Below are 57,671 nucleotides of genomic sequence, written 5' to 3'. Positions count from 1 at the left end.
TCTGCATCCTTCACATACTTTTTAACATCATCCCTTTCTTCGAGAATTTTTTCTGCAAGATTACTGGGAAGAAGGGATAGCTGATCTCTGAAAGCCCTCTCGGTATCAACATCCATATACTTTCTGGCCAGCTTATGCAGATCGGTGGTTCTCGCTTCAGCCATATCGTGTATCAGTGCATAAAATGCGGATTTTGTTGCGACCTCATAGCTACTGGTTTCGATGAAGGCTACGATGAATGCAATGAAGGCTGTTCTCATAGAGTGCTCTGCCACGCTTTCAACATTGCCGATACCAAATCTCAACCATCCAGATCTCGGAACTCTTTTTAGCTCGCCAACTTCGAAAATCAGTCTGACGATTTTCTCAAATTCCATAAAATCACCTCGCAAGGGTACCACCCATTTTAATGGGTGGGGGAATTGCGAAAAACGATAAATTCATTCCCGCAACAACATCAACATCTTCTTCGAACCCACACTTAAGACACTTGAATCTTCTTCCTTTTCTGTTCTTTGAACTGACATATTTACACACAGGACACTTCTGTGATGAGTAATAGGCCTTCCTTGTTTGAACTGCAATCTCTTCCCACAAAGCCTTCTCAACAATTGCTGAGTGAATTAACTCGTAAGGAGCTATTGTATAGATGTGTGGTAGCCTCTTTAGTTTTCTCTTCAGCCACTTTAAATCTTCCAGTACGATTACGGGCTTTTCAAACTGCTTGGCAAACTCGATTACTTGATTGGCAGCATGGTACACGTAATCCCTAACGAACTTGGATTCGTTGTATGTGAACTTTCTCGAACCAAGCTTTTGCTTCAGCCTTCGATGTTCAACACCTTTCTTGTGAGCCTCAAGAATTTGTTCTCCTGAGATTTGCAGAACTTTGCCATTGCAGTATGCCGTTATTAGGTTGATTATTCCTATATCAACGCCAATAGCGTTCTCAGGCACGTAGTCTATTTCAACCTCTTTCGTTAGTGTGATTAGCAGTCTGTAATCTGGAAAGAGCAAGGAATCGGAGATTTTGTGTTTGGTCAGTTCTGAGAGCTTGTCGTTCAGTTCACCGTTGTGAATCAGGATTTCTTCTTTTTTGAAGCTTCTACCGTTAGGCAAGCTTATTCTTGCTTTAAGACCACCATCAAACACAAAGTAGAATAGGTGCTTCTCTCCGTAAGTAAGCCTTATCGGAAAATCATTAACATCAATTTTAGGAATATGTCTTGCTTTATAACTTCCCTTAAAAGTATTTGTAACGAGTTTCATCCCTTGCTGTATTACTTCTGATGGTAATCGATAGTTTTCCTTACAAAAGTTGTACGCAAAATTGTGCAGTCGGTAGTAATCTCTGATTCCAGTCTTTTTACAACACTCAATGAGGAACATGGCTAATCGCCTGTACTCACTAAACAGCCCGTCTATTTTCTCCGCTTGCTCTCCAACAGGTTTCAGCTTAACTGAAATCACTTTCCGAGCTTTCACGAATCCTCACCTTGTAATGACACACAGGACAGGTAGCATAGTATTTTGACTTACCCTTGTAGTTCCACTCGTGCCCACAGTGATGGCATCTTAGCTTCTTCATGTAGGTAAGTGAGTGAGTAAAACTTGTATATCTTTTGGTGTAACTGTTGCAGGGGCTGCGGTCAACCAGCCTCACGTCTCCAGCACGCATTTGGCACTCCTGAGGCGGTGAGAGCGGTTCGGTGTGGGTGCCTGGCTGTGGTCACTCACACGAGCCTAACCAAGCCGAAGGAGTGCAAGTGAACACAGCCAGAGCGTACGGTGAAAGCGTGCTGGGGACTAAAAGTCACCGTCTTTAGACGGTGGCAGTTGACATGGTTAGGTTACCCAATCTGAAAAAAAAGTTTTATAGCTCGAAGATCTCCTCTTCAGTTTTTCCCGTGATATCCATAACTGTTAATCCTGTTTTGAGTTTTGCAACCTCATGCTCGCTCATTTTTTCAACAAAGACATCGTCGGACACTATCGCACTGTTTCCATACGGGTCTTCGATGATGATTGTTAGCTCTTCATCGCCGTTTATTGTGTTACTGATTTTCTCCAAAATTTTATCGCAGATCTCAACTTTTTCCTGATTCTCAGAATTCCATGACTTCGCCAGTTTGACGATATCTTCAACCTTGCTCAGAACACCTTCAAAATTGGTTATGAAGGCATTCGATGCCGGACCGGGCTCGATGTCCACTCCAAGCTCTGGAAACCTTATCGTCCCGGAGGTGGAGCGTATTACCTTGGTGAAAAGGTTGTCTTTGTTGATCTTTGATATGTATCTCACAGGATCTTTTATCTCTGTTATTATCGAGTCAGAATGCTTGAATCCGCACTCGCATGAAATCGATGTTATCAGCACCTTTCCGAAGTACGGGACATCATGCACAGTGCTCAGGATCTTAATTTCCCTGCCACAGGCTGGACAGCTAATCATGTTTTCTTTGCTCTCTTTTACCTTCTTCTCGATCCGACTATTTTCTTTCTATCGATCCTTATGCCTGTTGGGGTTACGATGAAGTAGTCATCGCCCAAGCCCACTATATCTCCTTTAACATCCTCTGCAAGCTGTCTGAGGTCTTTCAGGATCCTGTCAAGTGTTAGCTTATCATGCTTGAGGAATGCAACATCTATGATGACGATATTTCCTTCATAAATCTGCCTTCTTATCTCAGGAACCTCACTCAGGCCTGTAACTTCTGCAACCTTTATTACTGTTTCAGCTTCATCGAGTATTTCGGATTCATATTCTCCGAGATCGAGTTCTTCATACTCGTCAACCACACGGGTTTCTGTTCTGCCGAGTAGCTTATCCATGATTCCCATAGCTACCACCTTATCCTTAATAATTCATTCTGGTATTTAAATTATTGGTAGAACTATTTTCCAGCTTCCTGTTCTATGATCTCAGCCAGCGCTTCCTGAGTTGCTAGACCTTCCACTTTAATTCCGTTTAGGAATACTGTTGGTGTACCGCTAACTCCAGCGGTCAATCCGTCGAAGTAGTCCTTCTGGATTTCACTGTCATACTTGTTGGAATTCAGACATGACTTGAACTCTGTCAGGTTGAGACCAAGCTCCTCAGCATACAGATACAGCTTCTGCTTATCTCCATTCTTTAGGGCCTCAATCCACTCATTCTGTTTTTCAAACAGGAGATCGTGGTACTCCCAGAACCTGTTCTGTTCGTTTGCACAGTTAGCAGCTTTGGCTGCGATTATCGAAACATTACCGTGAATCGGAAAGTCTCTGAAAACAATTTTAATGTCTGGATACTTCTTTTCGATTTCTGAAAGGACTTTTTCGAATTTTGCACAGTAAGGGCAGGCATAGTCGGAGAACTCGATTATGGTTACCTTAGCATCTTCTTTCCCCCTGTATGGGTCATCATCTGCGCTTACATTGGTTCTGTAGTTTTTGGGTTCTTTTGTGATATCTATTGAATTTAAAATCAGGGTTTTTCCGTCGGAGGTTATGTAAACGTAATCCTCGCCTAAAGTTGAATTCTTGCTTACGAACTCAACATTCAGGGCATACACATCCAATTTTTTGATATCTTTCACTTCTACCTTTACTCCAGGTTTGAGGAGATACCTATTTATGTATTTAACAGAATAATCTACAGCAGTTTTGTTAATCTCGGTCTCACTTTTCTGCATGTTCGAAAAAGCAAATCCTACAATCGCGCCAATCAGGACTCCAGCAATCAAAGCAAATAATATATTTTTATCCATGATTTTTAGGATTGAATTGAGTTTAAATAACTTTCCTGAATTAACTTGAATTGCCACAATCGCCACAGCGGGAAATACCATAAAATTCATAAACCCTGTTTAATAGATTAGTTTCAAGCGCGAGTAGTCTAGTGGTAGGACAACGGCTTTCCGAGCCGTTAGCCCGGGTTCGAATCCCGGCTCGCGCATGTCCGTTTCTTTCTAAAAAACTTTCATAGTTTTATTTCTAGAAAGGAGCTTATTGAGTCAGTTTTCTCCATTAAATTCACAGACTCACTGAGTTCACTGTTTACTGTCAGTGTTGGCTTCCGTTTACACGCATCTCCACAGGGATGCATGTTTAGAGACTTCTGAGACTGCCTTTGGCGAGAGGAGTATCTTGGTAAAGGAAAATCAAGGAGAAAGTTCTTTGAATCTGACTGTTCAGAGATGGATTGAGGGTTTCATGATGTTGTAAAATATGGTGCTGATTTGGCAACCCCAAACTTGATAAATTTTATAGTATTTTTGTAGCATATTGATCAAATTCCGAAAGGTTTTATCCAATGTGATAAAAATTTCCATTTCTTTACCTTCAAATCAAAAAGTTTTTTAAGTTAACCATGTTTTATCCGAGTTAATTTGAAACACGGTGGCAGGGGTGATTAAAGATGGATAGAGAATTGGTAAAGGGACTTTCTTTTAAACATGTGTGGGCTATCGGAGTGGGTGCTGTCGTCGGTGATGGTATTTTTCTCCTTATTGGAGAGGGTGCAAAAATCGCCGGCCCAGCAGCTTTGGTAGCTTATACGATTGCGGGGTTGTTCTTGCTTTTTATAATGATTAGCATGGGTGAGATGGCTGTAGGCATGCCTGATGCTGGTGCAATGTGGGTATGGAACAAAAGAACGCTTGGTGGACTGGCAGGATTTCTTACGGGCACTTCTTATGCAATCGGGTGGATAATCGCAGGAGGATCAGTGGGTTTAGCCATAGGAACAATTACTTCCTGGTTTTTCCAGATTGGAAGCCCAGAGATCTCAGTAGTTATATGGGCGATAATCTGGTTAACAGTTTTCATGCTACTGAACTTGGTCGGTGTCATTCCTGCAGCGAACACTCAGTTAGTACTGGTCCTTGGATTGGTTGGACTTATGCTACTCTTTGGCATCTTCGGGTTTGCAAGTGGTAAAATAGACCCGAGCAATTATACACCCTTTATGCCCAATGGTTTTTCAAGCCTCTTTCCGGCGATTGCCTTTGGAACCTATGCATACATGGGCGCTTTAACTCTTGCAACTTCTGGAAGTGAAGTTAGAGACCCAAGGGACCTGCCAAGAGCGTTGTGGGCATCATCTATAACATTTCTGATCATATATACAATTGCAATGGCGGCAATGCTTGGACTTGTCCCATATTCAGAACTCAGCGTCTCAGAATCTCCGTTTACCAAAGCTGCTGAAGTTGCGTTTGGTACATCTGCAGCATATATCATTAACTTTGCTGCTTGGCTTGCTGCAGCGACATGTCTTCTTGGAGGCACACTTTATGCGGCCCCAAGACTCCTCTACTCAATGGGTGAAGACAGAATCTTGCCAAGTGTTTTCTCAAAAGTGCATGAAAAACACAAAACACCACATGTTGCAATAATCTTCACATGGATTGCTAGTATAGGACTGGTTTTGCTGGGTTATCAGAACCCGGACATCGTTTATGTACACCTTTCGCTCCTTCTTGTGTTCGCATGGGTTGTAACTTGGTTAATTTCACTCATCAGTGCGGTGCAGTACAGAAGGAAGTTCCCTGAAGAGGTCAAAAATCTGCCTTGGAAGCAGCCATTGTACCCACTTTTCCCGATATTGGGGCTGATAGGAATTGCGATCATATTCTACGGAACCTTTCAGGGAGCAGAGACCTCGGTGATTATCGGAATCGCTTATGTGGTGTTGCTGACAATATATTACTTCGTTTACGGTAAAAGGGTGATGGAGGAATGACTTGGAGAAGGTCGTCAGAAGTAATCGGTGGTGTTTTCGACATTAAATTTTATCCTCTTATCGTGGATAGATGCGAGGGATACAGGATTCGTGACATTGACGGGAAGGAGTATATAGACTTCAATGCAAGCTGGGCTGTGGCAAATGTAGGATACGGAAACAAAAAAATCATTGATGCTGTGTGCGAGCAATTTTCAAAAACTTCTTCTTTTTCTTTGACATCTTACTATCATGAGAAGTCCATAAAACTTGCTGAACTCCTACTCTCTTTGGTTCCAGAGAGTGAGAACAAGAAGGTTATCTTCGGTCATTCTGGTTCGGATATAAATGATGGCATCTTCAAACTTCTTCCATATGCAACCAAAAAGAACAAGATTATAACCTTTCTTGGATCATATCATGGGCAAACCTATGGCTCGTTTTCCCTGTCGGGTCACAAAGCGGAAGGGTGGTTGAATCCTGCTGGAGGTGTTGTTAAAGTTCCATATCCATACTGCTATCGCTGTCCGTTCTCTCTGGAATATCCGGAATGCAAGATTCACTGTGTTAGATTCATAGAGGAGTATATATTCGAAACTGTTGCACCAGCAGAGGATGTGTCGATAGTTTTTCTAGAGCCTATACAGAGCGATGGGGGAGATATAGTCCCGCCAGAGGAGTTCCATGATCGATTGTATAAGCTCTGTAAAAGGAATGGAATATATTATGGTGTTGATGAGGTGAAAGTCGGTTTCGCAAGAACGGGCAAGTTTTTCGGTTTTGAACATTATGGCATAAAACCAGATTTCATCACAGTTGGTAAACCGATGGGTGGTGGGTTCCCTATCAGTGCATGTATAGGAGTCAGGGAGGTCTTGGACTATCCCGGAGCTTTTCATCTTTCAACCATCGCAGGCCATCCAGCGGGATGTTCAGCAAGTATAGCGACAATAGAATACATCAAGGAAAATAAGCTGGATAGAAATGCTGAAAAGATGGGGGACAGGTTGATTAAAGGGCTTAAAGAAATTGCTGAAAACCGTGACATTATTGGGGATGTCAGGGGAAAAGGGCTTATTGTGGGAGTTGAGCTGGTGAGAGATAGGGAGAGTAAAGAACCTGCAAGTAAAGAATGTGCGATGCTAACCTATCGTTGCTGGGAGCTTGGACTCGTTCTTGCGTATGTTGGGCTTTATTCCAATGTCGTGGAGATCACCCCACCGCTTGTAATCGATGAAGAGGGAATCGATGAAGGTCTGAATATTTTTGATCAGGCTCTTAAAGACATTGTAGAAGGAAGGTTTGATGAAAGTAAAGTTAAGGAGTTTGCGGGGTGGTAAAGTGGAGCTTGATGAAATTCTGAAGCTTATTGAAGAAAAAGGGATAGAATATATCAGATATCTGTACATTGACAACGATGGTGTTGTGAGAGGTAAAATGGGAAATGCAAAAAATGCTAAAAGCGACCTTGTGAGCGGAGTGACATACGTTTCATGCATGCAGTCTGCTTTCGGTGCACTTGATCTGCTGACACCAAACTCGATATATGGCTGTGTTGGTGAACTCAAGCACATACCTGACTTAAATACATTCAGAATCGTTCCATATGCTGAAAAAACTGCAATGGTTATTGGAGATTTTTACACGAGAGATATGAAAATATTCGAGGCTGATCCGAGACCAATTCTCAAGCAAAAACTCAGTGAGCTTGATTTTGAAATTAAATCAGCATTTGAAACAGAATTCTATCTTTTCGACAGCAACTCAAAACCATATGATGATGCATTGTGCTTTGCCACTCCAGCCATGAACGCATCTAACGAATTTGCAATCAGGGTAAAAGAATATCTCGAAATGCAGGATGTATTTGTTGAACACTTCTATCCGGAGTATGGTCCAGGACAGTATGAGATAGCGGTAAAACCAGCTTGTGGAATAACCTCTGCTGACAATCAGATAATACTCAGAGAGACTGTAAGGGGTGTTGCGCAGGGTTTAGGACTGACAGCGAGCTTTATGCCGAAACCCTCCAACGAGCTACCTGGTTCGGGTGTCCACATCCACATAAGTCTCTGGAAAGATGGTGAGAACCTGTTTGCTGACGGAAGTGATTTGAGCGATTTGGCCTACCACTTCATAGGGGGAATATTAAAGCATATGAAAGCATTGCTTGCCTTCACAGCCTCAACAGTAAACTCCTACAAGAGACTACTGCCCCATAACTGGGCATCAGCCTATGCCTGTTACGGGTTTGAGAATAGGGAAGCTGCGATAAGAATACCTCTGCCCATTCACAAAAAGGAAAAAGAAACACTCCATCTTGAAATAAAACCAGTTGATGGTTGCAACAATCCGTATCTTGTCCTGGGGAGCATAATTGCCGCTGGAGTGGATGGGATAAAGAATAAAATCGATCCCGGAGACCCAGTGGACAAAGATCCAGCAGATATGAGTGAAGCCGAGAGAGATAGGTATGGTGTAGAAAGATTTCCACAAAATCTCGGTGAAGCGATTGCTGAACTTGAAAAAGACAGAATGTTTGAAGAATTCTGGGGCAGAACGCTTTACGAAGAGTATCTCAAAACCAAAAAGTTTGAGTGGGAAGCATTTTGCCAGCATGTAACGGATTGGGAAATTAATAAATATCTGAAAGCCTTCTAAGACGCATGCGATTCAGTGTAAAGCTCCTTGATAATTTTTTTGATATTCATGAAGAGTATGTAAAGATTGGATCACAAAAAGAGAATACTTGTGGAGCCTTCTCTCTTGGATGTATTCTAAGGGGGATTGGGTTTAGGGATTTGAGCATTGATTATCTTGCATACCTCGCCAGGATGAATATTCACAGGAATGAGCAGAGGAAATGCGATGAGGCGAGGGAGGGGGTAAGCAGGGGTGAACTGAGAGAAAGCTTCGCCAGAAGGCTGTATAACGAATTCTGGTACGAGTACGAGTACAGGGTTACAGATGATTACAGCGAGAGTGGTATAGGTCCAGAAGGACTTGTTCTGGCATGTGAGAAAGCAACGAATGGAAGAATTTCATGCATTCCAGTTCCGTCACGGAAAGGAAATGAAATCTACTTCACGAAAGAAAAATTCTCCCAGTTAATAGATTATATACTCTCAGAAAAGGAAGTGGAGGTTGTTCTGAACTACCATACATCGAAGCTTCTTGACCCAAATGGAAAGTTCTACTTTCTGGAGAGGATAATTGAATTCAACGAACATCCAGAATTTTTTGAAAAATGGAAGTGGAATGTTGGACATTTTGTTGGATTTGCGGGAGTTGTTGAATTTGAAAATAGCAGATGGATATTAATCAGGGATACATACAAAAAATACGGTTTCAATGGCTACCACCTTCAGCCAGAAGAATGTGTTAGGAATGCTCTGCTCAGGGATGATGGAAGGGAAGGAGGAATGCTTATCGTAGTTGAATCTGAAAGGAAAGAAGAGATAGAGGAGAGTCTGAAAGAATTGGGGCTAAAAATCAGCCTGTGGGATAATGGGAGCCCATATGTTGAATAAATTATCTTTAAAGATAGAAAATAAAGAGAAGAGATACATCGACATCTTAAAAGAACTGGTAAAGAAAGAGAGTCTTAGCGGCAGGGAGGGTAGAATAGGAGAAGACAGCATAGCAAACCTTGTTTGGGAATATGTGAATGATATTGGTGTCAGTGCAACCTTCCACGAGGTTGATAATTCACATAACATAGTCTGTGAGGTTGGAGAAGGAGAAAGATGCATCGTTTTTTCTGCTCACATGGACACAGTCTCTGCTGGAGATTACGGAAAATGGCTCACTGACCCTTTTGGAGCTGAAGAGGGTGTGGTTAGGTATCTCGGCAATTCTGCTGTTGAGGTAGAAGTTTGTGGTAAGAGAGTGAGAGGGAAAATCAGAGATCAGATGGATAGAATCTGGAAAATGCGAAAAGAAAAGGAAAAAAAGATAATTTACGGGAGAGGGAGCTTCGATAATAAAGCTTCTGTAGCAATTCTTCTGTTTCTCCTTGATATTTTAGGAGATATAGAAATGGACGGAAAGATATATGCTGTTTTTACTGTGCGTGAAGAGGTTGATGCTGAAGGAATCAAACATTTTATTAAAACCTATAAGCGAGATTTTGATAAATTTAGGGAAAGGTATGCGGTTGTCTTGGAAGGGTCTTACTCCTTCATGCCAGTCATAGCCCATAGAGGTGTTTGCTGGGCATACATCAGGACCTATGGGAAGAGATGCCACGCCTCAACACCTCATCTCGGTAGAAATGCTGTTGTTGAGATGTGCAGAATTGTAGATTACTTGGAGGCAAACAAAAGAAGAATCATTGATGAGCTTTACGAACATTCAGAAGACAGACTGCTTGGAAAACCGACCTTCAGCATAACTTCAATTGTGGGTGGTGGGATAAGAAAGGTTGTGGGCGGTAAAATAGATAGAATCGATCTGAATGTCATACCGGATTTTTGCGAATCCTCTGTTGATATTAGATACGGGAGGGGCATAACAGCTGAACTCATTCACGATTTCTTTACGAGAGAAATCAAAAAAGTATCGCAGGATTTCGAGTTTACAGTAGAGGAAGAGACTTTTTATCCTTCTGCGGGGATTGGTAACTCTTTTGATGATGCAATGGAAGATGATTTTGTTAAAGCGGTGATGGAAAGTAGCGGAATAAACCAAGTTGGTATAGCACCGGGTGCGAGTGAAGGGGCTTTTTTGCACTCAGCTGGTTTTAAGACACTCGTAGAATTTGGACCGGCTGGAGCTTTCTCCCACGACGCACATGAATATGTTGAAATAGATGAGATAAAAAGGGGCGTAAAGGTTACAACAACTTTACTTAACAAAATGGGATTTGTATAAGATAGTATTATCAAGATAAACACCTCATGATTATTATGAGAATTTATGAAAAAGTTCTTATTCTGGTTTATTCTGGATTTGCATAATTTTATGGGCTAACGGGAGTGATCTGATGGAGGGTAAGTGTAATACAGAAATCAAAGAGCTAATACCTGATGTCTTTGAAGTGATGAATGATGCTGTTGTAATTACCAATATAGCTGGAAAAATACTGTTTGTTAATAAAGAGTTTGAAAGGATTACTGGATTTAAAAGGGAAGAAGTGGTTGGAAAAGCAGTTACAGGACTTGAAATCCGTCCGGAAGAGATGAAGGATAGAGTTGTTAAAGAAATAATGCCAGAGCTTATGGAGAAAGGCTATGTCAGGAATGTAGAGGGACTTGTGAGGCGTAGGGATGGAACAGAAGTTCATGTTCTGATAAGCCTTTCTTTAATGAGGGATGCTGATGGAAAACCAACTCACACGGTTCGCGTTATAAGAGATATAACAGATATTAAAAAGCTTGAGGAAAGGAAGAGAAGAGCTGAAAGAGCTTTGAGGGTTTTAAGCAGGGTAAATGAAGAAATAGTCCGTGTTGGTGATGAAAAGGAGTTGCTGGAGAGAGTTTGTAAGGTGATTGTGGAGGAGGGTGGTTATGCATACACATGGATTGGTTATGCGGAAAGCGATAAGACCGTCAGACCCGTTGCAAAGGCAGGAATTGATGGTTATGCTGATGTGATCAAGGTTACATGGGATGAGAGTGAGACGGGAAAAGGTCCAACAGGGTCTGCAATAAGGATGGGGAAACCAGCTATCGTTAGAGATATTGAAACGGATCCAGTTTTCACCCCGTGGAGGGATTTCGCACTGAAAAGAGGTTTTGCCTCATCAATAGCTTTACCACTCATCCATGGGGACTCTGTTTTCGGTGCTTTGAACATCTATTCCTCCGAAAGGGATGCGTTTGATGGGGGGGAAACTGAACTGCTGAAAAAACTTTCAGAGAACCTGTCTTATGCGATTGCGGTGTTGAGGGAAAAGAAGGTGAAAGAGAGAATGGAAGTGTTATACGGAACGATTGTTGAAAATACCGGAACAGCATTGGTGATCATAGATGAAGATACAACCGTAAAATTCGCAAACCACGAAGCTGAGAAATTGTATGGACAGTCAAAAGAAGAGTTAGTTGGTAAAAGCTGGATGGAATTTATTCCAGAGGAGGAGATTGAAAGATTGATGAGGTATCACAAGCTAAGACAGATAGATCCAACTCTCGCTCCATCCAGATATGAAACAAAAATAGTTGATGTAAAGGGGAATGTTAAAAATGTTTTCATTACGGCTTCGATGGTTTCTGCAGAGCAGTGCATTTTATCCATCATTGATATCACGGAAATGAAAAAGCTTGAGAAAGAATTGGTGGAAAGCGAGATCAAATACAAAACGCTATTTGAGAAGTCACCCATAGGTGTTGTGCTGACTGGAACTGACATGACGGTACTTGACTGCAACGAATCCGCATTAAAGATTTTTGGCATGGATAGAGATGTTATCGGAAGGAAGTGGCCAGATCTCGGTATTTTCCATCATGAAGACCTTCCACGTATTTTGGAGGAATTTTACAGAGGTGTGCAGGATAAAATTTTTGAGTTAAAGTTAAAGGTAACGGTTGAGGGTAGAGAGAAGTGGATTAAGGTTCTATCGGTCTTGATTGAGAAGGATGGCAAACCTTATGCTTTTCTGAGCATGATACACGACATCACAGAGGATATGGCAACTAAGAAAGAGATGGAAAAGATGATAAAACAGCTGGACCTCCTATATTCAATCGATTTAGGAATTCTTTCTGTAAAACCATTTGATAAAATATTGAAGGAATCTCTGAGAGGTTTGAGAGAGATAGTAGATTATGATCTTGCCTGCATTGCTGTGTACAGTGGAAGTGAGGTGAAGACCTTAGCGGAACCGGAAATCAGTCAAAACATACAGCGGCTTTTTGCTGATAGAAATATTGAAGTGGAAATGAAGAAGGTAGATGGCATTTTGGAGCTTGAGACTCTGTCAAGGCTGGAGGTGGAGCTTTTAAAGAACGGAATGAAATCCTACATTGTTTTACCACTGATTGCGAGAGATGAAAGAATAGGTTCGCTCATGTTGGCATCGAAGAAAATAATCTCTGATGATGATTTTGAGTTTGTAAAGAGCCTCGTAAACCAGTTTGCCATCGCGCTTCATGAGGCTGTGCTTTTTGAGCAGAGAAAAGTTGCATACAAGCAAATAGAAGACAACATAGAGAAATTTGCAATTCTCGTTGACCACATCAGAAACCCACTCGCAGCAATCTCCGGACTTGCAGAAACAAGAGTGGATGATGAGGAAACAAGGGAACTTATACTCAGTCAGGTTGAAAGGATTGTGGATACTGTTGAAAGACTCGACAGGGGGTGGCTCGAGTCTGAACTCATACGAAATTTTCTGAAAAGGTCTGGAAGTCAAGGTTAATTATTTATTCCTATTAATTAATGATTTTTTATGAGCTTTACTGGTAAAGCACTTGAAATAAACCTCAGTGATATGAAGTATGAAGAAATAGAAATCGATGATCATGTTTACGAGAAGCATGCTGGGATAATTGGCATCGCCTATGAATTTGCTGAAAAACTTGCTGGAAGATACGATCCGCTAAGTCCCGAAAATTTTGTAATTTTATCTGCGGGGATTTTAACCAATACTGGAATTCCCGGAGCTACTAAAACGATAGCTGTAACAAAGAACCCGCTGAACAACACCTACGGCCCAGCAGTTGGAGGTGGTGCATTTGCGAGAAATATGAAAAGGGCTGGTTACGACATGGTTATCTTGAAGGGAAAAGCTAAACATCCTGTGTGGATTGATATAAACAGTAAAATCGAGATAAATAAGGCGAATTTCTGGGGGAAAGATATCGTTGAGACAACGAAACTTCTTAACTCGAACAGCGTTCTTGCAATCGGTAAGGCTGGAGAAAATAGGGTGCCAATTGCTCTCGCTCTGATAGATGCCATACACCACATCGGCAAGGGCGGGCTTGGAGCTGTTCTAGGTTCAAAAAATGTGAAAGCAATCAGAGTTAGAGGAAGTAAAGATGCAAAGATTGCAAAACCAGATGAATTTAGTAGAGTTGTTAGAGAGTTCAAGAATAAGGTCAAATCTGACAAGGTTACAAAAATCTATTCCGATATCGGCATAATGTCTGCATGGGATGCATGGGCAAAACTTGGATATCTCACAAGGAGAATGAAGAGTGAAGTGGTAGATGCAGACACTCTAAAGGAATTTGGAGTTGAGAAGTATAAAGAACGGATAAAGAAAAGAAGTACAGGGTGCGTAGGATGTCCAGCACGATGTAAGTCTGTTCTCGAAGTAGAAGTTGATGGGAAAAAAGTCGAGAGCCTTGCATCTCTGTATCTTGGAGTTGCATATGAATTTGGTGTGAAGTGTGGTGTGGAAAGTGCTGAAAAGGCGGTTTTATGTCATGATTTGGCAAACAGAATGGGCATCGATGCCATGACTTTCGCAGAGCTTTTTGATATACTTGCAACACTTAAAGAATCTGGAAAAACTGATATCGATATTGAAAGGAGTGCTGAATGCGTTATGAAGTACCTTAAGCTTGTCGCAAATCGAGAAGGTATAGGTGAGTACATTGGAAAGGGTATTAAAGGACTCAAAGGACTTTGTGAATTCGAGGATTATTTCATAAAGGGAATTGAACCCATTTTTGATCCTCGTATATCTTTTGGAAGCGAAGCTTTTGGCTTGCTGACAAATCCAAGAGGAGCTCAGGAAGGTCCGGTAACGATCACAGTCATTCCCGGAAGGAAGAAGGAGAGTATCATAAGATACATGAGGTCTATCGGAGCAAGTGATGAGTTGATTGAAGCAACATTTCGCAATGGTTTCAATTCAGCCCTCTATACGATCTCTGCTGAAAACTGGCTCTGGCTACTTAATGGAATGGGATTGTGCAGGAGAGAGAGCATAGCAAGAAGCCTGAATATAGACACTGTGAGAGATATGTTCAACTATGCAACAGGTTTCAACCTCTCAAACGAGGAAATGATCAAAGCATCTGCAGAAGCATTTGGTGTTGCAAGAAAGCTGAACTGTAGTGAAGGATACACTTACAAAGACGATTTACCACCTAAAAAGTTCTTCACACCACTTCAGACGTGGGTTGGAAAAAAGGTCTGGAGGGATTACCTAACAAATGAGACAGTGGATTATGATCATGTAATGAAAATGCTTGGAGACTATTACAGTATGCGGGGCTGGAAAAATGGATGTCCTTAAAATTAAAGTCGAGTTGGTTTGACTAATGAGAAAAGTTTATTTTTCTAAGCATCATTTCGAAATAAAGTGACTCAGAGAAAACCATTGAAGACGAGAAAACTGATATTGTTGGCAATAATTGTTGGTGTTATTTCTGGAATAGGTGCTTTTGTCTTCTATACATTGCTTGAGATTTCAACAAAGTTCTTTATTCAGGGGCTGGGTGGATACAACCCGTATCCAGCGGGAGGAGATATCGAGATAACGAAGTTTGCTTTCAAACTCCCGAAATTGCCTATATTTTTAATACCCGCTATTGGTGGGTTAATCAGTGGCTTTATTGTCTACAGATTCGCCCCTGAAGCAGAGGGACACGGTACTGATGCAGTCATAAAGGCTTTTCACAGGCTTAAGGGGAATGTGAGGGGGAGGGTGCCGATAGTCAAAACCATAGCTTCAGCCATAACCATTGGTTCAGGAGGCAGTGCGGGGAGAGAAGGTCCTATAGCTCAGATTGGTGCAGGCTTTGGTTCTTTTCTTGGAAACTTGCTGAACCTCTCAGACAGAGATAGAAGGATATTGCTGCTGTGTGGTGTCTCGGGTGGTATTGGCAGCATATTCCAGTCTCCAATGGGTGGAGCCCTTTTCGGAATAGAGGTTCTCTACAGAAGGGATTATGAGGTTGAAGCTCTTGTGCCAAGCTTCACATCTTCCATAGTAGCGTATACTGTTTACAACCTACTTCTGGGATTTACAAACCAAATCCATTTCGGAACGCTGAGGATATTCTCAACTCCTGCGGTCAGAATAAACTCTCCTGCTGACCTCTTAATCTGTCTTGTAATAGCTGTTTTCGCTGGGATTATTGGGTTGATCTACATTAAGGCGTTCTACACAACCCACGAATACTTCAAAAAAGTTAGAATTCCTAACTACTTTAAACCTATGATAGGTGGATTACTTACTGGACTTATAGCAATCTACATCCCTGAAGCAATGGGAATGGGTTATGGTATAGTGCAGCTCGCAATCGATGGCAAAATCCTAAGCATTTACGGAAACTTAACTTTGCTGTTCATATTCATCTTCATATTTGCAAAAATACTGGCTACGTCCTTCACCATAGGCTCAGGAGGTAGTGGTGGAGTTTTTGCACCATCAGTTGTCATAGGCGGTATGATCGGTGCTTTTGTTGGTTATGCTTTCCAGTCATTTGGGGTTGTAGAAGAACCAGCATTTTTCGTGCTTGTAGGAATGGCATCTTTCGTTTCTGCAGTAGCCAAGACCCCAATAGCTTCGATAATAATGGTACTCGAAATGACGGGTGGTTACAATCTTTTACCAGCTTTGATGATCTCATCAATCCTTGCATACAAAATAACCGGAGACAACTCAATCTATAGTGAGCAGGTTCCAACGAGGGTTGACAGTCCGGTACATCGGGCAGAGATGGTAATAGATGTTCTTGAGAATGTAAAGGTTGGAGATGCGATGGTTCCGGCTGAGAAGGTCGTGACTGTAACTCCTGAAATGAAGTTGATTGAGGTTATGAAAATGATTGAAGAAACGGGGCATATGGGTTATCCGGTAATGGAGAATGGAAAAATTGTTGGAATCATAACATTTGAGGATGTTGAAAGGGTGCCGTTTGAGGAAAGGAATGTTAAGACTGTAGCTGATGTGATGACAAAAGATATAATCGCAACTTACCCGGATGAGACGCTTGAAGATGCATTAAAGAAGTTAGCTTCGAGAAACATTGGCAGACTTCCAGTGCTTTCAAGGGATGACTCAAAGCTCGTTGGGCTGATAACGAGATCTGATATAATGAGGGCTCACGCCAAAGAGGTGCTCAGGCTGGAGAGATAACCACTTTTTCTTCCTTGGATTCCTCAGGCTTTTCAGTCCCTTCAGACTTTTTTAGATCGAGATACATGTCGTATTCGATGTATGGGCTGACAACCTCAAAACCGAGCTTCTTGTAAACATGGATCGCTCTTGCGTTTGTTCTTTCTGTGACAAGCATTATCCCATCAAAGCCAATTTTTCTGCAGAGATCTATCATCGTTTTCATCAGAATCTGTCCAACACCCCTGTTCTGGAAATCCTGGTGGATGAAGATCGTTATATCTGCTTTTTTGCCATCTTCGGTAGGTACAATAACAACATGACCGATAATCCTCCCATCTTTTTCAGCAACGAGAGCAAAACCGTTTTTTGCCAGATAGTCTATCCAGTTTTCTATTGCAACCCTCGTTATCGGAGGCAACCCGAGGCACCTGAGCGAGGGATCAAAGTTCTCGTACATCTGAATGAGTTTTTCTCTGTCCTCCTCATGTATATACTTCCTGATCGTGAAAGGCTCTTTAATCTTGTCTCTGGCTGTGAACTCTTTGAACTCAATTGAATCCAGCTTCATAGCTCCTTTGAAATTTCGCTTAATTCTATTTATTATTTTCTTAGGATTATTAATCATTTTATAATCATTCGTATGAATAATAAGGAATTTTGAGGATATACTGATGGAAGATAAATTTATATTTTTATCTTCCAACCCGATCTAAACTCAGTAAACTTTATCTTTTTTGAATTAAAATTTAAGGTCATGATAGATGAGTTTGGTGAGGTAAAAAAAGCTGAAGTCTTCATTCTCGCAGACAACTTCGTTCCGAAACCCGGGAAGTTTATAGCTGAGTATGGATTTTCAGCCTTCCTGAAGATTTATGGTGATGAGGAGATTGGAGTTCTGCTTGATACTGGTGCTGGCTATGCAATAGAGCATAACTGGGAACAGTTCTCTCTCTGCTGGGATGAGGTGAACTACATCGTGCTCAGCCACAGACATTTCGATCACACAGGTGGTTTGCTCAAAGTTCTGGATAAAACAAATGCACCGATTATAGCACACCCAAACCTCTTCAAGCCGAGCTTTCTCTGGGTGAGAGGGAGGTTTGTTGATGGCTCTCTACCATTCCCTGAAAGCCTGATCAGGGAGAAGGCGAGGATATACATGATCAGAGACCCATTGAAGATAGCTCCCGGCGTTGTGATAAGCGGTGAGATCCCAAGGGTTACAGATTTCGAGAAGAGTCCGGAGACTTTCAGCCTCGAGGATGGCAGGTTCGTTAATGACCGAATGGATGATGATATGGCAGTCTTCATAAAAACGAAGAAGGGCTTATCGATCATTACAGGATGCGCTCACTCTGGAGTTGTGAACACGGTTAAGAGAGGGATGGAGTTGAGCGGAGAGAGCCCGTTCATGGTCGCTGGCGGGTTCCATCTCATCTTTGCTGATAGAGAAAGAATTCAGAAAACGGCAGAGGAGTTGATGGTAGCTAAGCTCATAGCCCCAACCCATTGCTCCGGGTTTGGAGTAGCTGGTGAGATAGTAAGGAGAGATCCATCCAAGTACATACCGATTGGTGCAGGAATCAGGTTTGAGATCTGATTTTTTTAATTTTTCATATATTATCATTATAATCTTGAAAATTTTCAATACTCCGTAATCTGTTTTAACTCTTTTCACGCAAAAACGGTTTTAAGATGGTTAAAAATCATAATTTTTAAGTGTTAGAAAAACCCAAAATTGGGCATGGCAAATATAGAAATTCTGGATATGGGTGAAGCAGACATACACTTCATCCCACCTGATGAGTTCAGGAAATTTGTCAGGGATAAGAAAAATAGGGCTTTTGAGGATAAGCTGATGGATGAAAAAGAGGCGGTGAAGAAATTCGTGAAGGATGGGGACTATCTCGCATACGATTTTTCCTCATTAACAAGAGGCCCTCAGAGTCTGATAAGGGAGATTATTCGTCAGAGAAAGAAAAATTTGTGGATTCTTGCCAAATTTACACTGCTTGAATCTGTTTTGCTTGCTGGGGCAGGATGTGTGGACAAGATAGATGTTGGATTTCTCGGATTCGGGCCGTACATAGCCAAAAAGGTTCAGGAAGGGGCTGTGAAAGTTTACGACTGGAGCAATGGAAGTGTTACCTACAGACTGGTTGCGGGAGCGATGGGAATACCCTTCATACCCGCAAGAGATCTGCTGGGAACAGATACATTGAAGCACTCTGGAGCCATTGTTGTTAAGGACCCATTCAGCGGAAAGCCTGTAGCTCTGATGCCAGCCTTGAATCCGGATGTGTCTGTGATTCATGTTCAGGAGGCGGATGTGTACGGGAATGCGAGGGTCTATGGGCCAACTGTGGCAACACTGGAAACAGCCATGGCATCCAAGCGGGTTATAATCTCTGCAGAAAGGATAGTTGAGACGATAGAATTCAGGGAGCATCCTAACTGGACGACCATCCCGTATTACTGCGTTGATGCCGTCGTTCATGCCCCGTTCGGAGCATACCCTGGAGGAACTCAGGGGTACTACGAGATGGATTCTGAACACTATCTTAAGCTAACATCCATAAGAACCGATGAGGAGATGCAGAAGTATCTTGAGGAGTACATATACAGCGTTGAAAGTCACGACGAGTTTCTGGAAAAGAAGGTTGGTGTGAAGAGGCTCAGAGAGCTGATTCAGAAATCTCAGATTCTTGAGGGTTATAGGTGAATAGGTGATATCATGGCTGAGATTGAGTTTACGGATACTGAATTCATGATATGTAATGCTGCGAGGCTGCTTGAGGATAACAAGACAATATTCGTCGGCTGGGGAATCCCACAGGTTGTTGCGATACTGGCTGAAAAGCTTTACACGCCCAACATAGTTCAGGTTTTCGAGTTTGGGGCTATAGGGCCGTTGAGCAGAACACCTTTCCTGAGGGGAACAATGGGTGGCCCTTCAAACACCTATCGCAGCCTGCAGTGGTGCAGCATGAATCTGGCTTTCAGCTACGCTCAGGCTGGCTACATCGACTATGGAATGCTTGGAGCGGCTCAGATAGACAGGTACGGTAACATAAACTCGACGATGATCGGAGATGATTATGAAAAACCAAAGGTCAGATTTCCGGGAAGTGGTGGCGGAAATGAGGTTGCGAGCTATTGCTGGAAGACGATAATAGTCATGGCTCATGAAAAAAGGCGTTTTGTGGAGAGGTGTGATTTCATAACCTCCCCAGGCTATATGATCGATGGCAAATCAAGAGATGAGGTTGGTCTGCCTGCTGAGACGGGGCCCTACAGGGTCATAACCTCAATGGGAATGTTCGGCTTTGATGAGAAAACTAAGGAGCTGAAGCTCATTGGGGTTATGAAAGGGTTAACTGTAGATGAGGTGCTGGACGAGATGAACATTGAACCTTTGGTGGCCGAGAAGGTTGTCGAGCTTGAGCCACCGACCGAGCTTGAACTCAAGACTCTCAGAGAAGACATTGATCCGTATGGTTTGATTATCTCCAAGGGTAGAAAGATAAAGCTAGATATCTAATCTTGGCCAACTTTAGCTAATTTTTCAAATTATAATTATTTTTTGGGTGAAATAATATACAAAATCCAACCTTTTATAGTATAACTCTCTTTAACCTTTCCCTTTCTAATTTGAACGATTAAAAAAGGAAATTTTAAATAGTTTCAATTCAAAGTTCGTCCTGTTCAAGAGGTGATCGAATGGGTGTAGCAGTAATTGGTGTTGGCTATTATGGCTTTAATGCAAACACACCAGATCTCAGCTGGAAAGAGATTATGTACGAAGCGGCAACGAGGGCTTACGCGGATGCTGGAATAAATCCAAGAAAGGATGTCGATAGCTTTATAACCTGTGCTGAGGACATTTACGAAGGATTCGCAATCTTTGACGAGTTCGTTCCAGATCAGCTTGGAGCAGTTGTGAAACCAACATGCACGATATGTGGTGACTTCCTTTACGGAATCGCAACAGCCTACATGCACATCGAGAGCGGACTGGCAGATGTGGCTGTTGTCGAAGCCCACAGCAAGGCAAGTGACATCCTGACATTCGGGAATGTTATCAAGTTTGCAATGGATCCTATATGGCTCAGAAATGTCGGAAAGGCACATCCGTACTACTTCGCAGCACTTGAAATGGCTCAGTATGTTAATGAGTGCTGCATAACCGAGGAGCAGATTGCAGAAGTTGTTGTCAAGAACAAGAACAACGCCCTGCTTAACGACTCAGCACCTTACGGTGCTAAGGTAACGGTTGAGGATGTTCTGAACAGTCCGATGGTGTTCGATCCGATGAGGAAGATCGAGATCGCCCAGAGGGCAGATGGAGCGATAGTTTTTGTCCTTGCGAGTGATAAAATCGCCAAAGAGGCTGAGGATCCAGTATGGGTTAAAGGTGTTGGTTGGTGGAGTGAGACAAGCAACTTCGACACGATGAGCTTCAACGCATACTACGCATACAAATCTGCGAAGATGGCTTACAAGCTTGCCGGAATAACGAACCCCGCAAAGGAGATCGATTTTGCTGAGGTCGATGACAGATTTGCGTTTAAGGAGTTGCAGCACCTCGAAGCCCTGCAGCTATCGAAGAGGTACGAGACAGCCACACTGATGCAGGAGGGATACTTTGCAAGGGATGGAGCTCTGCCGGTAAATATCTCAGGAGGAAATCTCGGAATTGGCAACCTGCTTGAGGCAACTGGTGGGCAAAAAGCTCTTGAGGTGGTTCTGCAGCTCAGAGGACTTGCTGGCAAAAGACAGCTCAGCGATGTTGAGGTTGGTGTGGCTCAGGCCTGGAGGTATATCCCAACCGCAAGTGGTGCTGTAGCAGTTTTCGGAGTGTGATATTATGGAAGTTGAGAGGATTAGCGGTTTGAAGTTTCACAAGAAGCAGGATGTTGCGATCGTTGGGGCTGGAATGACAACATGGAAAAGGAGGCTTAACGAGACCGGTAAGGAGCTATCCTATCTTGCTGTCAAGCAGGCTCTGGAAGAGGCAGGCCTTGAGATTGGAGATATTGAGATGGTTGTCATGGGTTCAGCCCCTGATACATTCGATGGCCTGCACATGAAGGGAGAGTACCTGCTCGACGGCTCTGGTGGGAGTGATAGGCCATACATGAGGGTGTTCGTTGGAGGAGGAACTGGAGTTTTCGCTCCGATAGCCGGTTACTGGCATGTTGCAAGTGGTTTGGCCGATGTCTGTCTTGTTGTCTGCGAGGAAAAGATGTCCTCATGCCATCCACATCCGCAGTCAGGTTTCAAGTACATCTGGGATCCGATTCTTGACCGCCCGCTGAACCCGAACCTGATCTGGATCTTTGCGCTGGAAATGAGGAGATACATGCATGTTCACAACATAAAGCATGAAGATATTGCCCTCGTGTCTGTAAAGAACAAGGCAAACGCTCTCGATCATCCATGCGCTCAGGTTGCCGAGAAAATCACGGTTGAGGATGTGCTCAACAGCGAGCCTATGGCTCTGCCTGTGAGGAGACTGGATGTTTCTCCACCAAGTGATGGTGCAGCGGCTCTGATAATGGTTGCCCCCCACATAGCGAGACAGCTCACAGATAACCCCGTATGGGTTACCGGAGTTGGATGGGCTCTAGATACAACAATGTGGACGAACAGAGACCTCTACTTCCCGAGGTATGTTGCTGAAGCTGCAAAGATGGCATACAGGATGGCTCACATAACCGATCCGCGAAAGGAGATAGATGTTGCCGAGCCATATGATCCCTTCGACTACAAGGAACTGCACCACATGGAAGGGCTCGGACTGGCAAAGAAGGGAGAGGCTCCAATTCTCACGAGAGAGGGTGTAACTGCAAGAGATGGAGATCTGCCAACCTGTCCATCTGGTGGTTTGCTCGGAGTTGGAAACCCGATAGCGGCAACCATGGGTGTTAAGGCATGCGAACTTTACTGGCAGCTCGCCTACAGGGCAGGAAAGAGACAGGTGGCTAAGGAAGTGACGAATGGTGTCTGTCAGGCGTGGGGAGACCTGATGCAGGTCGGAACTGTTATGGTTATGTCCAACAAGAGGTGATATAATGGCTGTAGGTAAGAAGGATATTTCATGCCCTCCATATGCTGAGGGAACACCGATATCTGATGCTGATCTCAAGGAAAAGAAGGTCACATATGTTGAGGATCATCCGGATATAAGATATGCCTGGACAGCAGGACAGGCGATCAGCAAATTCCTGAACGAGTTGAAGAAAGGGAAGCTGATAGCCGTTAAATGCAACAAGTGCCACAGAATAATGTTCCCGCCAAGGATGTTCTGCGAGCTCTGCTACAAGCCCATTGATGAGTGGGTTTATGTTAAGGATACAGGCACGGTACAGACCTTCTCAATCTCGTACATTGATCCCGATGCGAAACCACTTCCAGAGCCGATTATTGTTGCTGTGATCGCTATAGATGGAGCCTCACCGAACATGGGAATCATGCACATTCTTGGAGAGGTCAAGCCAGAGGATGTTTACATCGGAATGAAGGTCAAAGCCGTCTGGAAACCAGAGGAGGAGAGAGAGGGATCGGTTACCGATATCAAATACTGGAAACCGATGGAGGGATGATCATGATCGAGAAAATTGTTAATCCGAAAGAGCTTAGGGAATGGGAAGGAAAGATAGAACTCTACTGGATCTACACGAGTGGAAAAGCTGGAGATGAATTCTTCAAGAAGCTGAAAGAGGATAAATTCATCGCAAGCAAGTGCAAGAAGTGTGGAAGGACATTCTTCCCGCCAAGAATATACTGCGAGTACGATTTCAGTGACACGGAGTTCGTTGAGATCAGCGGGGAGGGATATGTTAGAGCATTCACAGTTGCAAGGCTGGATGGAGATGAGAACCCAATGGAGGAGCCGGAAATATACGCAATAATCGACATGGACGGCACAGACGGCTGCTTGATCCACCTGCTTGGAGAGGTCAAGCCAGAGGATGTTTACATCGGAATGAAGGTTAAGCCCGTGCTCAAGGACAAATCGGAAAGGGAGGGAATGATTACTGATATTCTCTATTTCAAACCCTCATAAATTTTTTTAACAAATTTTTATAATGTTAAATCATGAGGTGATGTTATGGAATTTGAATTTAACGAAGAGCAGAAGATGATTGCAAGTTCAGCAAGGGATATAGCAAAGGACTTCCCTCCAGAGTACTGGAGGGAGAAGGACGAAAAGGGTGAGTTCGCAGAGGAGTTCTGGAAAGCTTTGAGCGATGCCGGGTTTACTGGGATAGTCATTCCGGAGGAGTACGGTGGCGCGGGAATGGGGATGACAGAGCTGCTCATAGCAATTGAAGAGTTATGTGCAAATGGCTGTGGAATGGCCGGTAACTGGTATCTCGTTTTGACAGAGGTTTTCGGCGGGATGACCATAGTCAGGCATGGAACTGAAGAGCAGAAGGAGAAGTATCTACCGGGAATAGCGAAAGGTGAGCTTGAGTTCTGCATGGCTCTGACAGAGCCGGATGCCGGAACGAATACATTGAGCATAAAAACCAGAGCTGAGAAGGATGGAGACGAATGGGTGATAAATGGAAACAAGATATTCATCAGCGGTGCTGATAGAGCCAAAGGAATGCTGATAGTGGCCAGAACGACTCCAAGGGAGAAAGCGGAGAAGAAAACACATGGTATTACGCTTTTCCTGGCAGATCTGCCAGATCCTGCAGTTAAAGTTAATCCAATACCCAAGCACGGAATAAACTATTCTAAAACATGTGAGGTGAGCATAAACAACCTGAGACTTCCTGAAAGCGCTCTGGTCCCTCCACTGGATGGTGGCTGGTATAACCTGCTCGACACATTGAATCCTGAGAGGATGTGCTTCACAACCGCAGCCATAGGCATAGCGAAGGCCGCAATCAAGAAGGCTGTTGAATACAGCAAGCAGAGAAAGGTCTTTGTCGATCCTGTAGGCAGCTATCAGGGACTGCAGTTCCCGTTAGCTGAGGCCTATGCAACCCTTGAGACCGCGAGGCTGATGAACTTCAAAGCTTCAACTCTCTTCGATAAAAACGCACCGTACAGGGAGGTGGGCAAGTACGCGAATATGGCCAAGGTTGTTGCTGTTGAAGCTGGACTCAAGGCGGTTTACTGGGCGATGCAGTGCTTTGGTGGCTACGGATATGCTAAGGAATATGATGTCGAGAGATGGTGGAGGGAAATAAACCTCATCCGGCTGGCTCCTGTAACCCAGCAGATGGCTCTTGCATACATTGGAGAGTATCTTCTGGGAATGCCGAAGAGTTACAGGACCTGATTTTTTTCTTTAAATATTTGCCAAATTATTCTAGTTCCACTCCAAGTTGATAACCTATTTATTGCTTGAAGAATTAAACCGCCTATGCATCCACTCCTCAGCAAAAAGGGCTTCATACTCGATGTTGATGGCGTTATTGGCAGAGGTAAAAAACCCATCAAGCCAGCAATTTCTGCGGTGAAAAAGCTCATCGAGATGGAAAAGAAAGTTGTTTTCGTTTCCAACAACTCAACGAGAAGCAGGAGAATCTATACCCGGAGGTTCAGGGATTATGGTTTGGAGGTTGATGAAGATCAGATGATTCTCACGACCTATGCTACAGCTCAGTATATCAAAGAGAACTATGGAAAAATGAGGATTTTCACAACTGGAGAGATCGGGCTGATAGAGGAGCTTGAGCTTGCAGGACATGAGATTGTTGATTATGAGGAAGCTGAGATGCTGGTGGTTGGATCCAACAGGGAGATAAACTTCGAGCTGATAACCAAAGCTCTCCGGATGTGCCTGAGCAAAAAGCCTTACATAGCAACCAATCCCGACAGGATATTTCCATCAGAGGATGGCCCGATTCCCGGAACGGGCATGATCATAGGGGCGCTTTACTGGATGACCGGCAGGATGCCGGATTGTATATGTGGAAAGCCTGAAAAGGTTATAATGCTCAAGGCTCTCGAGTATCTAGGCCTTGAAGCCAAAGATGTCGTCGTCGTGGGGGATCAGATAGATGTGGATGTCATAGCTGGAAAGAGCATAAATGCTGAGACCCTGCTCGTGCTGTCTGGAGTAACAACCAGAGATAACCTCGAGAATATGATCAAAAAGTATGGTGTGAAGCCGGATTATGTTCTGGAGGATCTATCAAAGCTTTTCGATTAATCTGACTGTATTCTTGTTTTTCTTTTCACACTCACAGCATAACCTTTATTACTCTCCATCATCTCTCTCCCGGACATCAATGCCCTGCCAACCCCAATAAATTCGCTGTTCCTGAAAATCACGACATCGTTTGGCCGTATTTTCTCATCCGCCCACTCTATCCCAGCGGAGAAGATCGTTCCCTTGGGTTCGAAATCTGCAATCTCGACATTGTATGTGCTGATCTTCTCTGCCATGGGAAGGTACACATCGAGCATGCCGTAAACGGTATCCACTCTCAGAGCGTTCTCCCTGTTTATAGTGGCGAAAATATTGGGATATCTCCCTTTGAAGTTCATGCTGAATTTGGTAAGCGATTTGAGATCCAGATCGAACTGATATCTGAACATGTGCTCGAAGAGAGAGCGATACCTGTCTTTTCTGCAATCTTCAACATTTTTAAGCTCTTCTTTAAGCCTTTCCATTGATTTCTTGGATGTTACTCCATTTTCGGCTGTGAAACTGGCGTCCTTCCCGGTAGCATCCAGAGCTTCTCTCACGACCTCCTTATAACCACCCTCTACATGGGCTATGATGTAATCGAATGAGTCGATTAAGCTGGATAGATGCTCAGCCACGAACTCTATCTCCTCTCCACTCCAGTGTCCTGTAACGGGGGTGTCATAGTTCATTGCTGGATAGCATAGCTCAAATTCCCTCGGCAGAACGAGGGGAGAGGAGATGATGATCTCGTCAACTCTTTTTATGAGATTCCCTAAATGGCTCAATATGGTTTTATGGGTTCTGGACAGGGAGTACGGCTTTTTAGCCGTGCATGGAAGAAGCAGAGCTACCTTTGTTTCTGGCTCATAAACCTCCTTGATTCTTTGGAGGAAGTATGATACCTCCATCCTGGTGAACGATTCGGTTGTTGTCGGGTAAACGATGCTCTTCTTGAACCTCGAATGCATTTTCTCGAAGAAATCGTAGTTCCTATCGGCAATTCTGAGCATAACTGTTAGCTCGGGTTGGGTTTTAGCCTTAACCTCAACATGGTTCCTCAGGCTCTCGTTTCTAATCAGCTGTCTCACGAGCAGAGCCTGCTCCTCAAGCTTTATCGTGTTGTGCCTCTTCAAAAGCTCTAAGCCCTCGAGATTTCTACAAGCCTCGCAGCTGCATGGAAGCTCATCCAGTGAATCGAAGTTCAGGACTCTTTCATGAAAGTAAAGCCCTTTGTGGGCTGAAGCTATTGCCATAGCGTTGTCGAAGAAGTCAACTCCGAAATAGCAGAGCAGGGGGATGTTCTGAGGGGTGGCGATTGCTGTGGCTATCATCGGCTTTGTTAAGCTTTTCTGTCTGATTTCGATCAGCAGCTCAACAACCTTTGAAGGTGGAACAGCGGTCAGACCAGAAGCTATGAGAAACTCCTTCTCCACAAAAAATTTCTCAAAAGCTTGGGGATCGAGTTCTTTAATGCTGTATGGGACTAGGTTTATGATTTCATCTATAAACTCAGGGGGGTTCTCGATGTCAATCACGAATGGAGTCTGGAATTTTTCTCCGTTGAAATCGAATTCCGCTATTCTCGCCCATCCGTCTCGCTTTATTAAAGAGCAGGTGGCTTTCATGATTCACCTCATTCCAGCAGAATTATGTTTTCAGGCGGGTTACGGGATTTCATAACCTCTTTCCATCTATCCGACACATTCAGCCTGAATTTTACATCCCTGTTCTGCTCTGCAAACCTGTACAGAATGTCAAGGGCCTTGACTATGGCCTCGTCCTCGATATACTCCTCATCCGGAAATTCAGCATGCCCGGAGGGGTAGTTCTCAGCGAACGAGAGACCGAAGACTGGAACAAGATAAAAATCAGCCCTTTCGTTTTTATCAGATGATATTAATACCTCTTTCTTGTCGATTTCGATATTCATAATCCTCCTTTCATGCCTAACAACTGCTGGTCTGTAGATGCTTTCTATCCCTGTATAGAAGAATCCCTGTTTCGATACCGGATCGTACTTTTCCATCAGGTCGATATAGTCTCTTACAACCCTCCATCCAGATAGCAAATATGGATGGGACCTCACTCTTGTCTCAACAAGCTCGAACAGGTTGTTCTCCCTTATCGCCTGCTTTATCGTGTTGATCTCCTCAAAACAGACATACAGGTTGTGCTTCCCGAGCAGAATCTCTCTGTCTCTTTTTTCCATACTTTTGACCTCTCTGGGGGTATAATCACTGCACACAGGGCATTTGCACGGGAAGTACTGAAGCTCCTCAAGCTTTTTAGTGCCATTTACCGTAAGATACCTTCCATCCTTTGCATACAGTGCATACGCTGCGGAATCAAAGAAGTCACAGCCAAGGGCAACAGCCATCGCGAACACCATCGGATGCCCTGCTCCAAACAGGTGGACAGGGGCTGAAGGGGGGAGCGCGGACTTAACTTCCAGAATTATCCTGACAACATCCTGAAACCTGTACGCGTCGAGCAGGGGAACAACTCCTCCAATGGGATAAAAATCGGCATTCAGCTTTGAACACTCTTCAGCGCTCTTTCTTCTCAAATCCAAATAGGTTGAGCCCTGAATGGGTGCGGAAATCAGTCTATCATCTCCAATCTCCGAATGCAGATCTATGGCTTCTTTCTCTCTCTTTAAGGTTATTTCAAGGTCTCTTTCAGCTTTCTCCCTGTCGATATCTGGCAGGGAGGGTATGTCAAGCGGGACAACTATGTCTGATTTTATCCTGTTCTGAAATTCAATGATCGTTCTGTTGTCAACCTCGACATCCCCATATACCATCAGCTGATAACTCCCGCTGTCAGTCATCACGGGCAAATCGCTGTTTATGAGCCTGTGAACTCCCTTACTTTCGGCAACCTCCCTCAAATCCCGACTTCTGTAAATTATGTATGAGTTCGTGATTACAATCTCAGCACCTATTCTCTTCAAGTCCTTAACTGGGATAAAGTCTATGTTTGGATTTATCACAGGCATCAGAGCTGGAGTTTCAACAACTCCTGATGGAGTCTTCAGCCTCCCTATTCTCCCCATTGCATCTTTGTGCAGAATCTCAAATCTCATTGCTGAGAGTTAGTAATAGATGTTAAAAAAGTATTGCAAGGTTGTTGCGAGTATTGACGAAAAAATTATTTGCTTCTGAAATACTCTTCGGCAGTTTCAAGCGATCTCGCAACGAGCTTTGCTGAATTCACAACATCGTTTACATCTATAACCTCAACCGGGGAGTGTATATACCTCGCTGGAACGCTAACAACTCCTGTCGGAATTCCGGATTTGGTCAGATGTATTGCAGTTGCATCTGTGGTTCCACCTTCTGCAACCTCCATCTGGTATGGAATCTCATACCTTTCCGCTGTACCCTTCAGCCACTCGATAACTCTTTTTGAGGCTATCAATCCCCTTCCACTCGCATCCACAACCGTAATCGCTGGACCGTTGCCGAGCTTGACATCCATGTATGCTGATTCTGTCCCCGGGAAATCCACTGCAACGCATACATCCGTTGCGATGGCAACATCTGGCTCTATTGCGAAGGCTGAAATCCTCGCACCCTTCAATCCAACCTCCTCCTGAACCGTTCCAACGGCAAATATCGTTGCCTTGCTTTCCGTGTTTTTCAGGGCCTCTATCATCACGGCCGTTCCTGCTCTGTTGTCGAAAGCCTTGCCGGTAACCTTGTTGTTCCCAAGCTCTCTGAATTCCCTATCTATGGTTATGGGTGTACCTATGTCTATTCCCAGCTCCTGAACCTCTTCCTTTGAGCCAGCTCCAACATCAATGAACATGTCCTTGATCTGGATTACCTTCTTCCTTTCATCGTCCCTCATCAGATGAGGGGGCTTGCATCCAATAACTCCGTAAACATTTCCCTTGCTTCCATGAAGAACAACTCTCTGGTTGAGGGCAGTTTGATCGAACCATCCACCCAGTGCTGCGAACCTGATGTAGCCCCTGTCATCGATGTACTTGACTATGAAACCAATCTCATCGATATGACTCGCTATCATTTCGGTAAATTCGTTGCCATTCTTTACACATATGATGTTGCCCATCGAGTCTATTCTGATTTCATCGACATGGTCTTCAAGCTCAGCCTTCACGACTTCTCTGACATCATCTTCGAACCCGCTAACGCCATGGGCATTGCTCAACTTCCTCAGAAGCTCTTTAACATCCTCCATAAAACCACCTTAAGGTCACTCCAGTATCGCATGCTTTTCTTTTAAGTTATCTTCAGTCAGACCTTTAATGTTTAAAAGCTCTGCTACAAGTGCATCGAGGAATATCATTGATGTCAGCTCGAACATCGTTCCGAGAGGAGCAAGCTTGGATATTCTGTCATCCTTTTCTGTCTTAACCTTCCCCTTGATCACCACGACAACGTCGCTCATCTTAGCCAGACTCGAGTTCGGTGAGCTGGTTATCACAGCTATCTTTGAACCCACCATGGATTTGGCTTTCATGGTGATGTTCACAACAGAGCTTGTCTCGCCAGAACCTGAAATCGTTATGAGCAGATCATCTTTCTTTATTTTTGGTGTGGTTGTTTCTCCAACCACATAAACATTGTAGCCGAGGTGCATGAGTCGCATAGCAAAGGATTTAGCGACAAAACCGCTTCTGCCAGCACCCATGATGAATATGCTCCTTGAACTCACTATAGACTCGATAAGTTTACCAACGCTCTCCATGTCTATGGATGTTCTCAGTTCCCTTATGTGATTCTCAAGGGTTTCGAGGAATTCGAGTATCATCTCACCTGTCAGAACTACCACCCCTTCTCAGCTGGGTCATGTGTTTAAGTACAATGAATTTATATAGTTTCCCAAATCCTCTCATCAGATGAGAACCGAAAAAATTTTTTTCGATATTCTCTCTGTAACCTCCGAATCAACTCCTCCTGACAGAATTATCAGGGTTTTAATTCTGGTTTTGGTTCCAAGCTCTCTGATCTTTCTGGCTATCCTCTCCAAACATTTTTCATCGAAGCTCTGTTCGTGAAGTTCCTCAAAAGCATCCTGTCCGAGATACCAGATAAGAGCATCATGCGATCCAGCATCCTCAAAAACTGAGTCGATTTCATCTTCCAATTTGCTGACATGTCTGCAAATTTTCGATTCATGTGATTCTTCTCTATTGCAGAAACAAAAAATTGAGATGTTGTCGTTGTATGCAGCATATTCAAAAACACCATCTCCATGGTGGATGTCCGTATCTATTACGGCTATTCTGGGCATGGAATCTTTCATAATGCTTATAGCAAGATTGACATCGTTGATAAACGAGTATCCTCTGAACCTATCTCTCATGGCATTATGCCCTGTCCCAGCAGTGGCGACTATCGCCAGATCATACTCATCGAGAAGCTTAACGGCAGTATAAACACACCATGCGGATTTGAAGGTAGCTTTGAATGCGAAAAATTTTTTCGACTTATCTATCATTTCCCTTGAGTGTATCTGATACAGCAACTCCTCATCGAACTCTAAAATTTCTGGCTCTTTATACTCTATCCCGAGCTCTTTTAAGGCTTTCTCAAACCCATAAAGCCTTCTACAAACTGCAAGATTTGACTCCTTCATCTCTGGAGAATACACAACAACGAATTCCATTATTTTAAGAATCCAGAAACTACTAAATATCTTTTTTGTAAAATCAATTTCATGGATGTTACAGAAAATGCCAATGTTACTGTCACATTTCTCCCCTCTGGAAAGAGGGTTACTGTGAGGAAAGGTTCTACGATACTCGAATCCGCACAGGAAGCTGGTGAGGGTATAAGGAGCATTTGCGGTGGGAAGGGGAGTTGTGGGAAGTGCAGGGTTGTGCTTAATAAAGGAGAGGTTGAGAAGAATCTGGAGGCTCATGAGAAGTTTTTAAAGCTTCTTGGTAAGCAAATCCTTGCCTGTCAGTCAAGGCTCCTGACTGATGCCGAGGTCTTCATCCCGGTGGAGTCGAGGCTCGAGAAACAGCAAATTCTGTCGGAATTTGTGGTTGGTGAGAGGGAATTCAATCCTGCAATCAGAAAGGAGTTTTATGAGGGCTCCTTCCTTCCAGAAGTTGTGTCCAAAAAGGGTTACAGGCTTAATTTCAGCCCTGAAATTGAAGAAGGAGATTTTACGATCGTTTTGAGAGGCAACGAAATAATTGCGGTTGAGGAAGGGGATACAAGGGATGAAAACTTCGGGCTTGCGGTTGATGTTGGCACGACTACTGTAGTTGGTGCTTTAATCAACCTGGGCGATGGTAGCATAGTGGATGTCAGATCGGACTACAACGGGCAGATAATTTACGGAGAGGAGGTGCTTTCAAGGGTAGAGTTCGTCAGGAGCAGGAAGGATGGGCTTGAGAAGATTAACAGGGCGATAATCGATACGATAAACAGGCTGATCGGTGAAATAATGGGAAATCTAAGCAGTAAGAGGATTTATGATATAGTGATCGCCGGAAACACCCTGATGACACACTTCTTTTTCAAAAAGGACATTGAATATCTATTTACAACATCTAACCCTAAAATCGAGAGGAAGGCTTTTGTTGATTATGCGAAGAATCTAGGGATCAATTCAAATCCGAACGCAATGGTATTCGGTTTTCCGTCTGTGGGGAAGTATGTTGGAGGAGATATAGTTGCTGACATTCTGGCATCAACGATACTCGAGTCTGGAGATATATCCCTGCTGGTGGATCTCGGAACAAACGGTGAGATAGTGCTTGGGAGCGAAGGATGGCTGATCTCAACCTCTGTGGCATCTGGCCCGGCATTTGAAGGCTACGAGATCGAGCATGGGAGCAGGGCTGTTGAAGGTGCGATAGATCATGTCAGGATCAAGGGTGGGAATCTAGAATATACCGTAATAGGAAACACGAAGCCGGCAAGCATTTGCGGTAGCGGGCTGATAGATTTGCTTGCTGAACTTTTCAAGAACGGAATAGTTGATTTTACTGGTAGTTTGCAGGATAATGAGAGGGTGAAGGATGGAAAGTTCATCGTTGCCTATGCTGAGGAGACCTCGACTGGTAAGGATATATTTCTGACCCAGAATGATATTGATACCCTTATCAAATCGAAAGCTGCGGTTTGTGCAGGAATAGCTGTTTTGCTCAAAAAAGCCGGGCTGAGTGTGGATGACATAACGAAATTCTACATAGCAGGGGCTTTTGGGTATTATATCAACATTGAAAATTCCACAATAATAGGCTTATTCCCGGAATTCCCGAACGCGGAGGTTGTGCAGATAGGAAACGGATCGCTTGCTGGAGCATACATGGCGATGACATCTGAGAGAAAGCGAAAAATTGTTGAGAGGATTGCCAGGGTTTTCACGTACTTCGATCTAAGCACAGATCCCAACTTCATGGAGGAGTACAATTCAGCCCTATCTCTCCCCGGAAATCCCGAGCTTTTTCCAACCATCTATAAGAAGTATGTGTGATGCATATGGTGGGTTTGATACTGGCGCTGGATGTTATGGACAGAAATAGGGCGATCTGGTTAGCCAGAGAGGTTTCAGAGTATGTGGATTACCTGAAGGTTAATTACCCACTCGTCCTCTCTGCTGGAATAGAGATAATCCGGGAGCTGAGCGAAATCAAGCCGGTAATCGCTGATTTTAAGATTGCTGACATACCCTATACCAGTTCACTGATTGCGAGAAAAGCCTTTGAGAACTCAGCATTTGCGGTTATATGTCATGGGATGGCTGGTAGTGATACACTGAAAGCTGTGCTTGATGTATCCGATGAGTTTGGTGGTGAAGTTTATGTTGTTACAGAGCTTTCAAGCGAGAGCGAATTCTTGAGAAAATTCTCAGACGAAATAGCGATGCTTGCAAGGGACATAGGCTGTCATGGCATAATAGCTCCTGCAACGAGAGCCGAGAGGGTAGCACAGCTGAGAAAGATAGTAGGGAGTATGAAAATTCTATCGCCAGGAGTTGGAGCACAGGGTGGAAGTGTTGAGGAAACGATTAAGGCTGGAGCGGATTACATCATAGTCGGGAGAAGTATTTATACCTCTGATGAGCCTAAAGCGGTAGCAAGGGATATCTATGAGAGAATTAAAGGTCTGGAGGTGTGATATGTGAGCAAGATAAAGTTCGTGAAACTGCATGGTAACGGAAATGATTTTGTCCTGGTGGATGAGTTTTCCGGCACAATAATCCCTGAAGACAGGAAACCAGAGTTCGTCAGGGCCGTATGCCACCGGAGGTTTGGTGTCGGGGCAGATGGAGCTTTGTTCGTTCAGAGGTCTGAGAAGGCTGATGTGAGGTTCAGATACTTCAACAGCGATGGAAGTGAGGCTGAAATGTGCGGAAATGGGATAAGATGCTTCACCAGATACCTTGTGGATGAGGGCTATGCTAATGACATCGTGAAGGTTGAAACTTTGGCAGGAGTGCTTGAGCTTGAGGTGAGCAATGGGGAGAAGTTTCTGGTGAAGGTGAACATGGGGAGAGTCAGGAAAAGGGCAGAAGATGTTCCGGTTAATACTGAAAAGGAGTTCTTCTGGGGAGAGAGAATAGGATCGATGGAAGTGTATGCAGTGAACTCCGGTGTGCCACATGCGGTGATATTTGTTGATGAGATAGACCACATGGACATAATTCCACCTGCGAGGAAAATAAGGTATCACGAGCTGTTCCCACATGGAATAAACGTCAACTTCGTTTCGGTTGCTGGCGAGAATGAACTCAGGATCAGGACATATGAGCGGGGAGTTGAGGATGAAACCTTAAGCTGTGGGACGGGAAGTGTGGCGAGTGCCTTTGTTGCAAAGGAGCTTGGATATGTCAGCGATCCTGTGAGGGTTATAACCAAGGGTGGTGAGCTGATAATCGAGTTCGATGGGGACATCGCCTACATGAGCGGCTCTGCCAACAGGGTGTTCGATGGAGAGCTGAATCTGAAGGAATTGAGGTTCGTGTAGAGAGAATACAGTTAGGTGAGCATGATCTTCAAAAACAGGTTATGTTTATCTGCAATGGCAGGAATAAACAACGCTGAATTCTGCTCGAAATTTCCTGTTGGTCTGGCAGTTCTCGGCGGATTCAGTGCTGATAAACGGAGCATGCTGGCATCGAAGAAGATTGTATGGAGAGGGAGAAGGGAGTTCCTATTTGAAGATCCAGTTAACGGAATAAAAGAAGAGATTGAGCGGTTTATCGAGCTATCTGATGCAGAGTTTGCCGTGAACGTAAGATCCTATACTGATAGGGGCTACATCGATGTGGCAGAGGCTGTAGCTGATTATAATGGGATCATCGAGATAAACGCTCACTGCAGGCAGCCGGAGATGATGGAGCTGGGTTGTGGACAGGCCTTGCTTTTCGATATCGAGAGACTCTGTGCAATAGTGGAAAAAACATCGGAGATCTGCACGACTTCTGTTAAGATAAGGGGGGGCTTGGATATAGACTATGCTGCTCTTGCTGAGAAGCTGAAGGAGCATGGCTGCGATATGCTGCATGTTGATGCAATGATTGTAGGTGGAAAGGCAGATCTGGATCTGATCAGAGAACTTTCCGGGATAATCTTCACGATAGGTAACAACTCGGTTACCAGCGTTGATGACGCGAGAAAGATGATAGAATGTGGTGCAGAGCTCGTATCCTGTGCGAGGGCCGTGCTGAGAGATGAAAACTTCTTTACCAAGCTTTTGGAGGATGAACTGTTGTCGCAGATGGTTGTGTTACATTAGCATTACTCGTCGCTAATCCTCGCAACTTTAGTCGTGGGATACAGCCACGAACATATGAGTGGATGGTAACCATGTGTATTTAATGGCTAAACAAGGGCATCGGATTTCAGCCAGAGGATGTGTGTACAACATCTACTATCACTTCGTATGGTCGACAAAATACCCATCCTGGCAGGTGAAGTTGCTTCAGGTATTCAGCACTTCACGAGGAAATAGAGCTAGGGAGATAGATCACGCTTCACGAGCAAGGAAGTTGTGCTACATCACGTTCATTTTTGTTACTGCAAACCAAAGTGGTCACAATCCCAGCTCGTTAAGATATTCAAGGGTGTGTCTGCCAAATTTTTTGAGAGGTTTCCCGAGCTGAAGCAGCAATTTTACAGAATCTGTGGAATCCTTCCTATTACGTGGGAACTGTTGGGAGATGTAACATGTAACAATTGTTATAAAGAAGTATGTGGAAATGCAAAAAAGACGAAGGAGCCCAAAAGGTGAATAAGCGGTGACCGTTACAACCACGATCCAGAAAACCGTTAAACTGCCTGTAAGCCACGAAATAACGAAGAGAAAGCTAGATCGTATTGAGAGGCTTTCAGCCAGATTGACGTACGCGATTTCCCTTTACCTTGACATTGTTATTGAAAAAGGTATTACCACCAGAAAAGAAGCAAACGCATATCAAAAAACAATTGCCGAAAGAACCGGACTCACTTCAGCCTTCATACAGTGTGCAAGGGACAGAGCCCTCGAGATGTATCGCAGCTACAAAAGACTGCACGAAAAATGGAAGAAGAGGGTGGAAGAACTCAAAAAGTCCCTTGAAAGGGCGAGAGCTAAGGAAAACAAAAACGGGATCAGAAAGCTAGAAAGGAAGCTTAAGAGAATGATGGATCGGGAACCCTCTCCTCCCTCTGTTAACAGAAAGCAACCTATCTTCTTCGACAGGAGGATTGGAGAGATCGTCTTCTCCACCTGCAAGAAGTTCAGGGTGTGGGCTAAGATCTCCACTCTGAGAAGGCACGAGACAATCTACATCCCTCTCCTCACTTATCCTTACGCCAACAGACATCTGAAATGGAAAATTAAGGGGTTTAAGCTCATATATAACTACAATCTGAGAAGATGGGAAGTCCACGTTACGATTGAAAAAGAAGTAGAAGTTCATGTTAAAGGTTATGCTGGCATAGATCTGGGAATGAAGAGGCTGGCTTACGTTAAGCAGGTAAGTGAGGGGGAGAACCGTGTTCTCTCCATTCCCAAGGAAGACCACCACCACTTCTTCAGGAGAATGCACGAACTCAACAACAGGATCGCAAGACTTCAGAGGTTGAAGAAGATCAAGGTTCTCAAAAAACTAAAAAACAAGCGGAGAAACATTGCCAGAGATTTCAGGAGAAAACTTGCGAAGGATGTTGCCAGCCACATCACCAACACAATCGTGTTCGTCGGCTACCCTAAAAACATACGGGATGAATACTACAGAGGTAACGGGAACAAACTTGCAAGGAAGAGACTCAACCGCTGGGCCTTCAAAGAGTTCGGCGATATTCTTATCCTCAAGCTAAAGGAGAACGAAAACCACGCCATCTTTGTTGGTGAAGTGTACAGCACCAAAACGTGCTGCGTCTGCGGATCCACAAACACCATTGTAGAGGACAGAAGCTTCTACTGCAAGAACTGCGATACCAAACTCGACAGAGATGAGAACGCATCAACAAACATCCTTTTGAAGGGTTTAAAGAAAACAGGGCTCGATGAAGCCATGCTGAGAGCGGGGGCTGCCGTGACCCAGCCCTTAAGTGTGGATGATGGGGGCGAAGAGCTCCCTGAACACACAACCTCCCTCCAGAGGGCTACGCCTGTGGTGAAGGGACGCCCTCCATTTTAATGGAGGGAGGAGGTCACGAAAGACTTATTAAAACCACCGTGCTAAATCGACTTGATGAAAATCTCACCCAAATGCCCTTCGTGCTTGCTGAACAGGGTGTACATGGAAGCCCGGATGTCAACAGATGATGCTGAGAAGATAGATCGGGCTGTTGAATTAGCACTGAAAATTCTGGCTGAGGAGTATCCTAAAAAGGGAATCAATGCGGTGATAGCAACAAGAATTCACAGGAAGGTGTACGAGGTGCTTGAAGATGAGGATCCCTACAGAGAGGTGAAGAAGAGGGCAAACGAGGTATCCCTCAAGTACCTGCCAGAGATTAAAAGGATAGTTTACAGGGATGATGCGTTCAGATCAACTGCAAAAGCCAGTATAATCGCGAACACGTTTGACTATGGTGTTATGGGTCATGAGGTGAACGATTCAGCATTTCTCGATTACTTCATCCGGAAATTCAGGGAGAGCCTGAAGATAGATAATCTTGAGAAGATAAGGAGTTTGTGCAAGGGGAGGGTTGTTTATCTCACGGATAATTGTGGAGAGATCGTTTATGATGCTCTGTTTATGAAGGAGATAAAGAAGATATGCGAGAGGCTGAGCGTTGTTGTGAGAGGAAGACCTATCATAAGTGATGCAACTTATGAGGATGCAGTAATAGCCGGGGTGGATAAGATAGCAGACGAGGTTCTCGATAACGGAGATGGAATAGGGATTATAGATGAGGAGTTGCCTGAGAAAACTAAAGACAGAATAGAGAATGCGGACATAATCATCGCCAAGGGAATGGCGAACTACGAGTGCTTATCTGATTCAGCTTACACGATAGGATTTCTGTTGACTGCGAAGTGTGAGCCGGTGGCGAAGTCCATAGGAGTTGAGGTAGGGGATATGGTTGCCCTTTTGAGGTGATGGGTATGGAGGATCTCAGGGAGAGAACGCTGAAAGACCTCTTTTCGGCTCTGGATGGTATAACCGGCCCGGTGCTGGAGTGCAAGTACTATCCATGCCATTTCGCTGGCCAGGACTGCTCGTTCTGCTACTGTCCTTTCTACCCATGCCTGAACTACGACATGGGCGGGGAGCTGAAGGTAACTTCTGATGGCAGCTATGTCTGGAGCTGCATGAACTGTGATCTGATTCATGATAGGGAATTCTCTGAAAATGTCATCTTCGCCCTCAGCAGGTATCCAAGGCAAAGGCTTGTAGAGGAGGACTGGGTTTTCTACAGCAAAATCCTTCAGGAGTTGCTCTATGGAGAGGAGCTTGCCGAAACCCTTGACTCATCGTACAACCTGATGAGGGCCATACTCATAGACAAGCACTGTGAAGAATTCGATAATACAGAATTCCTGGCCGTAAAGGTTGAAGAATTCAAAATAGTTACTGTAAGGAAAATAAGATCGATTGAAGAGGCTGAAAACGAGATAATAATCCCGATAAAGGAAAGAAACAAGTTCTATGGGTTCCTGAACGATAGCTATGTCATCTGCGAGAGGATTTAGGTTGCTGAATTGTGCTTAAGCTTGCTAAACACTAATGCCATAGAAGTCTTCTGCATTCCTCTTCGTTATCCTTGCAACCTCCTCTTTGTCCTCTTCTATCAGCTTTGAAATCTCATTCACTGCATACACCAGATTCGCAGGTTCGTTTCTACCTCTCTTTGGGGAGAGGAACGGGCTGTCGGTTTCGATAACAACATTTTCCAGATCCATCTCTCTAACAACCCTCTTCAGCCTATCTGAGAAGGTGACCATGGTTGAAATCGAAACAATGGCTCCAGAGTCTTTAGCAAGTCTGAAAGCTTTCAGACTTCCATTAAAGCAGTGTATCATCGCTTTGACACCATATCTGCTGGCAAGATCTATCGCCTCTATCTCAGCGTCTCTCGCATGAATGACAACCGGCTTATCCATCTCACTGGCCAATCTGAGAAAGCTCTCGAAGATCTTCTTCTGCTCGTCAAACGGCAGTCTGCCTTTAACCCTGTCGATTCCTACCTCACCTACGGCAACGATCTCATTCTGATGCTCCATTATCTGTGAAATAACATGCTCGTGCCCCTTGGTGTTCATTGTTGGCGAGAACCCAAGTGTTGCAAAAATATTGCTCGATTTGAGATTCAGGGCTTTGTGATTTGAGGATATGTCGTACCCTGAAACGACAATTCCAACAACACCGTTCGATATAGCTCTCCTGATAACCTCCTGCCTGTCCCTATCGAAGTTCTTTATCTGGATGTGGCAGTGAGAATCTATTAGTTCGTACATTCAATCCTCTGACTTTTCTTTCTTTTTCGAATCGAGTCTTTTCTTTATCATTAAATAGTTTACAGCGTTGATAACTGCATCAATGGAGGCCATAACTATATCCGGCCCGGCAGCCCTTGCTGTGAAGGACTTCCCAGAATCATCCTCCACCGTTACATAAACCTCTGCCAGAGCATCGCTCCCGCCCGTTATTGCATCCATCTTGAACTCGGTGATCTTTATCGTTTCACCAACAAGCTCCCTCACGGCCTTCAAAGCCGCATCCACCGGCCCAACACCGATGGCGGATTTAACCCTGCTATCGTTGAAGACATTCGCGTTTATAACAGCAGTTGGAGTGATCTTGTTTCCCGTGAGAACGGTAATCTCGTCCACAACAATTGCCCTATCCTCCTTTCTGAGTTCTCCGATTACAACCTCAGCTATTGTGAAGAGATCCAGATCTGTTACCTTCTTGCCCTTATCTCCAAGCTCCTTAACTTTCTCGAAGATCTTCGTCAGATCCTCCTCGTTGACTATGTATCCAGCATCCTCGAGCATCTTCTTGATTTGATGTCTCCCAGCATGCTTTCCGATGACTATCCTTCTCCTATGTCCGACCATCTCCGGAGTTATCACACCGGGCTCGAAGGTTGAAGCCTCCTTTATCACGCCATGTGCATGGATTCCGCTTTCATGGCTGAAGGCGTTGTCACCAACTATCGGTGTATTGGGTGGCAGCCTGAATCCCGTGAACCTTTCAACGAGCCTTGAGGTCTCAACCAGATACTCGGTTCTTATGTTGGTCTCTATGCCCTCCAGACTCTTGAGAATCATAACTACCTCTGCCAGACTCGCGTTTCCGGCCCTCTCCCCTATTCCATTAACGGTAACCTGAACCTGATCCGCGCCAGCTAAGACAGCCGCATGGGTGTTGGCAACAGCTAATCCAAAGTCGTTGTGGCAGTGCACATCGATTGGAACTTTCAGATGCTCCCTTAACTCTTTTATGAGGTTGTGAAACCTGAATGGAGTTGCAACTCCTACAGTATCGGGCACATTTATTATGTCAACTCCAGCCTCCTCAACCGCCTTGTATATCTCCTTAAGGTAATCGATTTCAGTCCTCGTGGCATCCATCGCAGAGAACATGCACTCTCTGCCGTGATCCTTGATGTACTCTACAGCCTCAACAGAGTCGTTGATGATCTCCTCTCTGCTCTTCTTAATCGTGTAATCTATCTGAATCTTTGAGGTTGAGATGAAAATGTGAACGAGATCAACTCCGGAATCAAGGGCTGAGTCTATATCTTCCTTAACTATTCTCGCCAGACCGCAAATTTTTGAGTCCAAATCAAGATTTACAATCGTTTTTACAGCCTCAAACTCCCCCTTGGAAGCTACGGGAAATCCGGCTTCAATATAATCAACACCCAGCTTGTCAAGCTGCTTTGCAATCTGAATCTTGTAGTTTATCGGGAAGGACACTCCGGGAGTCTGCTCACCATCCCTTAGCGTTGTATCGAACACGCTGATTCTCTTCAACCTCTCACCCCTCGAATGTAGATTTTAACGCTATAAAACATTTTACCTTAAAAATTTATGACTTCATCAAGCCTTCTCTGCTTTGGAATCCTTTCGATGTTGAACAATTTAACACTTGCCTTTGCGACAGCTCTAATATTTTCCTTTGTTGTGTATACACCGAGCATCCAGATATCCCTTTCAGCATCTCTTAGCGTTTTTACCAGTGGAGAGCAATCTTCAAGCTTTTTAAGCCCATCATCCATATGCACAAGTGCTGAAACCTCCCTGACATCTGTTTCTGGAGGTATATCCACGATAACATCATCCACATCGACATCCGCAATCTCAGCAATCTCCAGTTCTGCCCTCCTTTCGGAGATCTTCACATCTCCAACCCTATCTCTGCCAACATAAATTGCTCTCTTGAACAGATCCCGTCTGTCAATTCTGTCGATAATTTCTTTTGAGAAGCTGTTGGAACTTCTCAAAAAAGAAACCATGTCGTAGTCGTCCATCCTTACGAGATCCCTTGCCTCAAGTTCACCGAGCTCTATGCATCTCTCCAGGGCTTTCTCATACATCTTTCTGGCTATTCTGCAGACATGGTGATGATAAACGGTAGGATACATCATGAATCTTGAGATCAGCAGTGATTCTGCAGACTTAAGGCCCTTTTTGTCTATAACCAGCCGATCGTTCACGAACTTGGTCGTGTTTATTAGCCTCGTTATATCGAAAACACCATAAGCCACTCCGGTATAGTGAGAGTCCCTAACCAGATAATCCATCCTATCTGCATCTATCTCTCCGCTAACGATCCCGTAGGACTCCTCGCTCAGATGTCTTGCAACATCTCTCAGGCTGAAGCCAAGCTCTTTGATGACATCTTCTAGCTCTGTGCTTTTGAGGTAGAAGTCTATCCTTTCATGGGTTTTTCCCAGGTATCTCTTGATTATTCTTTCACTGCTGTGTGAGAAAGGTGCATGAGCGGAGTCGTGGATTATGGCGGAAATCAGAATCTCCATCTCGGAGTCTTTGCTAATTTCAAGTTTCTCTGTTAGCTTCTTGGTTATGTAAAAAACCCCTAGGCTGTGCTCAAACCTCGAATGGTTGGCTCCCGGATAAACGAGATTCGCGAACCCAAGTTGCTTGATCCTCCTCAACCGCTGAAGCTGAGGTGTATCGATTATCCTTTCAGCCCATTCTGGGAGCTCGATCATCCCGTGGACTGAATCCTGAATGAGCGTTCCCACGATGGCTTATCGGTTTGGTTGTATATAAGCTCTACTTAACAGTCACAGATCAGGACAGCATGAAGGCTGTACTGTAATTGCTTCCGTTATACATTATGCACTTTTTCTCGAGCGAGTTAATGCGTCTGAGGATTTTATACCACTCTTCTGGAGGAACTCTCGATATGGCCTTTCCATTCTTTTCAGCCAGCTTTAAAGCATTTTTTAGGTATGGATAGCTGTCGAGATCTATCTCTGAACATTCAGCATCTCCTATTTTTTCAACCGAGATGTACTTTGCGTTGTAATGTTCATGAGCCGAGTAGCCTATCAGAGCCATAAATGCAATGATGACACCGAGAACTGTAAGGAAGGAGTTGGCAGCTATGGATACCTCCTCTTTTCTGTTCCTTCCAAGTATTATGCTTCCAGCGATCAGGATGATTGCGAAAAGGATTATTGCTGATGGAGAAAACCTGATCACGGCAATTAAAGTCAGGGCTGTTGCTGCTGAAACAGCTATGTGTATTGCTGTCAGCTTCTCGGATTTTGTTAGGGTGTACAGAGATGAGAGCAGTATGGATATGGCCAGTGCCAGATAAACCATTGCTGGCCCCTCAATCCTGAAAAAGAGGCTCAGAAAGTTTGCTACAAATACTGATATAAAGCCAGCGATAAACGAGATCAAATAGGATTTCATAGTGGCAATTCAGTTTGATAGTATAAATATTTTCTGTCAAAAATAATTTTAGAAAACACAGTCAATTAAAACCATCGCAGGATATTGTAGTATGTGTCTCTCTGGGCAACCTTTCTTCCAGTGGTTTTCAGCAGTCTAACCATATCCTCAACCTTAATGCAGGCAATTTTCTTTCCGGTAGCTCTAAGCACATTCTCCTCAAGCATAACCCCTCCAAAGTCGTTGGCTCCGAAGTATAAGGCCAGCAACGAGACATCAAAGCCCTGGGTTAGCCATGATGCCTGTATGTTCTCTATGTTGTGGAGAACTATTCTTGAGATTGCGAGAATTTTCAGGTAGTGGGTGAAGGATGCAGGCTCTTTGATGGTTGATGTTAACTCGTTGTTTCCGGGCTGGTATGTCCAGGGGATGAATGCTGTGAAGCCTCCAGTTTCATCCTGCAAATCCCTTACTCTGAAGAGGTGTTCTACGATGTCCTCATGGCTTTCAACATGCCCGAACATCATCGTGGCGGTTGTTTTCATTCCAAGTCTATGGGCTTCTCTCATGACCTCAATCCACTCATCAGCACTGCACTTCTTCGGGCTCAGCTTTCTTCTAACCCTATCGGATAAGATCTCTGCACCCCCTCCGGGAAGGGAATCCAGCCCGGCATTTTTTAGCTTTTCGAGAACCTCACGATAGCTCAACCCTTCCAACTCTGAGAGAAACACTATCTCTGGAGGAGACAGGCTGTGAAGGTGTATGTTTTGGAATTTTGATTTTATCAGTCTGAAAAGCCCCTCAAACCACTCGATCCCGAGATCGGGATTCATCCCTCCCTGAAGCATAACCTGGGTCACTCCATGCTTTACAGCATCTGATATCCTGTCCAGAATATCATCGTAGCTCAGGACAAATCCGTCGTCCCTGTAGAACGCACAGAATTTGCATTTTGAAACGCAGATGTTCGTGTAGTTGATGTTCGTGTCTATGACGAAAGTTACAACATCTCCACATCTCTCTTTTCTAATTTCATCAGCCATTTTTCCGAGTTCGTATATCGGGATATCGAACAATTCTAAAGCCTCATCAAACTCCAGGCGCATAGAGTCACCTAAATGAGATCATACTTTCTGCAATACTCCTCAAAAAGCTCAATGCTCCTTCTCTCTTTACCCCCAAGCTTGAACTTCAGAGTCTTGAAATACTCCTCCAGAAACTCTACAGGCATCTTGAAGTGTTTTTCAGCCTCCTCTATTATCAGATGGATGTTTTTATAACCCTTTTCAGTTGATTCAAGCAAATCCCTATCTATTTTGCTTGCGTCGAAGCCGTTGAGGGATGCAGATATGCCGAAAACCATCGGCAAACCTGTGATATCATACCACTCCTCTCCAAGATCCATCACCACCCTGAAGACCATTCTCGCCTTTATCGCCTCATCGCCTATAACAAGTGCATTATCGCATTCTTTAAGCAAATCCCACGCACTACCACTATCGAACTCCCTGAGCCTGTTCTCCAAACCCTTTTCTTTTAGGATTATCTTGAGTAAATTGACGCTTGTCAGCGATTGGTTTGTTATCGCAATATCTCCTTCAAGCTCCTTTTTCTTGGAAACGACAACTACACTCAGAACCCTATCATTGGAAGCCACACAAAAGCTGTAGTTTTTCAAACCATTCTTCAGTGATGCGAACAGAGGGACTGGAGCATAATGTATCTGCTTTCTCAGGAGCATGTTGACCATATTTCTCGGATTTGTCTCTACAATCTCATACTTCTTGCTCTTCTCGAGGAAGTAGTATGGAAGGAAGTTGTTGAGAAATCCGAATTTTCCTATCCTGGTCTTTCTGTCTGGCCTGATGTTCATCGGACTCCTTAAACCCACCATCAGAACACCCTTATAATGTTACAGAATGTATCTCTCTGAGCCGGTATTTTCCCAGCATTTCTCGCGATTTTAACGATTCTCTCTACCTCTAAGCTTGTTGGAGTCTCTGCCCCAGCAGAATGGGTTATCCTCTCCTCCATCAGCGTTCCGTCGAGATCGTTTGCTCCGTAGTTCAGCGCTACCTCTGCAAGCCTCTCACCGAGCATGACCCAGTAGGCTCTTATGGTTCTGAAGTTATCCAGAGCTATCCTCGAAACGGCTATGGTCTTCAGAACGTCTTCTGGACTTGATTTGTTGGTTACCAACCCTTTTTTCTTCAGGTCAGTGTTCTCCGGGTGGAACAGTAGTGGAATGAATGAAATGAAGCCGTTAGTCTTTTCTTGAAGTTTTCTGAGCTTGTATAGATGCTCCGACCGGTCTTTATAGCTTTCCACATGTCCGAAGAGCATTGTTGCGTTGCTTTTTATTCCTGTTTCGTGGGCTATTCTCATGACTTCAAGCCACCTCTCGCTGTTTATCTTGTTTGGAGCTATAATCTTTCTGACATCATCTACCAGTATCTCAGCTCCGCCTCCGGGCATAGCATCCATCCCGGCTAACTTAAGCCTTGACAGGAACTCCTTCACACTCATCTTCTCCTTTCTGGAGTAGAAATCCACTTCGGTTGCGGTCAGGGCTTTTATTGTGACATCAAACATATCCTTTATAGATTTAAAGACATCCTCAAAGTACTCAATCCCGATTTCCGGGTTGTGCCCTCCGACAATGTGCACTTCGGTTGCTCCCCTTTCTACAGCATCCTTTACAAGCTTTAAAATCTCTCTGGTGGATAGCAAATAGTTTTCTCTATTGCTGAACGCACACAGCGGGCATTTTGATACACAGATGTCGGTGTAGTTTATGTGACGGTTTATTACGAATGTTGCATAGTTTCCATTCTCTCTGTTTATGCTGTCCGCCAACCTCCCTATTTCGTGAAGATCCAGATGGAAAAGCTCCTCGATTTCTTTTCTCCTCATAGCTCTACTCTGACATACTCTTCCACTTTCCTTACTTTTTCCTTTCAAGAAAATCTCCAATAATCGTCCCAACAACGAAAAAGACTGCAAAATACAGGGTAATTATCGTGAAGCCAACCATTCCCGCTCCGGCAACAAGGATTCCGGCTGGTGGGAAAATTATGCCAACCAGCAGACCAAGAATGATCCCTACAACTATGCCAAAAATTACGGCTTTCTTCAGGATGTTTATTCTGTCCTCCCTGCCTGGGTTGATATAGCCATATATCATTCCTAGCAGCAAAGCCAACAGTTCTATCGACATAGCAAGAATACTCCGGTAAAAATTAAAAATCTTTTTGCGTGTTCATGATGAGTTTTTCAAAACATTTAAGTACTCCGTTATCATTATCATGATAGGTGATATGATGGTAAAGATCGTGCACGCCCAGACAGTGCTGCCAGAAAGTGTGCTTGAGGAGTTGAAGAAAAAGACTGGAGAGAGCGCAACAAAAGATGCGATAGCAAAGGCTGTAGAACACTACCTATCATGTCCGTATACTCATGAAGATCCTTTAGGCAAGAAACTGGAAGAGGTACTGAAGAAGAAAAAAGATAAATTTCTATTTTTTGAATAAACTTTGGTTTCAGAAATTATTTAATAAGAAATTCTTTTCCTATCTTCAGGTATAGTGTGGGGCTCTTGAATAGCAATTTCATAATAGCCGGCAAGACTTTCAGGATGCTTGATGGCCTATCCATGTCCAGTTCCCTTGCATAGCCTTCAAAACCTTTTGCGGAGCTCAGCAACTCGTTGTAATCTCTGTCTGAGAGCTTACTGTATAGCCTGTATATTTTCATTCCGAATTCATATTCTTTGCCCATCCTGTTCAGATATTCTTGTTTGAATCTGTTTAGCGATGGGAAATTCTCACTCAGACATTCCACAGCTTTAAGCAAGTAGTAAATTCCCCCTCCAGTATATGGCTTCGTCATCCCGGCAGAATCTCCGATCAGGCAAACATTTTCCCTGACGATCTCGTTTAACCCAACAGGTATTGAACCTGCATTGAGTTCTGTAATAGCCTTTCCGAATCTTATGGATGCTGATGGGTGCTTTTCTATTAGATTTTTCAGGTAGTGTACGGCGTTGATTTCTGATGCTTTGGTGACGACTCCTATTCTTGCTGTTGTACTGTCCAAGGGAATGGCGTACGCAAAAAATCCGCTGGAGTACTCTGATCCAAAATAGAGTTCAACCATGTTTTCATCAAGACACTCAAAATTTGCCTCGAACTGGATGGCTGAGAGCACTTCTGGTTTCCTGAAGCCGTACTCTGAGGACACCCTTGAGTAGGTACCATCCGCTCCTATGAGAAAGTCGTATTCCAGGAACATCTCTCCTGAATCTGACCTCAGTTTGGCTTTTTTACCATTCGAAGATATATATTTCGTTTTCATCAAAATATTTGCATTTTCGGAGGCTTTACTTATGAGATCAAAGTCCAAAATTTTTCTCTCTATAACAACGCCTCTCCGTTTTCCGTAAAGTTCCAGATAATCTCCGTTTGGGGAGAAGAAGAAAGCTCCATCTATTTTGTTAATGTAACATCTCTTACTGAAATTTGACAAGATATTGTAACACTCTTCGCTGATAAGCCCGGCACACTGAACGGGAAAACCTGCTGATTGATGTTCCTCAACGACAACCACTTCATTTTCTTTACCGAGATGTATCGCTGAAAGACTCCCTGCAATTCCTCCACCAACGATGAGTATTCTCACGAGGGGAGGTTGTTGCAGGGGTTAAAATTTTTTAGGCTTAGATTTTATCCAGAGTTACAACGGACACGAAGGGTGTAAACTCGAAATTTCTGGCTCTCTCTATGCATTTCTCAAGCTATCTTAAGGATTGTTAAATTTCATTAAATTTCAAATAGAGGGGAAATCAATGTTGACTTCAAATGAGATTACCATATCTGTCTATTTCGCCTCTTTTGATCCTTGTGGAGGATATGGGCTTTCCATCCTCTGCGAGTAAGAAATCAACCTTGACTATTCTAATTTCCTTCTTACCGAGTTCCCTTCTCTTTCTGTTTATGAGTTCAGCCATTTTGCATGTCTCAGGAGATACGACAAGATAATCAAAATCGACATCGAGTGTTCTTCCATACGGGCTGTCTATTTTTACAATAGATGGTTCAAAACCGTATTTTGATAGCACATATCTCCTGACATTTTCAGCTCTTATCCTAAACGGCAGGACACTCCTTATCCTAAGCCGTGCCATTTCGTCACTCGTGATTCCGATCATTACTTCCTTTCCGCCGAGTTGTATCGCTACATCTATCAGTTTCTTGTGCCCTTCATGCAGTGGCTCGAATGTCCCACCAAGAGCTACTTTCATCCCCTCGCTACTACTTATTGCACTATAAAAGTTTAATCATTTTGATTTAGATGTACTGTGATATGATGGAGAATACCTGATTTACGATGTCTATGCCGTTCATCTGGAGTATGAAGTTGAGTACAGCACCTATAATAGCTCCCACGATCAGGGATGAAAGAATTCTTACCTTGATGACGAGGATTATTGCAATGACAAGCAATACCAGAGTTGATGCGGCACTAACCTGTGATAGCTGTGTAGAAGCTTCAGTGATGACCGTGCTCATCATGTTGAACAGTGTGGCGATCCCACTTAAACCAAAAAGGAATCCGACGATAACTCCTATTATGGTTACTGTGGTATCTCCCATATTTTGGGTAGACTACTAAATAGTATAAAAAAGTTGTTGGAATATCAGAAAGTTGTTTTGTTTATCTTGTGGATCGTTTATCTATACTGGCCTGTGAACACGATCCACCATCGCCAAGATAACAGTTGATGAGCTGAAGAAGGGGCTTACCTTTAGCACTTTGATTGTATTTCTGGGGAAAAGACAAAGAGAATTGGGGGCTTGAGGAGATTATTAGTGCAGAAAAATTAGGATAATGATTATGGCCAATGTTTAAACTTTTGTTGGTTCACCAAATGCTCTGTCTCCTGCATCTCCCAGACCTGGTAGGATGTATCCTTTGGAGTTTAATTCTCTGTCAATTTTTGTTATGAATATTTCAACTTCCGGGAACTTTTTCTTAATCTTTTCAATTCCTTCCGGGGCTGCTAGTACTCCTAAAACTACTATTCTCTTTGGAGGGTTGTATTTTTTGATCTCTTGGATCACCGCAGTTAAAGTCGATCCAGTAGCAATCATTGGATCTGTGATAATCACAGTATCTTCTGGTTTTATCTCTGGAATCTTGACATACTTCACATCTATTTCGAATTCTGGCGGTTTTCCTCTTGAAGCTGAGATAATACCTACTCTTGCGTGCTCCAATGTTTTAATCAACCCCTCCATTAGCGGAATTGCTGCCCTGAGAACAGTTATGATAACGATATTTTTCCTGTCTTTGGCGATAACCCCTTTTGTTTCCTCTAGAGGGGTTTCAACTTTGATCTTTTCAAACTCCATGGTTTTTGTCAGTTCGTAACCCATGTACCTTCCAAGTTTAACCAGCCCTTTTCTAAATGCTATGCTGTCTGTGTTTTTGTCTCTGAGCTCTGTAAGCACTTCCATCAGAAATGGAGAGTCCTCAAAGGAATAAACACCTTCCCAGCGTCTATCTTCTATCATTTTTTATCACCCGGTTTATTCCTCAGGAGCTGATCCAGAATTATAGCAGTTAAAGCTCCAACAGCCATTCCAGATTCTAGAATGCTTCCAATTATTTTGGGGAAGTGTTCCAAAAATTCTGGTGGGAGTTGAGGAGCACCCAAACCAACTATTAAAGCACTTGCAATTATCAGCATGTTTCTGTCGGTGAATTCGACTTTCTCTTTTATCAGTCTGAGTCCTGTGACGCTTATCATTCCGTAAAGTGCTACAGTTAAACCACCCAATACGGGAGCGGGAATTGAAGCCAGTATTCCAGAAAACTTTGGAATTAATGAGAGGAATATCAGTATTACTCCTCCAATCTGGACCACATATCTGCTCGCAACCTTTGTTAGAGCAACAAGTCCTATATTCTCTGAATAGCTTGTTGTTCCACATGCCCCCAAAAATCCAGCAATTGAACATGCCAGGCCCTCGCTCATTATTCCTCTGTTTATATTCCTGTCCGTTATTTTTGCCCCACTTATTGCTGAAATTGCGTGGTAATCGCCAACACTTTCTATTATGCTTACCATAAATGCGAACAAGAGTGTGATTATTGCTGTAGCTTCAAATATGGGTATCCCCCATGGCAGTGGTTTTGGAATGCTGAATACTGGCAATTCATTAACCAGGCTTAAATCCACCATTCCAAGGGGTATGCTGATCAGGTAACCAACAATAGCTCCAACAATTACGGGCATTGCCCTTAACGGGCCTCTGGCTTTTAAAGCCACATATACTGTTGTTGCAAAAGTTATCAAGGCTATAAAGAAGGCTTTTGGAATTGAAGCGCCAGAAGGATCTGCAAAGAAGTTGAAGGTGTATTTTACAGCTACATGGGCTAAACTAAAACCTATTAGCATTATTGTAACTCCCGTTACTAATGGCGAGAATAGCCTTTTAACTTTACCTACAATTCCCAGACCACCAATCAATGCCTCAAGAATACCACCAACAATTAAAGCACCTTCAACCGCTGCCAATCCCAAGCCCTTGCCGATGCTTATCAACCCTGGAATGAATGCAAAACTCGATCCCTGGACTATTGGATATCTTGATCCTATTGTGGTTTGCAAGAGCGTTGCTATTCCCATTGTCAAAAGCACTGCCTGAATCATAAGGGCTATGGCATTACTTTCAAGACCTATCGCTGTTCCAACGACCAGAGGTACAGTCACTGTCGCTCCGAACATTGCGAGAACGTGCTGAAGACCAAGAAGAACGGCTTTTTTTGGCTCAACTTTTTCATCAATTCCGACACTCATTCCGTCGTCCATTAAAATCTCGCACCGGTTATATGGAATTAAAAAATTTTCGGAGAGTTGCTGCGTGATGACATAACAAACTAATTTTACACATCTTAAGCTGACGAAAAAACATTACATTTCTATGTGGGTGACCATACCAGAACAGATTATGGTAATTCTAGCTCAGGCTTCCGTTTTATGTTATCTTGATATTCAACGACAGCGTCATTATATCTGTAGGATAATTGACAAGGCTATCAATTTCTTACAAAAACGAGGCAAAGTTTTTGGGATACAATTATGGAATCATACAATTAGTGAGGAAAATTTGCTAAAATTATTGAAATGAAACTTAGTGGACTCGCCGGGATTTGAACCCGGGGCCTCCGCCTTGCGAAGGCGGCGCTCTCCCACTGAGCTACGAGCCCTCAATTCGATTGTGCATGAATGAATTAAAAATGTTTCTGTGTTTGCCTATATGCTGCCTGATACAAAAGAAATATAACTCCGCTGAATAACAACCTTTATGCGAATACCATGCAGAACGATTTCAAAAGGCTATGCAGAGGGAGAGTTAATTGTCAGCAGGAAAAACTTCTCGTTTCTCGGTGATGTGGATCCTGAAAGCGGGCTTGTTAAGGCAAAAGATAGCGATATCTACGGCAAGAACATTTCAGGAAAGATATTTGCCTTTCCAACTGGAAGGGGATCTACTGTTGGGACATATGTGCTTTTGAGGATGAAGAAAGCAGGTTCAGCACCTCTCGCCATAATCAACGAAAAAACGGAGGCCATAATTGCTGTAGGAGCAATCATAAGCGACATCCCTCTCGTTGATGGAGCGGATCTCAGTAAATTAAAAACAGGTATGAAGGTAGTCGTGAACGCCACTGAGGGTTATATCGAGATACCGGATTGGCTTTAATATTCAACTTAAGATTCAGGTCTCCTTTGCCTGGATGTATATCGTGTAGCTGCCATTAGCCGACTCATCTGCTGAGATGTGGACGTTCACCTTCACTTCAGCGGGGCTGTCAGAGCTTCCTGCCGGTATTGTGAGCTTATTTGATGAATATATTGTGTTCCCGAAGGTATCGTGGAATTCGACATCCATCATTTCTGGGGTCTCTCCCTCGATAAAACTCTCGAAGTAGATCTCTCTGCTTTCACCATAATTCTTGATTGTAATTTCCCTGACATATTCCGTTCCTGACTGGAGGTTGAGGTTAAAGCTCTTTGGAGAAATATCGATTTTGCTCTCGCTTATTTTCACATTTACTTTCATGCTGAAAATGTACTCGCTCGCCAGTGCGGTTGAGGTCAGGAGCAGCAGGATCAGAAAGGCTCTCTTAACTTTCATAGTTGCATATCAACTTGAAAAAGGTTAAAAATTTTTCTATTTAGATTATTATAACTTTTCTGTTTATTAAAAACTTTCTTAACATAATTTTCACGGATTTGAAATTTTCTCATCTTGTGAAACATCGAATAAGGTCCTTTTATGTTCTTTGAGTGTCTCGCCTATGAACTCTGCATATGAATCAACCTTAATTCCCTCTCTATCCAGCCACTCATAGAACTTTTCCCGCTCCTTTGAAGCCTCCTTTAGGTCCTTATACCTCACAATCACGAGCAGGTTGTAGTTGGATCCTATTAGGTTGAAGATGTTCTCGACGAAGTCGAGTTTTTTGAGAGCCTCAACAACCTTCTTATACCCTTTTATATCGTTATGGATCGCTATCAGCAAAACACCGATCGTGTCCAGTCCAGCTTTCTGGTAATCTATTTTCCATGTCCTTCTTTCCTTCAACACGATACCCCTGCTTTCAAGGGCTTTGATTCTATTGAAGGCTGTTTTTGGAGAGACTCCAGCATAGTTGGCTATCTCCTCGAGAGTGAATCCCTTCGCTATTCCCTCAAGTATCTTTACCATCCTTTTATCTGCATGAATTTCGTTAATATTGGCCATTAAGTTACAACATAATTGTAAAATTTAAAAGTATTTTGGATAGGAATCGTAAAGTATAAATGTATTAAATAATTGAAAATGTCAGACTGGGGGAGATAAGATGAAGAATGTTCTTGTTATTGGTGCGGGCACAATGGGGCACGGAATAGCAGAGGTGTGTGCTATTGCTGGCTATAATGTCACGATTGTGGACATCAAGGACGAATTCCTTGAAAAAGCCGTGAAGAAGATCGGCTGGAGTCTGAAAAAGCTTGAAAGCAAAAAGAAGATTAAGGAGAATGCTGAGGATGTTTTGAAAAGGATTAAAACGACAACCAACCTTGAAGAGGCTGCAAAAGAGGCTGATTTTGTTATTGAGGCTGTTATTGAGGATACTGATGTTAAGAAGGACATCTTCAAAAGGCTGGATGAGAACTGCAAAGAGGGTGTGATTTTCTCCACCAACACATCCACAATACCGATCACGGACATATCATCTGCCACCAGAAGGCCTGAAAGCGTTATCGGTTTGCACTTCTTTAACCCTCCAACGCTGATAAAGCTTGTGGAGATTATCAGAGGGGAGAGAACGAGCGATGAGACGGTAGAGAAAACGAAGGAGTTTGCAAAAACAATTGGCATGGATTATGTTCTTGTCGAGAAAGATGTTCCGGGATTCCTGGTCAACAGGATAAATCTCAGGGTTTTCACTGAAGCCATACGGATGGTAGAGGAGGGATTCAAGCCAGAGGAAATCGATTCCGCTGTTAAATACAGGTTAGGGCTTCCGATGGGTATCCTGGAGGTTGTCGACTTCAGCGGGGTTGATATCGTCTTTTATGTTACCCATGAGATGATGAAGAGGGGTGTTAATGTAAAGCCATCGAAACTCGTTGAAGAGATGATAAAGGAAGGCAGACTGGGAATGAAATCCGGCAGGGGATTTTACGAGCACAAGGGAGTGTATCACAGGGTTAAGATACCCAGAAACCTGGCATACAGGGTTAATCCAGTAAGGATCCTTGCACCTGCAATAAACGAGGCCTCCTGGCTTTTGAGGAACGGCATAGCAACCAGAGAGGACATAGACAAGGCAATGGTGCTTGGTATGGGATATCCCAAGGGATTGCTTGAGATGGCAGACGATTTCGGGATAGATATGGTGGTTGAGACTCTTGAAGCGAGAGCTAAGGAAACGGGACTTGATGAGTACAGTCCAGATCCCCTGCTCGTGGAGATGGTTGAGGCCAAAAAGCTGGGGAAGAAGAGCGGAGAGGGCTTCTACACTTGGAATTACGAACAGGTGGACTTCGGGCCGGTCAGGTATGAGAAAAGGCACAACTATGCGTTAATCACAATGAGAAGGCCGGATAAGCTGAATTCTCTCAATGAGGAGATGTGGACCGGTTTAAATCAGGCGTTCAAGAAGGCTGAGGAGGATAAGGATGTAAGGGCCGTTTTGATTACGGGAGAGGGCAAGGCATTCTGTGCTGGAGATGACATCTCTGTCATGGGATCGTGGAAGAAGTTCACGGATGGCAGGGATTTCTTCGAGAAAGTAGCTCTGCCACTGGTCGCAACGCTGATGGAGTACACCAAGCCAACGATCTCGTTGGTGAACGGCTATGCTTTTGGAGGTGGGATGGAGCTCAATCTGCTATTTGATATCGTAATAGCCTCAGAAAAAGCGAGCTTTGCTGTGCCAGAGGGATTGATCGGTGCTATGCCACCAATAGCATCGACGATTGGAGTTGCAATGCTCGGCAGGAAGTTTATCAAGTACTGCCTTACCGGAGATCAGCTCGATCCAGAAGAGGCGGAAGAGCTGGGATTCGTTGATGTTGTCGTTCCACACGATCAGCTCGAGATGGCAGGGATTGAGTATGTGGAGAAGGTCTCGAGGCTCGCACCTCTTTCTGTCAAGGCGATAAAGGAGTCTGTTAATGCGGTCAGAAAGACTTTCACAGAAGCTCTTGAGCTATCCAAGAGGGAGATCGTAATGCTCATACCAACCAGCGATTTTGCCGAGGGCATGATGGCTTTCGTCAAAAAGAAAAGGCCTGTATGGAAGGGCTACTAGTGGGCCACTAATTTTTCCCATACTTATTTTTTTGTCCTAATCTGTTGCTGTTTGCGATTATATGTATGTTTCAGCACAGTTCAGCATCAGCTTCAGCACAGTTCCAGCAAAAACTTATAAAACTCCCCATCTGCAAGAAGCTTATGAAATTCGATGAACTGCTGATGATTCCTGGCCCTGTTCAGGTGCATAGCAGAATACTGAATGCCATGGCAAAGCCGTTGATAGGGCACAGGACACCGGAATTCTCAGATATAATGAAAAACTGCACTCTTGGGTTGAAGGAGCTTTTTGGCACTGATGGAGATGTTTATCTGATTTCTGGGTCTGGAACGGCGGGGATGGAGGCTGCAATATCAAGCTTCTCGAAGGTTAGCAGGATCACATGCATAGATAATGGAAAGTTTGGTGACAGGCTCTGCAGAATTGCCTCGAGATACACAGAGGTTGATGCGCTGAGATTCGAGTGGGGGGAGTCAATAGATCTCGAGAAAGTGAAGGAGTCCCTTGAGAATGGAAGCGAGGCTGTAGCATTTGTCCACAACGAAACCTCAACAGGGATTCTGAATCCGGCAAGGGAGATAGCGAAGATAGCTAAGAAGCATTCTGCTCTGGTTATAATGGATGGAATAACCTCTGTTGGTGGGGATGAAGTTAAGATGGATGAGTGGGGCATTGATGTGGCGATAGTGGGCTCCCAGAAATGCCTCGGCATACCTCCCGGACTTGCAGCGGTGGCTGTAAATGAGAGGGCATGGGAGTTTTACAATGAAAAAGCCCCGTTCTATCTGGATTTGATGGCATATAAGAAAAAGCTCAAGGACTGGCAGACCCCATATACTCCAGCAGTCCCGCTTTTTGTCGCTTTGAATGAGGCTATCGAGATGATAAAGGAAGAGGGGCTGGAGAACAGGATTCAGAGACACAGGAAGTTCTCCAGGGCTGTCAGAGAATGGGCTGTCAATGCCGGGCTTGAGTTATTCCCGAGGCTGAATGAGTACAGCAGCTACTCGAACACTGTTACGGCAATAAAAATGCCTGAGGGCATAACTGACAAGGAACTCAGAGGAACGCTCAAGCAGGAGTACAGCATAACCATTTCGGGTGGACAGGAGCATCTTAAGGGCAAGATATTCAGAATAGGGACGATGGGCAACATAGGGAAGAGGGAGGTTGTCGCAACTCTTATGGCTGTTGAGGACATATTGACCAGAAAGGGATGTGCAGTCCCAGCGATAAATCACGCACTTGAAGTTCTGAAGTGATCCTATGAAGGTTGGGATAGCTGACACAACCTTCTCAAGGATAAACATGGGTAAGATAGCAATAAACGAGCTTAGGAAGATCTGCTCCCTGCCCTATGAAAGGTACACTGTGCCGGGAATCAAGGATTTGCCGATTGCTGCAAAAAAGCTCATAGATGAAAGGGGATGCGATATTGTCATAACCTGCGGATGGGTTGGAGCTACTGAAAACGATAAGCTGAGCTACATCGTTTTGAGCATGTCCCTTCAGCTTGTTCAGCTCATGACCGGGAAGCATGTGATCGATGTGACGATTCACGAAGATGAGGCAGAGGATGAGCAGGAGCTTTTGGTGGTTGCCGAGAACAGGGTCAGAGAGCATGTTAGAAATGCAGTGGATTTGCTCCTGAATCCGAAGAGGCTGGAAAGACTGGCTGGAACTGGGCAGAGACAGGGATATGAGGATGTTGGTGAGATCAGGAGGTAGAAGGAAAATTTCGGAATTCTCAACTCTCAAAAATCTTTTAAATTCATTTTGAATTTATTCTGAAGGTGGTGTGGATGGAAAAAATTAAACTCGGTTTGGTTGTTGCTGAATTCAACAGGGATATAACTTACATGATGGAAATCCTCGCAAAAGAACATGCTGATTTTCTTGGAGCGGAAATCACGGACATTATTAGAGTACCGGGTGTTTTTGACACACCGATTGCGGTAAAGAGGATACTTGAGAAGGGAGATGTGGATGCTGTGGTTACTGTGGGAACAGTAATCGAAGGAGATACCGAGCACGATGAGATCGTTGCCCAGCACGCTGCGAGGAAGATTATGGATCTCTCTTTGGAGTACAACAAACCCGTAACCCTCGGAATCGCAGGGCCCGGAATGGGCAGGATTGCCGCTCAGGAGAGGGTTGATTACGCAAAGAGAGGTGTTGAGGCAGCGGTGAAGCTTGTTAGAAGGCTGAGAGAGTATGATGAGAGCAAGTAACAGGTGGTAGAACGATGATAACGAAGAGGGTTAATGCTGTAAGTCCATCAGCAACCCTCAGGGTGTCCGAGCTTGCCAAGAAGCTTAGACGAGAAGGAAATCCGGTAATCGACATGAGCGTTGGAGAACCCGATTTTCCAACGCCATCTTTCATAATTGAAGCCGCATATAAGGCAATGAAGGAAGGGAAGGTATTCTATACTCCAACGAGAGGTATTCCTGAACTCCTCTCGGCAATATCTGAGAAACTGAAAAATGAGAACGGGCTTGATTACGCTCCTGAGAACATAATAACCACTCCCGGAGCTAAATATGCGATTTATGAAGCGATAATGGCGGTGGTTGAGGAAGGAGATGAGGTTATACTCCTCGATCCATCTTGGGTTAC

At 43.9% G+C, this 57,671-nt stretch carries 58 protein-coding genes and 2 tRNA genes (2 of these 60 only partly in view); 32 read left to right on the top strand and 28 right to left on the bottom strand.

The window, feature by feature from the left end:
• The 6 genes from ASULF_RS00975 to ASULF_RS00955 form a co-directional block, all read right to left on the bottom strand.
• Nucleotides 1–377, bottom strand: the 5' portion of a protein-coding gene (locus tag ASULF_RS00975; protein WP_015589825.1) for an HD domain-containing protein. The gene continues 187 nt to the left of window position 1, outside the view; the window shows 377 of its 564 coding nt (coding positions 1–377); its start codon is at nt 375–377; its stop codon lies beyond the left edge, outside the window.
• A 4-nt stretch (nt 378–381) separates the two neighbouring features.
• The gene (locus ASULF_RS00970; RefSeq protein WP_169336373.1) at nt 382–1,269 is read right to left on the bottom strand and encodes a zinc ribbon domain-containing protein; all 888 of its coding nucleotides are present in this window, start codon (nt 1,267–1,269) and stop codon (nt 382–384) included.
• Between the two features lie 187 nt (nt 1,270–1,456).
• Nucleotides 1,457–1,588: a hypothetical protein gene (locus ASULF_RS12265; protein ID WP_269077384.1), complete on the bottom strand. Its 132-nt coding sequence runs from the start codon at nt 1,586–1,588 to the stop codon at nt 1,457–1,459.
• Between the two features lie 285 nt (nt 1,589–1,873).
• A complete protein-coding gene (locus tag ASULF_RS00965; protein WP_015589823.1) occupies nt 1,874–2,452 on the bottom strand; it encodes a ZPR1 zinc finger domain-containing protein in 579 nt (192 codons plus the stop codon).
• Between the two features lie 17 nt (nt 2,453–2,469).
• Nucleotides 2,470–2,841, bottom strand: coding sequence for a cell division protein SepF (locus ASULF_RS00960; RefSeq protein WP_015589822.1), 372 nt, complete (start codon nt 2,839–2,841; stop codon nt 2,470–2,472).
• Nucleotides 2,842–2,894: 53 nt separating this feature from the next.
• Nucleotides 2,895–3,749 carry a DsbA family protein gene (locus tag ASULF_RS00955; RefSeq protein ID WP_052312071.1) on the bottom strand — a complete coding sequence of 285 codons (855 nt, stop codon included), beginning with the start codon at nt 3,747–3,749 and terminating at the stop codon, nt 2,895–2,897.
• 117 nt (nt 3,750–3,866) lie between these two features.
• Here ASULF_RS00955 and ASULF_RS00950 point away from each other — a divergent pair.
• From ASULF_RS00950 to ASULF_RS00910, 9 genes are all read left to right on the top strand, one after another.
• Nucleotides 3,867–3,937: transfer RNA gene (locus tag ASULF_RS00950), tRNA-Gly, on the top strand.
• 462 nt (nt 3,938–4,399) lie between these two features.
• Entirely contained in the window at nt 4,400–5,725 is a 1,326-nt protein-coding gene (locus ASULF_RS00945) for an APC family permease (protein WP_015589820.1), read from the top strand.
• Nucleotides 5,722–7,044, top strand: a complete 1,323-nt coding sequence (locus ASULF_RS00940) for an aspartate aminotransferase family protein (protein WP_015589819.1) — start codon at nt 5,722–5,724, stop codon at nt 7,042–7,044. Before ASULF_RS00945 ends, ASULF_RS00940 begins: the two co-directional genes overlap by 4 nt.
• 1 nt (nt 7,045) lies before the next feature.
• Entirely contained in the window at nt 7,046–8,365 is a 1,320-nt protein-coding gene (locus tag ASULF_RS00935; protein WP_015589818.1) for a glutamine synthetase family protein, read from the top strand.
• A gap of 5 nt (nt 8,366–8,370) precedes the next feature.
• Entirely contained in the window at nt 8,371–9,234 is an 864-nt protein-coding gene (locus ASULF_RS11250; protein ID WP_015589817.1) for a DUF6885 family protein, read from the top strand.
• Nucleotides 9,224–10,576, top strand: coding sequence for a M20 family metallopeptidase (locus ASULF_RS00925; RefSeq protein ID WP_048098069.1), 1,353 nt, complete (start codon nt 9,224–9,226; stop codon nt 10,574–10,576). The genes ASULF_RS11250 and ASULF_RS00925 overlap by 11 nt, the downstream gene beginning before the upstream one ends.
• A gap of 112 nt (nt 10,577–10,688) precedes the next feature.
• A complete protein-coding gene (locus tag ASULF_RS00920) occupies nt 10,689–13,061 on the top strand; it encodes a PAS domain S-box protein (RefSeq protein WP_015589815.1) in 2,373 nt (790 codons plus the stop codon).
• Nucleotides 13,062–13,091: 30 nt separating this feature from the next.
• Nucleotides 13,092–14,891, top strand: a complete 1,800-nt coding sequence (locus ASULF_RS00915; RefSeq protein WP_015589814.1) for an aldehyde ferredoxin oxidoreductase N-terminal domain-containing protein — start codon at nt 13,092–13,094, stop codon at nt 14,889–14,891.
• A 66-nt stretch (nt 14,892–14,957) separates the two neighbouring features.
• Nucleotides 14,958–16,739: a chloride channel protein gene (locus ASULF_RS00910; protein ID WP_015589813.1), complete on the top strand. Its 1,782-nt coding sequence runs from the start codon at nt 14,958–14,960 to the stop codon at nt 16,737–16,739.
• On the opposite strand, the gene ASULF_RS00905 is transcribed toward ASULF_RS00910, so the two are convergent.
• Nucleotides 16,723–17,289, bottom strand: coding sequence for a GNAT family N-acetyltransferase (locus ASULF_RS00905; protein WP_144060462.1), 567 nt, complete (start codon nt 17,287–17,289; stop codon nt 16,723–16,725). The genes ASULF_RS00910 and ASULF_RS00905 overlap by 17 nt on opposite strands.
• 186 nt (nt 17,290–17,475) lie before the next feature.
• Here ASULF_RS00905 and ASULF_RS00900 point away from each other — a divergent pair, with 186 nt between their 5' ends.
• The 9 genes from ASULF_RS00900 (at nt 17,476) to ASULF_RS00860 (ending at nt 25,896) form a co-directional block, all read left to right on the top strand.
• Nucleotides 17,476–18,321, top strand: coding sequence for an MBL fold metallo-hydrolase (locus ASULF_RS00900; RefSeq protein ID WP_015589811.1), 846 nt, complete (start codon nt 17,476–17,478; stop codon nt 18,319–18,321).
• A gap of 144 nt (nt 18,322–18,465) precedes the next feature.
• Nucleotides 18,466–19,443: a CoA transferase subunit A gene (locus ASULF_RS00895; protein ID WP_015589810.1), complete on the top strand. Its 978-nt coding sequence runs from the start codon at nt 18,466–18,468 to the stop codon at nt 19,441–19,443.
• 12 nt (nt 19,444–19,455) lie between these two features.
• Nucleotides 19,456–20,262, top strand: a complete 807-nt coding sequence (locus ASULF_RS00890) for an acyl CoA--acetate/3-ketoacid CoA transferase subunit beta (protein ID WP_015589809.1) — start codon at nt 19,456–19,458, stop codon at nt 20,260–20,262.
• 179 nt (nt 20,263–20,441) lie between these two features.
• Nucleotides 20,442–21,584 (top strand): thiolase domain-containing protein, encoded by a 1,143-nt coding sequence (locus ASULF_RS00885; protein ID WP_015589808.1) that lies wholly within the window; start codon nt 20,442–20,444, stop codon nt 21,582–21,584.
• Nucleotides 21,585–21,588: 4 nt separating this feature from the next.
• Nucleotides 21,589–22,791, top strand: a complete 1,203-nt coding sequence (locus ASULF_RS00880) for a thiolase domain-containing protein (RefSeq protein ID WP_015589807.1) — start codon at nt 21,589–21,591, stop codon at nt 22,789–22,791.
• A gap of 4 nt (nt 22,792–22,795) precedes the next feature.
• Complete coding sequence (locus tag ASULF_RS00875) at nt 22,796–23,326, top strand: Zn-ribbon domain-containing OB-fold protein (RefSeq protein ID WP_015589806.1); 531 nt, start codon at nt 22,796–22,798, stop codon at nt 23,324–23,326.
• Nucleotides 23,327–23,328: 2 nt separating this feature from the next.
• Nucleotides 23,329–23,790, top strand: a complete 462-nt coding sequence (locus ASULF_RS00870) for a Zn-ribbon domain-containing OB-fold protein (protein ID WP_015589805.1) — start codon at nt 23,329–23,331, stop codon at nt 23,788–23,790.
• 45 nt (nt 23,791–23,835) lie between these two features.
• The gene (locus tag ASULF_RS00865; protein ID WP_015589804.1) at nt 23,836–25,020 is read left to right on the top strand and encodes an acyl-CoA dehydrogenase family protein; all 1,185 of its coding nucleotides are present in this window, start codon (nt 23,836–23,838) and stop codon (nt 25,018–25,020) included.
• Nucleotides 25,021–25,104: 84 nt separating this feature from the next.
• A complete protein-coding gene (locus ASULF_RS00860) occupies nt 25,105–25,896 on the top strand; it encodes an HAD-IIA family hydrolase (protein ID WP_015589803.1) in 792 nt (263 codons plus the stop codon).
• Here the strand turns inward: ASULF_RS00860 and arcS are convergent.
• The 5 genes from arcS to ASULF_RS00835 form a co-directional block, all read right to left on the bottom strand.
• On the bottom strand, nt 25,893–27,503 hold the full coding sequence (arcS, locus tag ASULF_RS00855) for an archaeosine synthase subunit alpha (RefSeq protein WP_015589802.1): 1,611 nt from the start codon (nt 27,501–27,503) through the stop codon (nt 25,893–25,895). The two genes, ASULF_RS00860 and arcS, sit on opposite strands and share 4 nt — an antisense overlap.
• Before the next feature lie 8 nt (nt 27,504–27,511).
• On the bottom strand, nt 27,512–28,963 hold the full coding sequence (gene tgtA / locus ASULF_RS00850; protein ID WP_015589801.1) for a tRNA guanosine(15) transglycosylase TgtA: 1,452 nt from the start codon (nt 28,961–28,963) through the stop codon (nt 27,512–27,514).
• Between the two features lie 65 nt (nt 28,964–29,028).
• Nucleotides 29,029–30,084 (bottom strand): M42 family metallopeptidase, encoded by a 1,056-nt coding sequence (locus tag ASULF_RS00845; protein ID WP_015589800.1) that lies wholly within the window; start codon nt 30,082–30,084, stop codon nt 29,029–29,031.
• Between the two features lie 15 nt (nt 30,085–30,099).
• On the bottom strand, nt 30,100–30,678 hold the full coding sequence (gene hxlB, locus ASULF_RS00840) for a 6-phospho-3-hexuloisomerase (RefSeq protein WP_015589799.1): 579 nt from the start codon (nt 30,676–30,678) through the stop codon (nt 30,100–30,102).
• Nucleotides 30,679–30,741: 63 nt separating this feature from the next.
• Complete coding sequence (locus tag ASULF_RS00835; RefSeq protein ID WP_015589798.1) at nt 30,742–31,515, bottom strand: arginase family protein; 774 nt, start codon at nt 31,513–31,515, stop codon at nt 30,742–30,744.
• A 51-nt stretch (nt 31,516–31,566) separates the two neighbouring features.
• Between ASULF_RS00835 and ASULF_RS00830 the strand changes: the two genes are divergently transcribed.
• The 7 genes from ASULF_RS00830 to ASULF_RS00800 all read left to right on the top strand — a co-directional run bounded on the left by ASULF_RS00830 (nt 31,567) and on the right by ASULF_RS00800 (nt 38,993).
• Nucleotides 31,567–33,339 carry an ASKHA domain-containing protein gene (locus ASULF_RS00830; protein WP_015589797.1) on the top strand — a complete coding sequence of 591 codons (1,773 nt, stop codon included), beginning with the start codon at nt 31,567–31,569 and terminating at the stop codon, nt 33,337–33,339.
• 5 nt (nt 33,340–33,344) lie between these two features.
• Nucleotides 33,345–33,983: an orotidine-5'-phosphate decarboxylase gene (gene pyrF, locus ASULF_RS00825; protein ID WP_015589796.1), complete on the top strand. Its 639-nt coding sequence runs from the start codon at nt 33,345–33,347 to the stop codon at nt 33,981–33,983.
• A 3-nt stretch (nt 33,984–33,986) separates the two neighbouring features.
• Nucleotides 33,987–34,832 (top strand): diaminopimelate epimerase, encoded by an 846-nt coding sequence (dapF, locus tag ASULF_RS00820; RefSeq protein WP_015589795.1) that lies wholly within the window; start codon nt 33,987–33,989, stop codon nt 34,830–34,832.
• A gap of 21 nt (nt 34,833–34,853) precedes the next feature.
• The gene (locus tag ASULF_RS00815) at nt 34,854–35,603 is read left to right on the top strand and encodes an MJ0144 family RNA dihydrouridine synthase-like protein (protein ID WP_015589794.1); all 750 of its coding nucleotides are present in this window, start codon (nt 34,854–34,856) and stop codon (nt 35,601–35,603) included.
• Nucleotides 35,604–36,105: 502 nt separating this feature from the next.
• A complete protein-coding gene (locus ASULF_RS00810; protein ID WP_015589793.1) occupies nt 36,106–37,491 on the top strand; it encodes an RNA-guided endonuclease TnpB family protein in 1,386 nt (461 codons plus the stop codon).
• Between the two features lie 54 nt (nt 37,492–37,545).
• Nucleotides 37,546–38,400: a damage-control phosphatase gene (locus tag ASULF_RS00805; protein WP_015589792.1), complete on the top strand. Its 855-nt coding sequence runs from the start codon at nt 37,546–37,548 to the stop codon at nt 38,398–38,400.
• Nucleotides 38,401–38,405: 5 nt separating this feature from the next.
• Nucleotides 38,406–38,993, top strand: coding sequence for a cysteine-rich small domain-containing protein (locus tag ASULF_RS00800; protein ID WP_015589791.1), 588 nt, complete (start codon nt 38,406–38,408; stop codon nt 38,991–38,993).
• 24 nt (nt 38,994–39,017) lie between these two features.
• On the opposite strand, the gene ASULF_RS00795 is transcribed toward ASULF_RS00800, so the two are convergent.
• The 8 genes from ASULF_RS00795 to ASULF_RS00760 all read right to left on the bottom strand — a co-directional run bounded on the left by ASULF_RS00795 (nt 39,018) and on the right by ASULF_RS00760 (nt 46,395).
• Entirely contained in the window at nt 39,018–39,758 is a 741-nt protein-coding gene (locus tag ASULF_RS00795; protein ID WP_015589790.1) for a TatD family hydrolase, read from the bottom strand.
• On the bottom strand, nt 39,759–41,282 hold the full coding sequence (locus ASULF_RS00790) for a 2-isopropylmalate synthase (RefSeq protein WP_015589789.1): 1,524 nt from the start codon (nt 41,280–41,282) through the stop codon (nt 39,759–39,761).
• A 47-nt stretch (nt 41,283–41,329) separates the two neighbouring features.
• Nucleotides 41,330–42,517 carry an HD domain-containing protein gene (locus tag ASULF_RS00785; protein ID WP_015589788.1) on the bottom strand — a complete coding sequence of 396 codons (1,188 nt, stop codon included), beginning with the start codon at nt 42,515–42,517 and terminating at the stop codon, nt 41,330–41,332.
• A 49-nt stretch (nt 42,518–42,566) separates the two neighbouring features.
• Nucleotides 42,567–43,196 (bottom strand): hypothetical protein, encoded by a 630-nt coding sequence (locus ASULF_RS00780; RefSeq protein WP_015589787.1) that lies wholly within the window; start codon nt 43,194–43,196, stop codon nt 42,567–42,569.
• 65 nt (nt 43,197–43,261) lie between these two features.
• Nucleotides 43,262–44,284, bottom strand: a complete 1,023-nt coding sequence (gene mqnC, locus ASULF_RS00775; RefSeq protein ID WP_015589786.1) for a cyclic dehypoxanthinyl futalosine synthase — start codon at nt 44,282–44,284, stop codon at nt 43,262–43,264.
• Between the two features lie 8 nt (nt 44,285–44,292).
• Nucleotides 44,293–45,072 (bottom strand): menaquinone biosynthetic enzyme MqnA/MqnD family protein, encoded by a 780-nt coding sequence (locus ASULF_RS00770; protein WP_015589785.1) that lies wholly within the window; start codon nt 45,070–45,072, stop codon nt 44,293–44,295.
• Nucleotides 45,072–46,091 carry a CofH family radical SAM protein gene (locus ASULF_RS00765; protein ID WP_015589784.1) on the bottom strand — a complete coding sequence of 340 codons (1,020 nt, stop codon included), beginning with the start codon at nt 46,089–46,091 and terminating at the stop codon, nt 45,072–45,074. The genes ASULF_RS00770 and ASULF_RS00765 overlap by 1 nt, the downstream gene beginning before the upstream one ends.
• A 31-nt stretch (nt 46,092–46,122) precedes the next feature.
• The gene (locus ASULF_RS00760) at nt 46,123–46,395 is read right to left on the bottom strand and encodes a hypothetical protein (protein WP_015589783.1); all 273 of its coding nucleotides are present in this window, start codon (nt 46,393–46,395) and stop codon (nt 46,123–46,125) included.
• A 103-nt stretch (nt 46,396–46,498) separates the two neighbouring features.
• Here ASULF_RS00760 and ASULF_RS00755 point away from each other — a divergent pair, with 103 nt between their 5' ends.
• On the top strand, nt 46,499–46,708 hold the full coding sequence (locus ASULF_RS00755; RefSeq protein ID WP_015589782.1) for a DUF5371 family protein: 210 nt from the start codon (nt 46,499–46,501) through the stop codon (nt 46,706–46,708).
• A 16-nt stretch (nt 46,709–46,724) separates the two neighbouring features.
• On the opposite strand, the gene ASULF_RS00750 is transcribed toward ASULF_RS00755, so the two are convergent.
• From ASULF_RS00750 to ASULF_RS00720, 6 genes are all read right to left on the bottom strand, one after another.
• Complete coding sequence (locus ASULF_RS00750; RefSeq protein ID WP_015589781.1) at nt 46,725–47,855, bottom strand: geranylgeranyl reductase family protein; 1,131 nt, start codon at nt 47,853–47,855, stop codon at nt 46,725–46,727.
• Between the two features lie 175 nt (nt 47,856–48,030).
• Nucleotides 48,031–48,477 (bottom strand): phosphopantetheine adenylyltransferase, encoded by a 447-nt coding sequence (locus tag ASULF_RS00745; RefSeq protein ID WP_015589780.1) that lies wholly within the window; start codon nt 48,475–48,477, stop codon nt 48,031–48,033.
• Between the two features lie 46 nt (nt 48,478–48,523).
• Nucleotides 48,524–48,829 (bottom strand): hypothetical protein, encoded by a 306-nt coding sequence (locus ASULF_RS00740; protein WP_015589779.1) that lies wholly within the window; start codon nt 48,827–48,829, stop codon nt 48,524–48,526.
• Between the two features lie 252 nt (nt 48,830–49,081).
• Nucleotides 49,082–49,750: a uracil phosphoribosyltransferase gene (gene upp, locus ASULF_RS00735; RefSeq protein WP_015589778.1), complete on the bottom strand. Its 669-nt coding sequence runs from the start codon at nt 49,748–49,750 to the stop codon at nt 49,082–49,084.
• Entirely contained in the window at nt 49,747–51,051 is a 1,305-nt protein-coding gene (locus ASULF_RS00730) for a uracil-xanthine permease family protein (RefSeq protein WP_015589777.1), read from the bottom strand. Before ASULF_RS00730 ends, upp begins: the two co-directional genes overlap by 4 nt.
• 326 nt (nt 51,052–51,377) lie before the next feature.
• Nucleotides 51,378–51,449: transfer RNA gene (locus ASULF_RS00720), tRNA-Ala, on the bottom strand.
• Between the two features lie 98 nt (nt 51,450–51,547).
• On the opposite strand from ASULF_RS00720, the gene ASULF_RS00715 reads away from it, so the two are divergent.
• Nucleotides 51,548–51,946, top strand: coding sequence for a DUF126 domain-containing protein (locus ASULF_RS00715; RefSeq protein WP_015589776.1), 399 nt, complete (start codon nt 51,548–51,550; stop codon nt 51,944–51,946).
• A 15-nt stretch (nt 51,947–51,961) separates the two neighbouring features.
• Here the strand turns inward: ASULF_RS00715 and ASULF_RS00710 are convergent, their stop codons facing one another.
• Both ASULF_RS00710 and ASULF_RS00705 read right to left on the bottom strand, forming a co-directional pair.
• Entirely contained in the window at nt 51,962–52,381 is a 420-nt protein-coding gene (locus ASULF_RS00710) for a hypothetical protein (protein ID WP_015589775.1), read from the bottom strand.
• A 90-nt stretch (nt 52,382–52,471) separates the two neighbouring features.
• Nucleotides 52,472–52,990 carry a transcriptional regulator gene (locus tag ASULF_RS00705; protein WP_015589774.1) on the bottom strand — a complete coding sequence of 173 codons (519 nt, stop codon included), beginning with the start codon at nt 52,988–52,990 and terminating at the stop codon, nt 52,472–52,474.
• A gap of 100 nt (nt 52,991–53,090) precedes the next feature.
• Between ASULF_RS00705 and ASULF_RS00700 the strand changes: the two genes are divergently transcribed.
• From ASULF_RS00700 to ASULF_RS00680, 5 genes are all read left to right on the top strand, one after another.
• Nucleotides 53,091–55,049, top strand: coding sequence for a 3-hydroxyacyl-CoA dehydrogenase/enoyl-CoA hydratase family protein (locus tag ASULF_RS00700; protein WP_015589773.1), 1,959 nt, complete (start codon nt 53,091–53,093; stop codon nt 55,047–55,049).
• A 143-nt stretch (nt 55,050–55,192) separates the two neighbouring features.
• On the top strand, nt 55,193–56,314 hold the full coding sequence (locus ASULF_RS00695; RefSeq protein WP_015589772.1) for a pyridoxal-phosphate-dependent aminotransferase family protein: 1,122 nt from the start codon (nt 55,193–55,195) through the stop codon (nt 56,312–56,314).
• Nucleotides 56,315–56,318: 4 nt separating this feature from the next.
• Entirely contained in the window at nt 56,319–56,780 is a 462-nt protein-coding gene (gene ribC / locus ASULF_RS00690) for a riboflavin synthase (RefSeq protein ID WP_015589771.1), read from the top strand.
• A 74-nt stretch (nt 56,781–56,854) separates the two neighbouring features.
• Nucleotides 56,855–57,283 (top strand): 6,7-dimethyl-8-ribityllumazine synthase, encoded by a 429-nt coding sequence (gene ribH / locus ASULF_RS00685; protein ID WP_015589770.1) that lies wholly within the window; start codon nt 56,855–56,857, stop codon nt 57,281–57,283.
• Nucleotides 57,284–57,297: 14 nt separating this feature from the next.
• Nucleotides 57,298–57,671: the 5' end (the start) of a pyridoxal phosphate-dependent aminotransferase gene (locus ASULF_RS00680; protein ID WP_015589769.1), read on the top strand. Its footprint extends 757 nt past the window's final position; only the first 374 of its 1,131 coding nucleotides appear in the window; it begins with the start codon at nt 57,298–57,300; the stop codon falls past the right edge of the window.

It is taken from the genome of Archaeoglobus sulfaticallidus PM70-1 (assembly GCF_000385565.1).
GTDB lineage: Archaea > Halobacteriota > Archaeoglobi > Archaeoglobales > Archaeoglobaceae > Archaeoglobus_A > Archaeoglobus_A sulfaticallidus.
Note: the sequence above shows the minus strand (reverse complement) of the source record. Positions and strands in the feature narration are given on the sequence as shown.

Bases quoted from the DNA above. Each gene is read 5' to 3' on its own strand.
- ASULF_RS12265 (WP_269077384.1), bottom strand. From the start codon at position 1,588: ATGAAGAAGCTAAGATGCCATCACTGTGGGCACGAGTGGAACTACAAG.
- ASULF_RS00920 (WP_015589815.1), top strand. From the start codon at position 10,689: ATGGAGGGTAAGTGTAATACAGAAATCAAAGAGCTAATACCTGATGTC.
- ASULF_RS00905 (WP_144060462.1), bottom strand. From the start codon at position 17,289: ATGAAGCTGGATTCAATTGAGTTCAAAGAGTTCACAGCCAGAGACAAG.
- ASULF_RS00755 (WP_015589782.1), top strand. From the start codon at position 46,499: ATGGTAAAGATCGTGCACGCCCAGACAGTGCTGCCAGAAAGTGTGCTT.
- ASULF_RS00865 (WP_015589804.1), top strand. From the start codon at position 23,836: ATGGAATTTGAATTTAACGAAGAGCAGAAGATGATTGCAAGTTCAGCA.
- ASULF_RS00890 (WP_015589809.1), top strand. From the start codon at position 19,456: ATGGCTGAGATTGAGTTTACGGATACTGAATTCATGATATGTAATGCT.
- ribC (WP_015589771.1), top strand. From the start codon at position 56,319: ATGAAGGTTGGGATAGCTGACACAACCTTCTCAAGGATAAACATGGGT.
- ASULF_RS00875 (WP_015589806.1), top strand. From the start codon at position 22,796: ATGGCTGTAGGTAAGAAGGATATTTCATGCCCTCCATATGCTGAGGGA.
- ASULF_RS00710 (WP_015589775.1), bottom strand. From the start codon at position 52,381: ATGAAAGTTAAGAGAGCCTTTCTGATCCTGCTGCTCCTGACCTCAACC.
- ASULF_RS00745 (WP_015589780.1), bottom strand. From the start codon at position 48,477: ATGAAAGTAGCTCTTGGTGGGACATTCGAGCCACTGCATGAAGGGCAC.
- ASULF_RS00945 (WP_015589820.1), top strand. From the start codon at position 4,400: ATGGATAGAGAATTGGTAAAGGGACTTTCTTTTAAACATGTGTGGGCT.
- ASULF_RS00780 (WP_015589787.1), bottom strand. From the start codon at position 43,196: ATGAAATCCTATTTGATCTCGTTTATCGCTGGCTTTATATCAGTATTT.
- ASULF_RS00715 (WP_015589776.1), top strand. From the start codon at position 51,548: ATGCGAATACCATGCAGAACGATTTCAAAAGGCTATGCAGAGGGAGAG.
- ASULF_RS11250 (WP_015589817.1), top strand. From the start codon at position 8,371: ATGCGATTCAGTGTAAAGCTCCTTGATAATTTTTTTGATATTCATGAA.
- ASULF_RS00765 (WP_015589784.1), bottom strand. From the start codon at position 46,091: ATGAGGAGAAAAGAAATCGAGGAGCTTTTCCATCTGGATCTTCACGAA.
- ASULF_RS00700 (WP_015589773.1), top strand. From the start codon at position 53,091: ATGAAGAATGTTCTTGTTATTGGTGCGGGCACAATGGGGCACGGAATA.
- mqnC (WP_015589786.1), bottom strand. From the start codon at position 44,284: ATGCGCCTGGAGTTTGATGAGGCTTTAGAATTGTTCGATATCCCGATA.
- ASULF_RS00915 (WP_015589814.1), top strand. From the start codon at position 13,092: ATGAGCTTTACTGGTAAAGCACTTGAAATAAACCTCAGTGATATGAAG.
- upp (WP_015589778.1), bottom strand. From the start codon at position 49,750: ATGATAGAAGATAGACGCTGGGAAGGTGTTTATTCCTTTGAGGACTCT.
- ribH (WP_015589770.1), top strand. From the start codon at position 56,855: ATGGAAAAAATTAAACTCGGTTTGGTTGTTGCTGAATTCAACAGGGAT.
- ASULF_RS00925 (WP_048098069.1), top strand. From the start codon at position 9,224: ATGTTGAATAAATTATCTTTAAAGATAGAAAATAAAGAGAAGAGATAC.
- ASULF_RS00815 (WP_015589794.1), top strand. From the start codon at position 34,854: ATGATCTTCAAAAACAGGTTATGTTTATCTGCAATGGCAGGAATAAAC.
- ASULF_RS00740 (WP_015589779.1), bottom strand. From the start codon at position 48,829: ATGGGAGATACCACAGTAACCATAATAGGAGTTATCGTCGGATTCCTT.
- ASULF_RS00795 (WP_015589790.1), bottom strand. From the start codon at position 39,758: ATGTACGAACTAATAGATTCTCACTGCCACATCCAGATAAAGAACTTC.
- ASULF_RS00880 (WP_015589807.1), top strand. From the start codon at position 21,589: ATGGAAGTTGAGAGGATTAGCGGTTTGAAGTTTCACAAGAAGCAGGAT.
- ASULF_RS00835 (WP_015589798.1), bottom strand. From the start codon at position 31,515: ATGGAATTCGTTGTTGTGTATTCTCCAGAGATGAAGGAGTCAAATCTT.
- ASULF_RS00800 (WP_015589791.1), top strand. From the start codon at position 38,406: ATGGAGGATCTCAGGGAGAGAACGCTGAAAGACCTCTTTTCGGCTCTG.
- ASULF_RS00895 (WP_015589810.1), top strand. From the start codon at position 18,466: ATGGCAAATATAGAAATTCTGGATATGGGTGAAGCAGACATACACTTC.
- ASULF_RS00760 (WP_015589783.1), bottom strand. From the start codon at position 46,395: ATGTCGATAGAACTGTTGGCTTTGCTGCTAGGAATGATATATGGCTAT.
- arcS (WP_015589802.1), bottom strand. From the start codon at position 27,503: ATGAAAGCCACCTGCTCTTTAATAAAGCGAGACGGATGGGCGAGAATA.
- pyrF (WP_015589796.1), top strand. From the start codon at position 33,345: ATGGTGGGTTTGATACTGGCGCTGGATGTTATGGACAGAAATAGGGCG.
- ASULF_RS00900 (WP_015589811.1), top strand. From the start codon at position 17,476: ATGATAGATGAGTTTGGTGAGGTAAAAAAAGCTGAAGTCTTCATTCTC.
- ASULF_RS00965 (WP_015589823.1), bottom strand. From the start codon at position 2,452: ATGATTAGCTGTCCAGCCTGTGGCAGGGAAATTAAGATCCTGAGCACT.
- ASULF_RS00805 (WP_015589792.1), top strand. From the start codon at position 37,546: ATGAAAATCTCACCCAAATGCCCTTCGTGCTTGCTGAACAGGGTGTAC.
- ASULF_RS00970 (WP_169336373.1), bottom strand. From the start codon at position 1,269: ATGAAACTCGTTACAAATACTTTTAAGGGAAGTTATAAAGCAAGACAT.
- ASULF_RS00845 (WP_015589800.1), bottom strand. From the start codon at position 30,084: ATGGAGGATGTTAAAGAGCTTCTGAGGAAGTTGAGCAATGCCCATGGC.
- ASULF_RS00870 (WP_015589805.1), top strand. From the start codon at position 23,329: ATGATCGAGAAAATTGTTAATCCGAAAGAGCTTAGGGAATGGGAAGGA.
- ASULF_RS00940 (WP_015589819.1), top strand. From the start codon at position 5,722: ATGACTTGGAGAAGGTCGTCAGAAGTAATCGGTGGTGTTTTCGACATT.
- tgtA (WP_015589801.1), bottom strand. From the start codon at position 28,963: ATGAGATTTGAGATTCTGCACAAAGATGCAATGGGGAGAATAGGGAGG.
- ASULF_RS00695 (WP_015589772.1), top strand. From the start codon at position 55,193: ATGAAATTCGATGAACTGCTGATGATTCCTGGCCCTGTTCAGGTGCAT.
- ASULF_RS00730 (WP_015589777.1), bottom strand. From the start codon at position 51,051: ATGGACGACGGAATGAGTGTCGGAATTGATGAAAAAGTTGAGCCAAAA.
- ASULF_RS00860 (WP_015589803.1), top strand. From the start codon at position 25,105: ATGCATCCACTCCTCAGCAAAAAGGGCTTCATACTCGATGTTGATGGC.
- ASULF_RS00885 (WP_015589808.1), top strand. From the start codon at position 20,442: ATGGGTGTAGCAGTAATTGGTGTTGGCTATTATGGCTTTAATGCAAAC.
- ASULF_RS00830 (WP_015589797.1), top strand. From the start codon at position 31,567: ATGGATGTTACAGAAAATGCCAATGTTACTGTCACATTTCTCCCCTCT.
- ASULF_RS00960 (WP_015589822.1), bottom strand. From the start codon at position 2,841: ATGGGAATCATGGATAAGCTACTCGGCAGAACAGAAACCCGTGTGGTT.
- ASULF_RS00705 (WP_015589774.1), bottom strand. From the start codon at position 52,990: ATGGCCAATATTAACGAAATTCATGCAGATAAAAGGATGGTAAAGATA.
- ASULF_RS00955 (WP_052312071.1), bottom strand. From the start codon at position 3,749: ATGGATAAAAATATATTATTTGCTTTGATTGCTGGAGTCCTGATTGGC.
- ASULF_RS00770 (WP_015589785.1), bottom strand. From the start codon at position 45,072: ATGGTGGGTTTAAGGAGTCCGATGAACATCAGGCCAGACAGAAAGACC.